Origin of the sequence: Serratia sp. T13T92 (assembly GCF_047530105.1) — a bacterium.
Taxonomy (GTDB): Bacteria; Pseudomonadota; Gammaproteobacteria; order Enterobacterales; family Enterobacteriaceae; genus Chania; species Chania fonticola.
In genome coordinates this window covers 1-55388 of the sequence record NZ_JBLJAK010000031.1, presented here as the reverse complement: position 1 = coordinate 55388, position 55388 = coordinate 1, and the positions used below count along the sequence as shown (strand labels likewise).

Annotated in this window: 58 protein-coding genes (1 of these 58 running past the window's edge); 32 read left to right on the top strand and 26 right to left on the bottom strand. The window is 56.1% G+C overall.

Annotated features, from left to right (window positions below):
- From cheR to ACMV5I_RS21875, 7 genes are all read left to right on the top strand, one after another.
- Window positions 1–495 carry the 3' portion of a protein-glutamate O-methyltransferase CheR gene (cheR, locus tag ACMV5I_RS21905; protein WP_121607176.1) on the top strand. It extends 378 nt beyond the left edge of the window, so only the last 495 of its 873 coding nucleotides appear in the window; its start codon lies beyond the left edge, outside the window; its stop codon occupies window positions 493–495.
- Window positions 495–1544 carry a protein-glutamate methylesterase/protein-glutamine glutaminase gene (locus ACMV5I_RS21900; protein WP_414825247.1) on the top strand — a complete coding sequence of 350 codons (1050 nt, stop codon included), beginning with the start codon at window positions 495–497 and terminating at the stop codon, window positions 1542–1544. Before cheR ends, ACMV5I_RS21900 begins: the two co-directional genes overlap by 1 nt.
- A 49-nt stretch (window positions 1545–1593) precedes the next feature.
- Window positions 1594–1983 (top strand): chemotaxis response regulator CheY, encoded by a 390-nt coding sequence (cheY, locus tag ACMV5I_RS21895; RefSeq protein ID WP_021180929.1) that lies wholly within the window; start codon window positions 1594–1596, stop codon window positions 1981–1983.
- 14 nt (window positions 1984–1997) lie between these two features.
- On the top strand, window positions 1998–2642 hold the full coding sequence (gene cheZ / locus ACMV5I_RS21890) for a protein phosphatase CheZ (RefSeq protein WP_024485789.1): 645 nt from the start codon (window positions 1998–2000) through the stop codon (window positions 2640–2642).
- A gap of 156 nt (window positions 2643–2798) precedes the next feature.
- Window positions 2799–3941 carry a flagellar biosynthesis protein FlhB gene (gene flhB / locus ACMV5I_RS21885; RefSeq protein WP_024485790.1) on the top strand — a complete coding sequence of 381 codons (1143 nt, stop codon included), beginning with the start codon at window positions 2799–2801 and terminating at the stop codon, window positions 3939–3941.
- Window positions 3934–6012, top strand: coding sequence for a flagellar biosynthesis protein FlhA (gene flhA, locus ACMV5I_RS21880; RefSeq protein ID WP_024528908.1), 2079 nt, complete (start codon window positions 3934–3936; stop codon window positions 6010–6012). The genes flhB and flhA overlap by 8 nt, the downstream gene beginning before the upstream one ends.
- The gene (locus tag ACMV5I_RS21875) at window positions 6012–6413 is read left to right on the top strand and encodes a flagellar protein FlhE (RefSeq protein WP_414825246.1); all 402 of its coding nucleotides are present in this window, start codon (window positions 6012–6014) and stop codon (window positions 6411–6413) included. The genes flhA and ACMV5I_RS21875 overlap by 1 nt, the downstream gene beginning before the upstream one ends.
- On the opposite strand, the gene ACMV5I_RS21870 is transcribed toward ACMV5I_RS21875, so the two are convergent.
- Entirely contained in the window at window positions 6404–7315 is a 912-nt protein-coding gene (locus tag ACMV5I_RS21870; protein WP_414825245.1) for a LysR substrate-binding domain-containing protein, read from the bottom strand. The genes ACMV5I_RS21875 and ACMV5I_RS21870 overlap by 10 nt on opposite strands.
- Window positions 7316–7444: 129 nt before the next feature.
- Here ACMV5I_RS21870 and ACMV5I_RS21865 point away from each other — a divergent pair, with 129 nt between their 5' ends.
- A complete protein-coding gene (locus tag ACMV5I_RS21865) occupies window positions 7445–8035 on the top strand; it encodes a hypothetical protein (RefSeq protein WP_414825244.1) in 591 nt (196 codons plus the stop codon).
- 156 nt (window positions 8036–8191) lie between these two features.
- Here ACMV5I_RS21865 and ACMV5I_RS21860 read toward each other — a convergent pair whose 3' ends face one another.
- From ACMV5I_RS21860 to flgA, 3 genes are all read right to left on the bottom strand, one after another.
- Window positions 8192–8626: a flagella synthesis protein FlgN gene (locus tag ACMV5I_RS21860; RefSeq protein WP_024487040.1), complete on the bottom strand. Its 435-nt coding sequence runs from the start codon at window positions 8624–8626 to the stop codon at window positions 8192–8194.
- 21 nt (window positions 8627–8647) lie between these two features.
- Window positions 8648–8959: a flagellar biosynthesis anti-sigma factor FlgM gene (gene flgM / locus ACMV5I_RS21855; RefSeq protein ID WP_202671446.1), complete on the bottom strand. Its 312-nt coding sequence runs from the start codon at window positions 8957–8959 to the stop codon at window positions 8648–8650.
- Window positions 8960–9081: 122 nt separating this feature from the next.
- Window positions 9082–9738 carry a flagellar basal body P-ring formation chaperone FlgA gene (gene flgA, locus ACMV5I_RS21850; RefSeq protein WP_121607169.1) on the bottom strand — a complete coding sequence of 219 codons (657 nt, stop codon included), beginning with the start codon at window positions 9736–9738 and terminating at the stop codon, window positions 9082–9084.
- 161 nt (window positions 9739–9899) lie between these two features.
- On the opposite strand from flgA, the gene flgB reads away from it, so the two are divergent.
- From flgB to flgL, 11 genes are all read left to right on the top strand, one after another.
- Window positions 9900–10313, top strand: a complete 414-nt coding sequence (gene flgB / locus ACMV5I_RS21845) for a flagellar basal body rod protein FlgB (protein ID WP_024487043.1) — start codon at window positions 9900–9902, stop codon at window positions 10311–10313.
- A gap of 5 nt (window positions 10314–10318) precedes the next feature.
- Entirely contained in the window at window positions 10319–10723 is a 405-nt protein-coding gene (gene flgC, locus ACMV5I_RS21840; protein ID WP_021180939.1) for a flagellar basal body rod protein FlgC, read from the top strand.
- A gap of 15 nt (window positions 10724–10738) precedes the next feature.
- The gene (gene flgD, locus ACMV5I_RS21835) at window positions 10739–11449 is read left to right on the top strand and encodes a flagellar hook assembly protein FlgD (protein ID WP_024486455.1); all 711 of its coding nucleotides are present in this window, start codon (window positions 10739–10741) and stop codon (window positions 11447–11449) included.
- Between the two features lie 79 nt (window positions 11450–11528).
- Window positions 11529–12767, top strand: a complete 1239-nt coding sequence (gene flgE / locus ACMV5I_RS21830; RefSeq protein ID WP_024486454.1) for a flagellar hook protein FlgE — start codon at window positions 11529–11531, stop codon at window positions 12765–12767.
- 12 nt (window positions 12768–12779) lie between these two features.
- On the top strand, window positions 12780–13535 hold the full coding sequence (locus tag ACMV5I_RS21825; RefSeq protein ID WP_021180942.1) for a flagellar basal body rod protein FlgF: 756 nt from the start codon (window positions 12780–12782) through the stop codon (window positions 13533–13535).
- Window positions 13536–13552: 17 nt separating this feature from the next.
- Window positions 13553–14335, top strand: coding sequence for a flagellar basal-body rod protein FlgG (gene flgG / locus ACMV5I_RS21820; RefSeq protein ID WP_021180943.1), 783 nt, complete (start codon window positions 13553–13555; stop codon window positions 14333–14335).
- Window positions 14336–14460: 125 nt separating this feature from the next.
- Window positions 14461–15114: a flagellar basal body L-ring protein FlgH gene (gene flgH / locus ACMV5I_RS21815; protein ID WP_046808516.1), complete on the top strand. Its 654-nt coding sequence runs from the start codon at window positions 14461–14463 to the stop codon at window positions 15112–15114.
- A gap of 10 nt (window positions 15115–15124) precedes the next feature.
- Entirely contained in the window at window positions 15125–16225 is a 1101-nt protein-coding gene (locus ACMV5I_RS21810; protein WP_021180945.1) for a flagellar basal body P-ring protein FlgI, read from the top strand.
- A complete protein-coding gene (gene flgJ / locus ACMV5I_RS21805; RefSeq protein WP_414825243.1) occupies window positions 16225–17166 on the top strand; it encodes a flagellar assembly peptidoglycan hydrolase FlgJ in 942 nt (313 codons plus the stop codon). The genes ACMV5I_RS21810 and flgJ overlap by 1 nt, the downstream gene beginning before the upstream one ends.
- 141 nt (window positions 17167–17307) lie before the next feature.
- A complete protein-coding gene (gene flgK, locus ACMV5I_RS21800; RefSeq protein ID WP_141132475.1) occupies window positions 17308–18960 on the top strand; it encodes a flagellar hook-associated protein FlgK in 1653 nt (550 codons plus the stop codon).
- Window positions 18961–19021: 61 nt separating this feature from the next.
- Window positions 19022–19984: a flagellar hook-associated protein FlgL gene (gene flgL / locus ACMV5I_RS21795; protein WP_141132474.1), complete on the top strand. Its 963-nt coding sequence runs from the start codon at window positions 19022–19024 to the stop codon at window positions 19982–19984.
- 157 nt (window positions 19985–20141) lie between these two features.
- On the opposite strand, the gene sra is transcribed toward flgL, so the two are convergent.
- From sra to fliF, 14 genes are all read right to left on the bottom strand, one after another.
- Window positions 20142–20267 carry a stationary-phase-induced ribosome-associated protein gene (sra, locus tag ACMV5I_RS21790; protein WP_098930689.1) on the bottom strand — a complete coding sequence of 42 codons (126 nt, stop codon included), beginning with the start codon at window positions 20265–20267 and terminating at the stop codon, window positions 20142–20144.
- Between the two features lie 291 nt (window positions 20268–20558).
- The gene (gene fliR, locus ACMV5I_RS21785) at window positions 20559–21341 is read right to left on the bottom strand and encodes a flagellar biosynthetic protein FliR (protein WP_046808336.1); all 783 of its coding nucleotides are present in this window, start codon (window positions 21339–21341) and stop codon (window positions 20559–20561) included.
- Window positions 21342–21343: 2 nt separating this feature from the next.
- Window positions 21344–21613: a flagellar biosynthesis protein FliQ gene (gene fliQ, locus ACMV5I_RS21780; RefSeq protein ID WP_021180950.1), complete on the bottom strand. Its 270-nt coding sequence runs from the start codon at window positions 21611–21613 to the stop codon at window positions 21344–21346.
- A gap of 375 nt (window positions 21614–21988) precedes the next feature.
- Window positions 21989–22744, bottom strand: coding sequence for a flagellar type III secretion system pore protein FliP (gene fliP, locus ACMV5I_RS21775; RefSeq protein WP_059201113.1), 756 nt, complete (start codon window positions 22742–22744; stop codon window positions 21989–21991).
- Entirely contained in the window at window positions 22741–23145 is a 405-nt protein-coding gene (fliO, locus tag ACMV5I_RS21770; RefSeq protein ID WP_024486400.1) for a flagellar biosynthetic protein FliO, read from the bottom strand. Before fliO ends, fliP begins: the two co-directional genes overlap by 4 nt.
- The gene (gene fliN / locus ACMV5I_RS21765) at window positions 23145–23558 is read right to left on the bottom strand and encodes a flagellar motor switch protein FliN (protein WP_021180953.1); all 414 of its coding nucleotides are present in this window, start codon (window positions 23556–23558) and stop codon (window positions 23145–23147) included. The genes fliO and fliN overlap by 1 nt, the downstream gene beginning before the upstream one ends.
- Complete coding sequence (fliM, locus tag ACMV5I_RS21760; protein WP_121607164.1) at window positions 23551–24555, bottom strand: flagellar motor switch protein FliM; 1005 nt, start codon at window positions 24553–24555, stop codon at window positions 23551–23553. Before fliM ends, fliN begins: the two co-directional genes overlap by 8 nt.
- A 6-nt stretch (window positions 24556–24561) precedes the next feature.
- Window positions 24562–25053: a flagellar basal body-associated protein FliL gene (gene fliL / locus ACMV5I_RS21755; protein WP_202809912.1), complete on the bottom strand. Its 492-nt coding sequence runs from the start codon at window positions 25051–25053 to the stop codon at window positions 24562–24564.
- A 135-nt stretch (window positions 25054–25188) separates the two neighbouring features.
- Window positions 25189–26409, bottom strand: a complete 1221-nt coding sequence (locus tag ACMV5I_RS21750) for a flagellar hook-length control protein FliK (protein ID WP_414825242.1) — start codon at window positions 26407–26409, stop codon at window positions 25189–25191.
- Window positions 26406–26852 (bottom strand): flagellar export protein FliJ, encoded by a 447-nt coding sequence (gene fliJ / locus ACMV5I_RS21745; protein ID WP_024486398.1) that lies wholly within the window; start codon window positions 26850–26852, stop codon window positions 26406–26408. Before fliJ ends, ACMV5I_RS21750 begins: the two co-directional genes overlap by 4 nt.
- Before the next feature lie 18 nt (window positions 26853–26870).
- Window positions 26871–28232, bottom strand: coding sequence for a flagellar protein export ATPase FliI (fliI, locus tag ACMV5I_RS21740; RefSeq protein ID WP_196061878.1), 1362 nt, complete (start codon window positions 28230–28232; stop codon window positions 26871–26873).
- The gene (gene fliH / locus ACMV5I_RS21735; RefSeq protein WP_174334305.1) at window positions 28232–28930 is read right to left on the bottom strand and encodes a flagellar assembly protein FliH; all 699 of its coding nucleotides are present in this window, start codon (window positions 28928–28930) and stop codon (window positions 28232–28234) included. Before fliH ends, fliI begins: the two co-directional genes overlap by 1 nt.
- On the bottom strand, window positions 28923–29915 hold the full coding sequence (gene fliG, locus ACMV5I_RS21730) for a flagellar motor switch protein FliG (RefSeq protein ID WP_021180960.1): 993 nt from the start codon (window positions 29913–29915) through the stop codon (window positions 28923–28925). Before fliG ends, fliH begins: the two co-directional genes overlap by 8 nt.
- Window positions 29912–31600, bottom strand: coding sequence for a flagellar basal-body MS-ring/collar protein FliF (fliF, locus tag ACMV5I_RS21725; RefSeq protein WP_414825241.1), 1689 nt, complete (start codon window positions 31598–31600; stop codon window positions 29912–29914). Before fliF ends, fliG begins: the two co-directional genes overlap by 4 nt.
- A gap of 318 nt (window positions 31601–31918) precedes the next feature.
- Here fliF and fliE point away from each other — a divergent pair, with 318 nt between their 5' ends.
- Window positions 31919–32233 carry a flagellar hook-basal body complex protein FliE gene (gene fliE / locus ACMV5I_RS21720; protein WP_046808515.1) on the top strand — a complete coding sequence of 105 codons (315 nt, stop codon included), beginning with the start codon at window positions 31919–31921 and terminating at the stop codon, window positions 32231–32233.
- Between the two features lie 807 nt (window positions 32234–33040).
- On the opposite strand, the gene ACMV5I_RS21715 is transcribed toward fliE, so the two are convergent.
- The 4 genes from ACMV5I_RS21715 to fliD all read right to left on the bottom strand — a co-directional run bounded on the left by ACMV5I_RS21715 (window position 33041) and on the right by fliD (window position 36429).
- A complete protein-coding gene (locus tag ACMV5I_RS21715) occupies window positions 33041–33910 on the bottom strand; it encodes a helix-turn-helix transcriptional regulator (protein WP_414825240.1) in 870 nt (289 codons plus the stop codon).
- 313 nt (window positions 33911–34223) lie between these two features.
- Complete coding sequence (fliT, locus tag ACMV5I_RS21710; protein ID WP_202728445.1) at window positions 34224–34592, bottom strand: flagella biosynthesis regulatory protein FliT; 369 nt, start codon at window positions 34590–34592, stop codon at window positions 34224–34226.
- Complete coding sequence (gene fliS / locus ACMV5I_RS21705; RefSeq protein WP_414825239.1) at window positions 34592–35002, bottom strand: flagellar export chaperone FliS; 411 nt, start codon at window positions 35000–35002, stop codon at window positions 34592–34594. The genes fliT and fliS overlap by 1 nt, the downstream gene beginning before the upstream one ends.
- A 23-nt stretch (window positions 35003–35025) precedes the next feature.
- On the bottom strand, window positions 35026–36429 hold the full coding sequence (fliD, locus tag ACMV5I_RS21700; RefSeq protein ID WP_414825238.1) for a flagellar filament capping protein FliD: 1404 nt from the start codon (window positions 36427–36429) through the stop codon (window positions 35026–35028).
- Between the two features lie 283 nt (window positions 36430–36712).
- Between fliD and ACMV5I_RS21695 the strand changes: the two genes are divergently transcribed.
- From ACMV5I_RS21695 to tcyN, 7 genes are all read left to right on the top strand, one after another.
- Window positions 36713–37954: a FliC/FljB family flagellin gene (locus ACMV5I_RS21695; RefSeq protein WP_414825237.1), complete on the top strand. Its 1242-nt coding sequence runs from the start codon at window positions 36713–36715 to the stop codon at window positions 37952–37954.
- Between the two features lie 181 nt (window positions 37955–38135).
- Window positions 38136–38858: an RNA polymerase sigma factor FliA gene (locus tag ACMV5I_RS21690; RefSeq protein ID WP_121607154.1), complete on the top strand. Its 723-nt coding sequence runs from the start codon at window positions 38136–38138 to the stop codon at window positions 38856–38858.
- Window positions 38859–38918: 60 nt separating this feature from the next.
- Window positions 38919–39428, top strand: a complete 510-nt coding sequence (fliZ, locus tag ACMV5I_RS21685) for a flagella biosynthesis regulatory protein FliZ (RefSeq protein WP_024528880.1) — start codon at window positions 38919–38921, stop codon at window positions 39426–39428.
- 194 nt (window positions 39429–39622) lie between these two features.
- Window positions 39623–40609 (top strand): D-cysteine desulfhydrase, encoded by a 987-nt coding sequence (locus ACMV5I_RS21680; RefSeq protein WP_024528879.1) that lies wholly within the window; start codon window positions 39623–39625, stop codon window positions 40607–40609.
- Window positions 40610–40727: 118 nt separating this feature from the next.
- On the top strand, window positions 40728–41528 hold the full coding sequence (tcyJ, locus tag ACMV5I_RS21675; RefSeq protein ID WP_414825236.1) for a cystine ABC transporter substrate-binding protein: 801 nt from the start codon (window positions 40728–40730) through the stop codon (window positions 41526–41528).
- Complete coding sequence (gene tcyL / locus ACMV5I_RS21670) at window positions 41528–42190, top strand: cystine ABC transporter permease (protein ID WP_021180972.1); 663 nt, start codon at window positions 41528–41530, stop codon at window positions 42188–42190. The genes tcyJ and tcyL overlap by 1 nt, the downstream gene beginning before the upstream one ends.
- Before the next feature lie 3 nt (window positions 42191–42193).
- Window positions 42194–42946, top strand: coding sequence for an L-cystine ABC transporter ATP-binding protein TcyN (gene tcyN / locus ACMV5I_RS21665; RefSeq protein WP_021805696.1), 753 nt, complete (start codon window positions 42194–42196; stop codon window positions 42944–42946).
- Between the two features lie 32 nt (window positions 42947–42978).
- Here the strand turns inward: tcyN and ACMV5I_RS21660 are convergent, their stop codons facing one another.
- From ACMV5I_RS21660 to ACMV5I_RS21650, 3 genes are all read right to left on the bottom strand, one after another.
- Window positions 42979–43392 carry a type II toxin-antitoxin system HicB family antitoxin gene (locus tag ACMV5I_RS21660; RefSeq protein WP_414825235.1) on the bottom strand — a complete coding sequence of 138 codons (414 nt, stop codon included), beginning with the start codon at window positions 43390–43392 and terminating at the stop codon, window positions 42979–42981.
- Between the two features lie 27 nt (window positions 43393–43419).
- A complete protein-coding gene (locus ACMV5I_RS21655) occupies window positions 43420–43608 on the bottom strand; it encodes a type II toxin-antitoxin system HicA family toxin (protein WP_121607152.1) in 189 nt (62 codons plus the stop codon).
- A 199-nt stretch (window positions 43609–43807) separates the two neighbouring features.
- On the bottom strand, window positions 43808–44743 hold the full coding sequence (locus tag ACMV5I_RS21650) for an NAD(P)H-dependent flavin oxidoreductase (protein WP_121607151.1): 936 nt from the start codon (window positions 44741–44743) through the stop codon (window positions 43808–43810).
- Between the two features lie 208 nt (window positions 44744–44951).
- Here ACMV5I_RS21650 and ACMV5I_RS21645 point away from each other — a divergent pair, with 208 nt between their 5' ends.
- Entirely contained in the window at window positions 44952–45581 is a 630-nt protein-coding gene (locus ACMV5I_RS21645; RefSeq protein WP_071680877.1) for a TetR/AcrR family transcriptional regulator, read from the top strand.
- 80 nt (window positions 45582–45661) lie between these two features.
- On the opposite strand, the gene putA is transcribed toward ACMV5I_RS21645, so the two are convergent.
- Window positions 45662–49633 (bottom strand): trifunctional transcriptional regulator/proline dehydrogenase/L-glutamate gamma-semialdehyde dehydrogenase, encoded by a 3972-nt coding sequence (gene putA, locus ACMV5I_RS21640; RefSeq protein ID WP_414825234.1) that lies wholly within the window; start codon window positions 49631–49633, stop codon window positions 45662–45664.
- A gap of 555 nt (window positions 49634–50188) precedes the next feature.
- On the opposite strand from putA, the gene putP reads away from it, so the two are divergent.
- The 4 genes from putP (at window position 50189) to efeB (ending at window position 55211) form a co-directional block, all read left to right on the top strand.
- Window positions 50189–51667 carry a sodium/proline symporter PutP gene (putP, locus tag ACMV5I_RS21635; protein WP_414825233.1) on the top strand — a complete coding sequence of 493 codons (1479 nt, stop codon included), beginning with the start codon at window positions 50189–50191 and terminating at the stop codon, window positions 51665–51667.
- A gap of 239 nt (window positions 51668–51906) precedes the next feature.
- A complete protein-coding gene (gene efeU / locus ACMV5I_RS21630) occupies window positions 51907–52752 on the top strand; it encodes an iron uptake transporter permease EfeU (protein WP_024485638.1) in 846 nt (281 codons plus the stop codon).
- Between the two features lie 18 nt (window positions 52753–52770).
- Complete coding sequence (gene efeO, locus ACMV5I_RS21625; RefSeq protein WP_121607149.1) at window positions 52771–53904, top strand: iron uptake system protein EfeO; 1134 nt, start codon at window positions 52771–52773, stop codon at window positions 53902–53904.
- Window positions 53905–53915: 11 nt separating this feature from the next.
- Complete coding sequence (gene efeB / locus ACMV5I_RS21620; RefSeq protein ID WP_202671484.1) at window positions 53916–55211, top strand: iron uptake transporter deferrochelatase/peroxidase subunit; 1296 nt, start codon at window positions 53916–53918, stop codon at window positions 55209–55211.
- Window positions 55212–55388 lie beyond the last annotated feature (177 nt).

Here is a 55388-nt window from a genome sequence, read left to right as displayed (position 1 = left end):
GCCTCGACCGGTGAAGAGCCTTACTCGATCGCCATTACCTTGAATGAGGCGTTAGGGCAGCGGGCGACGGGGACGCAGGTATGGGCCAGCGATATCGATACTCAGGTATTGGAAAAGGCCGAGGCAGGGGTGTATCGCCAGGAAGATCTGCGCACCCTGACACCGGCGCAGATGCAGCGTTATTTCCTGCGAGGGACCGGGCCTCACCATGGCCTGGTACGGGTTCGGCCAGAATTGGCGGCACAGGTGCATTTCCAGCCGCTCAATCTGCTGGCCCCCGAATGGGCGTTGCCCGGGCAATTTGATGCGATATTTTGCCGCAACGTCATGATCTATTTTGACAAGGAAACACAAGAGCGCATTTTGCGGCGCTTTGTGCCGCTGCTTAAACCGGGGGGCCTGATGTTTGCCGGCCATTCCGAAAACTTCAGCCAGATCAGCCGGGATTTCTACTTGCGTGGGCAGACCGTGTATGGCCTGACCAAGGAGAGGTAATGAATAAAATCAGCGTATTAAGCGTAGACGACTCTGCCCTGATGCGGCAGCTGATGACCGAAATTGTCAATAGCCATCCCGATATGGAGATGGTGGCGACCGCCCCCGATCCGCTGGTGGCGCGCGATCTGATCAAAAAATTCAACCCGCAGGTGCTGACGCTGGACGTCGAAATGCCGCGTATGGACGGGCTGGATTTTCTGGAAAAACTGATGCGCCTGCGGCCGATGCCGGTGGTGATGGTGTCGTCGCTGACCGGAAAGGGATCGGAGATCACTCTGCGGGCGTTGGAACTGGGCGCGGTGGATTTTGTCACCAAGCCGCAACTGGGGATCCGCGAAGGCATGCTGGCCTATAGCGAGCTGATTGCCGAAAAGATCCGCACGGCGGCCAAGGCGCGTCTGCCACAGCGCTCAACGGCACTGGCTCCGGAGATCCTCAGCCATACGCCGTTGTTGAGCAGTGAGAAGCTGATCGCTATCGGGGCGTCTACCGGCGGTACCGAGGCAATCCGCCACGTCTTGCAGCCGTTACCGGCCACCAGCCCGGCGTTATTGATCACTCAGCATATGCCGCCAGGGTTTACCCGTTCCTTTGCCGAGCGGCTCAACAAGCTGTGCCAGATCACGGTGAAAGAAGCCGAAGACGGCGAGCGCGTCTTGCCGGGCCATGCCTATATCGCGCCGGGAGATCGTCATCTGGAGCTGACGCGCAGCGGCGCCAACTATCAGGTTCGGCTGCATGATGGTCCACCGGTGAACCGGCATCGTCCTTCGGTCGATGTGTTGTTCCGCTCGGTGGCTCAGTTTGCCGGGCGAAATGCGGTGGGGGTGATCCTCACCGGCATGGGGAATGACGGTGCGGCAGGCATGCTGGAAATGCACCGTGCCGGGGCGTACACCCTGGCGCAGAACGAAGCCAGCTGTGTGGTGTTTGGCATGCCACGTGAGGCCATTGCCACCGGCGGAGTCAATGAAGTAGTGGAATTGGAGCGCATGAGCCAACGCATGTTGGCGCAGATCGCGGGTGGTCAGGCGCTGCGTATTTGATGTTATGCCCCGAACCTCGGGGCAAAAACGATTAACCTTAGGAGCAATAATGGCAGATAAGAACCTTAAATTTCTGGTGGTGGATGATTTTTCTACCATGCGCCGCATCGTCAGAAATTTGCTGAAAGAACTGGGTTTTAACAACGTCGAAGAGGCGGAAGACGGGGCGGATGCGTTGAACAAACTGCGCGCTGGCAGCTTCGATTTCGTGGTATCGGACTGGAATATGCCGAACATGGATGGCCTCGAGCTGTTGCAAACCATCCGTGCCGACGGTGCGCTGGCATCTATGCCGGTGCTGATGGTGACGGCGGAAGCCAAGAAAGAAAACATCATTGCTGCCGCTCAGGCGGGTGCCAGTGGTTACGTAGTGAAACCCTTCACGGCGGCAACGCTGGAAGAGAAGCTCAACAAGATTTTTGAAAAACTGGGCATGTAAAAAAGGAGAGGGCGATGAGAGATATTCCAATGCCTGCCAGCGATGCAGCGACAGCGGGTGAGATCATCTCCCGCATCGGTCAACTGACCCGCATGCTGCGTGACAGCATGCGCGAGCTGGGGCTAGATCAGGCTATCGCTCAGGCTGCCGAAGCGATCCCGGACGCACGCGACCGTCTTGATTATGTGGTCACCATGACGGCGCAGGCGGCGGAACGAGCGCTCAACTGCGTGGAAGCGGCACAACCCCGCCAGGCGGAGTTGGAGTCGCAGGCCAATACGCTTAAAGGGCGCTGGGACGAGTGGTTTGCCAACCCGATCGAGTTGGCTGATGCCCGTTCACTGGTGACGGATACCCGCCAGTATCTGGATCGGGTGCCGGAGCACACCGCATTCACCAACGCCCAGTTGCTGGAAATCATGATGGCGCAGGATTTCCAGGATCTCACCGGCCAGGTGATCAAGCGCATGATGGACGTGGTGCAGGAGATTGAAAAGCAGCTGCTGATGGTACTGATGGAAAACATCCCGGATCAGCCAGCCAAAGAGAAAAGGCCGAACGACAGCCTGCTCAATGGCCCGCAGCTGGATCAGAACGGGGCTGGCGTAATTGCCAATCAGGCCCAGGTGGACGATCTGCTCGACAGCCTGGGGTTCTGATGGTTTCTTAGGGCGCAGGGTGCTGCGCCCTAACTCTTTTCGCTAGCCCATCCCCGAAATAACCGGCCTTTTGCGCCGTTGTTCCCGCAATGAAATCCGCATTTTTTTGGCATGCTGGCGTCAATTCTATTCTTCGCACGCATGGGAACCCTCGCCTTGGCCGAAGACAGTGATATGGAAAAAACTGAGGCCCCCACACCCCACCGGCTGGAAAAGGCGCGTGAAGAGGGCCAGATTGCGCGTTCGCGCGAGCTGACTTCGATCCTGATGCTGATTGCGGGGTTGTCGATCTTGTGGGTCGCGGGTGGCCATATGGCGCAACAGTTGGCGAGGATGTTATCGGAAGGGCTGCACTTTGATCACAACATGGTCAGCAACGATAAGCAGATGCTGCGCCAGTTTGCCATGCTGCTGCGTCAAGCAGTGTGGGCGCTGATGCCGATCCTGGCCGGATTGGTGCTGGTGGCGCTGTCGGCCCCGATGCTGCTGGGCGGCGTGGGCTTCAGCCTTAAGTTTGATGCCAAGCGCATGAACCCGATCTCCGGATTAAAACGGATGTTCTCCACCCAGGTGCTGGCAGAGTTGCTGAAGGCCATCCTTAAAGCGACGTTGGTGGGGTGGGTGGCTGGGCTTTACCTGTGGCACAACTGGGCGGCGATGCTGCATCTGGTCACGCAGCAGCCGCAGGACGCACTGCGCAATGCGCTACAGATCGTGATCTTCTGCGGCATGCTGATCGTCCTTGGGCTGGTGCCGATGGTGGCCTTCGACGTGTTTTATCAGCTATGGAGCCACTTCAAGAAATTGAAGATGACCAAGCAGGAAATTCGCGACGAACATAAGCAGCAGGAGGGCGATCCCCATGTCAAAGGGCGTATTCGCCAGCAACAGCGGGCCATCTCTCGCCGCCGCATGATGTCCGACGTGCCGAAGGCCGACGTGATCGTCACCAACCCGACGCATTACGCCGTGGCATTGCAATACAACGACAAGAACATGAGTGCGCCGAAAGTCCTTGCCAAAGGGGCAGGGGAGATCGCCTTGCGTATCCGTGAATTGGCGAATGAACACCGTATCCCAACCCTGGAAGCACCGCCGCTGGCGCGAGCTCTATACCGTCACAGTGAGATTGGGCAACACATTCCCACGACCTTGTATGCCGCCGTGGCCGAGGTCCTGGCCTGGGTCTATCAGCTGCGCCGTTGGCAGCGTGAAGGCGGCCTGATCCCGAAAAAACCTCAACGTTTACCGGTGCCTGAAGCACTGGATTTTGCTGGAGAGAATAACTCAGATGGCTAATTTGGCCTCCCTGCTTCGTTTGCCGGGTAATTTTAAAGATACGCAGTGGCAGGTGCTGGCTGGCCCGATACTGATCCTGATGATCCTGTCGATGATGGTGCTGCCGTTACCGGCATTTATCCTCGATCTGCTGTTTACCTTCAATATTGCCTTGTCGATCATGGTGCTGTTGGTGGCGATGTTTACCCAGCGGACGCTGGAGTTCGCCGCCTTCCCGACCATCCTGCTGTTCTCAACCCTGTTACGCCTATCGTTGAACGTCGCTTCCACGAGGATCATCCTGATGGAGGGGCATACCGGCGCGGCGGCGGCGGGGCGGGTGGTTGAAGCGTTCGGTCACTTCCTGGTGGGCGGCAACTTCGCCATCGGTATCGTGGTGTTTATCATCCTGGTGCTGATCAACTTTATGGTGATCACCAAAGGGGCCGGGCGTATTGCCGAAGTGGGCGCCCGTTTTGTCCTTGACGGGATGCCGGGCAAACAGATGGCGATCGATGCCGATCTGAACGCCGGGCTGATCGGCGAAGACGAGGCTAAAAAGCGCCGTTCCGAAGTGACGCAGGAAGCGGATTTCTACGGTTCGATGGACGGAGCCAGCAAGTTTGTGCGCGGTGACGCGGTAGCAGGCTTGATGATCATGGTGATTAACGTAGTAGGCGGCTTGTTGGTCGGCGTGATCCAGCACGGCATGGAGCTGGGTACAGCGGCTGAAACCTATACCTTACTGACCATCGGTGATGGCCTGGTCGCCCAGATCCCGGCGTTGGTGATCTCGACGGCGGCCGGTGTGATCGTCACCCGCGTAGCGACCGATGAGGACGTTGGCGAGCAGATGGTCAACCAGTTGTTCAACAATCCGCGCGTGATGGTGTTGAGTGCTGGGGTGTTGGGGCTGTTGGGGATGGTTCCGGGTATGCCAAACCTGGTGTTCCTGCTGTTTACGGCGGCACTGCTGGCGTTGGCCTGGCGGCTGCGCGGGCGAGAACAGCAGGCTCCGAAAGTCAAAGAACCGCCGCTGCCGCAGGAAAATCCGCAGGCGGTAGAGGCCAGTTGGTCTGATGTACAGCTGGAGGATCCGTTGGGCATGGAAGTCGGTTACCGCCTGATCCCCATGGTGGACTTTCAGCAAAACGGTGAGCTACTGGGGCGTATTCGTGGCATCCGTAAAAAATTCGCTCAGGATACGGGCTATTTGCCACCGGTGGTGCATATTCGCGACAACCTCGAACTGTCGGCGGCCAGTTACCGCATTCTGATGAAAGGGGTGGAGATCGGTAGCGGTGAGGCACATCCGGGGCGCTGGCTGGCGATAAATCCGGGCAATGCGGTGGGTGAGCTGGCCGGTGACAAAACCGTCGATCCGGCCTTCGGGCTGGAGGCGGTGTGGATCGATAGCGCACTGCGTGAACAGGCGCAGATCCAGGGGTTCACGGTGGTGGAAGCCAGCACCGTAGTTGCTACCCACCTCAATCATTTGCTCGGTCAGTTTGCCAGCGAACTGTTTGGCCGCCAGGAAACTCAGCAACTGTTGGATCGTGTCTCGCAGGAAATGCCGAAGCTGACGGAGGACTTTGTGCCCGGCGTAGTTTCGCTGACCACGCTGCACAAGGTGCTACAGAATCTGCTGGCCGAAAGGGTGTCGATTCGCGATATGCGCACCATTATAGAAACGCTGGCGGAACATGCGCCAACGCAAAGCGATCCTTTCGAACTGACCTCCGTGGTGCGAGTGGCCCTTGGGCGGGCCATCACTCAGCAGTGGTTCCCGGGTAACGGTGAGATCCAGGTCATTGGTCTGGATACGCCACTTGAGCGCCTGCTGTTGCAGGCCCTGCAAGGGGGCGGAGGTCTTGAACCTGGGTTGGCGGACCGCTTGTTGGATCAGGCCAAGCAGGCGCTGCAACGTCAGGAAATGCTCAGTGCACCGCCGGTGCTGCTGGTAAACCACGCGTTACGTGCCCTGCTGGCGCGCTTCCTGCGCCGTACCTTGCCGCAGTTGGTGGTGCTGTCGAACCTGGAAATCAACGACGAACGTCAGATCCGCATGACCTCAACCATAGGAGCCGCCTGATGAAAGCTTTTCTTCCTTTATTAGTGTTGTTCGCTCCGCTGGCAGCGCAGGCGGTGTCGGGTTCCTGGGCCGCCGATGCCAATGGCGTCACGCTGGAAACGGGGAGCGTGCGTGATGTCTCCCCCAGCCTGCGGCCAGCTAATCCACCGGCGGCCGATGCTCGGGTGACCAGTGTAAGCTGGCGTTATCAGTTGCTGGCTGGTGCGCCTGCCGGATTAGAGGTACAGCTTTGCACCTCGTCACGCTGCCTACCGCTCGGCGCGGGCAGTGGCCGCAGTGAGGCTTTCAACGGTATTCCCGCAGACAGCGAGTTCCGCTTCATTTATTACGTGAAGTCTCGCGGCGCGTTAAATCCTCCGCTGCGGGCGATCTCTAATCAGGTGATTGTGAACTATGAGTGAGGATGATAAGTCATCCCTGGCGTTATTTGCCTCAACAGCCAGTCGCGCAACGCCATGATATCCGGGCGTTGCGCGTTTTCTTCCGTGGTAACCAGGTAATAGCGGGCACCGGGTAATGACATCTCGAACGGTGCGGTTAACACGCCGCGCTGTAACAAATCTCGCGCCAGCAACTGGCTGGCAATCACCACCCCCTGTCCCGCAATCGCCGCCTGTAGCGCATGGGTTTCATCGCTGAAGGTCAGCCCCGCGTCTACATTCAGATCCTGTGGCCCATAGTTCCTCCGCCAGTTTTGCCAGCTCGGAGAGTCGGCGGGCACCAGCCGGTTTTCTACGTGAAACAGCGTCACCCCGCGTAAATCGCCGATATCTGCCAGCGCCAATGACGGGCTGGCTACCGCGATAAAACGATCCTCGTACAATAACGTTGAGTGCAACGTTTGTTCCGGCATTTCCCGGTAGCGAATGGCGACATCGACGGTGCGCTGCGTTAAGTCGACTCGTTCGACGCTGGTATGTAACCGCAGGTCGATGTCCGGGAATTCCGCCTTGAAATCAGCCAGACGCGGCACCAACCAATGGGTCAGGAAATTGGAGGTGGTGGTAACCGTCAGAGATTGAGGCTGCTGAGAATGCATAATCTGCGCGGCGGCCTGCTCCAGAGCCGCAAAGGCGCGTTGCGTACCGGCATATAAAATCTCGCCGGTTTCGGTCAGGCTAACCCCGCGTGCGCTGCGTTCGAAGACCCTACATGCCAGAATTGACTCCAGTAATTTGATCTGATGGCTGATCGCCGTTGCGCTGACGTTGAGTTCCTCCCCAGCCTGTTTAAAGCTGCTACAGCTGGCAACGGCATGAAAGGCGCGTAAAGCACCTAGCGGAGGGAGATGGATTTTTTTCATGGCTGAACTATTCTCATCCAAGGCTGAAAACTATGAGTTTGTTATGACTATATACCTTGGATAGGCTGATGGCATTCGATTAATGGAGTGAGATTAATTCATCATTCCACATCAGTGTCAGGAGCCGTTATGAGATCACCAGCAGAAATCAGTACCGCAGGCGCGGTAGGGGAACCGGGAGCGATTGCTCGCACCATCGTATACAGCGTATTGATATCGGCAGGCGTTTTGCTGTTGAACATTGGGTGGGGAAGGCCGGAGGTTGCCATCACGCTGTTGCTGGCGCTGCTGTTATCCTATGCCTGTGGCGTGGCGTTAATGCGTTTGCTGGCGGCGAAAAAACAGCGAACCCTGGCGGCGTTATGGCGGAGCCTGGTGCTCTCTGCTGCCGGGTTGCTGTTGTTGGGGCTGTTCGGCCGTAATGATTGGCTGATGATGTTACCGGGGATCGTTATCGGCGGCATTGGTTTAGGAGGCGCCCGCCAGGTGACGACAGCGTTGTTGCAGCCGCTGAACAGCATCAGCCTGGCAACCAGAGCTGCCTCGTTGGCGGTCATCGGAGTCATTCTGTCGGTGACCTTGCTGATCCAATCTCAGGCATCGACAGACCTTGCCAACGCGTGGTTGATCGATCTGGTTTTATTGGGCGCGTTGGTGGCGCGCATTGCAGAGCGTGAAGGCCCCTCACACCAACCCTATCCCACAGGGAGAGGGAGCTAGAGCGGTTTTATGGTTAGGTACAGGAGCCAATTTCAGCTGGCGTTAGCTCAGGTGCAAATGACATTGTGGGAATGGTATGAGATTCAGACGTAGCAGCAGAGTTGTGGCACGTTCTGTCCCCTCTCCCTGTGGGAGAGGGCTAGGGTGAGGGGCGCATCAAACCCCAATCTTACGGCCCAGCAGGCTCCCCGCGCGGGACTGACCATCGGGCCCGTACAGCGATTTATTCTGCTTGTTTAAAATCGCCAGTGCCTGTGTATTGTGCTCAATATGATGATTGAGCAGCATACCGTTATGGTGATTCTGTTCGCGCAGTTGCAGGCTCAGCTGTTGCACTTGCTGCCAGTTGGCTGCCAACTGTGGCTGGCCCTCATAAGGTGCTTGGCAGTGTTGCAGCCGTTCCATTTCCAGCCGCTGTTGGTCCAGATAATTGACCGTCGCCAGCAGTTGGCTTTTAGCATCGGTCACGCGTTGCAGAGCCACGCCAGCCAATGTTTTCGAGCACAGTAAAGTGTGCTCCTCCGTCTGCACCGTGCCTAACGCCTGCAAGGTGTCCAGCAGCTTATCCAGCAGTTGTGCCAGGTTTTCCATATCAATGACTCACCCTTGGTGTTAACCCCGATCGGCGCCGGACTGCCATTCGCTTTGCACGTCTTGTAACAAGGCGTCGGCAATCTTGCCGGTATCCATCTTCAATTCGCCGTTGCGGATCGCCTGCTTGATGCTTTCCACTCGCTCCATATTGATATCTTGGCTGCCCGGCTGCATCAGGCGAGCCTGTGCATCGCTCAGCTTAACCTGGGTGCCGCTGACCGAAGTTTCCGCCGAGACCTTTTTACGTGCTTGCAACGTGCTGTCTGTCTGTGTTTCTCGCGGCTGCACCGTGGGCACGGGTTGCAACCGTTGGGTACGATCGATACTCATGTTCAATCTCCATCTGTACCACCGCCGCTAAGGCAACGGGGAATTCAAATCTGTGGCCCTGGTGGCCGGATAAATGCTGCTATGACTTTGTTATCGACAAGTATTGGCAAAGCTTTATTTTTTTATAATGTAATACGAATTGTGCCATCAATATTGGCAATGCCGCTAACAATCTGCCCTGAGGCCATGCGCACGCGCACGCCGTCTTCGGCGGCGGCGTTGGTCATCGCTTTCCCAGCACCGCTGATATTAAATCCATCACCCTGCGCCAACACCTGTACCGTTTGCCCGGCCTTGACCGCCCAGGCCCGTCTTAGCATGACCGTATTCAACGGCTGCCCAGGGCTGATATTGCGCAGGCTAACGGCACCGATCGCCTTGGCGTTATCAATCAGGGTACGAGGCGGCAGGGTGTCTAATCGGCCGGTTTTCAGCTTGATATCATCTGCGGTGAGTTTGCTGCCTGCACTGATCCCACGTGCTGCCACCAGATAATGTCCCACCACCTGCACCTGCGCCTGAATAAAACGTCGCTCCTGGCCACAACGGGCCGAGAGGCTGATGTTACCCCAGCGGCGAGCATTCTGAGGCATCGAAAGCTGCGGCAATTCGCACTGCGGCCAACGGCTTGCTGGCGTGCGCACCAGCACCTTGACGTCGGTCACGTTGGTACTAGTGGCAAATTGTGACTTGATAAAGTTCTCCACCTGTCCGTCCAGGCCCTCGGCGTGCGCGTTCAGGCCGATCAGCAAGCCGACCAACAGCAGGATACTTTTCATATTTTCCTCACAGACGCAGCGACCACAGGGGGACAAGTGTAACCGTTACGCGCGCAGGCTAAGCAGACAAATAGCGACGCATTTTGCCCTTATTCCCACGATAGGCTGACAGGTAGGGCGTTTATGCTGTCGGCTCCAAATTCTAACCTCGCGGAGGGAGCATGCTCGACAAATTGGACGCTGCTCTGCGTTTTGGCCAGGAGGCGCTGAACCTGCGCGCCCAGCGGCAGGAAATCCTGGCGGCCAACATCGCCAACGCAGATACGCCGGGCTATCAGGCTCGTGATATCGATTTCGCCAGCCAACTGAACAAGGTCATGGAGCAGGGGCGCGTCAACGGCAGCGGCGTGGCACTGAATCTGACCTCGGCTCGCCATATCCCGGCGCAGAATATGCAGCCACCGTCTCTGGATCTTATGTTCCGCGTACCGGATCAGCCTTCCCTGGACGGCAACACGGTGGATATGGACCGTGAGCGCACCAACTTTGCTGATAACAGCCTGAAATATCAAACCGACCTGACGCTGTTGAACGGCCAGATCAAGGGCATGATGTCCGTGCTGCAAGGAGGATAATTCCCATGTCGTTATTGAATATTTTTGATATTTCCGGCTCGGCCCTGTCCGCGCAATCCCAGCGTCTGAACGTCAGCGCCAGCAATATGGCCAACGCCGACAGCGCCACCGGCCCGGATGGCCAGCCTTATCGGGCCAAACAGGTGGTGTTTGAGGTTGCGGCGGCACCGGGCCAGTCGACCGGCGGCGTGCGTGTTGCGCAGGTGGTAGACGATCCCTCGCCGGAGCGCTTGGTGTTTCAGCCGGGCAACCCGCTGGCGGATGCCAAAGGCTACGTGCGGATGCCCAACGTCGATGTAGTAGGGGAAATGGTCAACACCATCTCGGCCTCGCGCAGCTATCAGGCCAACGTCGAAGTGTTGAATACCACCAAATCCATGTTGATGAAAACCCTGACGCTGGGTCAGTAACCGGAGCTTTTATTTATGGCCATTGCCGCCACCACCAATGAATCACTCGACAACAGCATTGCCGGTACCGGCGCCAAAAGCGGTGCGAATGGCAATACCAGCCAGGATCTGAGCAACAATTTCCTGACGCTGTTGGTGGCCCAGTTGAAAAACCAGGACCCCACCAACCCGATGCAAAACAACGAACTGACTACCCAACTGGCCCAGATCAATACGGTTAGCGGGATCGAGAAGCTCAACACCACGCTGGGGTCGATCTCCGGCCAGATCAGCGGCAACCAGTCAATCCAGGCCAGTTCGCTGATTGGCCACGGCGTGATGGTACCGGGCAAGGAGATCCTGGTGGGTAATGATGCTGGCAAGGTCAGCACCACGCCGTTTGGCGTAGAGCTGGAACGCACCGCCGATTCGGTGACGGCGACCATCAGCGATGCCACCGGCAAAGTGGTTCGCACTATCGAACTGGGCGGTCTGACCGCTGGTGTGCACTCCTTCTCCTGGGACGGTTCGCTGGAAGATGGCACCAATGCGCCCGACGGCTCTTACACCGTGGCGATCAACGCCAAAAACGGCGGTGAGCAGTTGGTGGCGCAGCCACTGCGTTTCGCCATGGTTAACGGCGTCACGCGCGGTACGGACGGGGCAAAACTGGATCTGGGCGTGGCGGGGACCTCAACGCTGGATGACGTGCGCCTGATCCTGTCCAAACTGGGTTCGCCAGACTAAGCGCAGTGATTTTCCACGTCGGCAATGGATCACGCGATCCTGAAGACACCTTTTTAAATGACCTATTTCGGAGAACGACATGGCTTTTTCTCAAGCGGTCAGCGGTTTAAACGCGGCTGCAACCAACCTGGATGTGATTGGTAACAACATCGCCAACTCCGCCACCTACGGCTTTAAATCTGGCAGCGTATCCTTTGCCGATATGTTTGCCGGCTCGCAGGTCGGGCTGGGGGTGAAAGTGGCGGGGATCACCCAGAACTTCAACGGCGGTACTACCACCAACACCAACCGGGCAATGGATATCGCCATCAGCCAGAACGGCTTCTTCCGTATGCAAGACGCCGATGGCGGCATCTTCTATACGCGTAATGGGCAGTTCATCATGGATGCCAACCGCAACATCACCAACATGCAAGGGTTGAGCCTGACCGGCTACCCGGCGGCTGGCTCGCCGCCCACCATCCAGCAGGGGGCCGATCCGGTACCGCTGAGCATTCCTGAAGGCATGATGAACGCCAAAGCCAGCACCAGCGGCAATATGGTGGCCAACCTGAAATCGACCCATAAGCCACCGGCGGTGACGCCGTTCGATCCCAACAAGACCGACTCGTTTAACTACGTCAACACCATTACCACCTATGACACCCTGGGCAACGCTCACAACATCAACGCCTACTTTGTGAAAACGGCGGATAACAAGTGGGACGTTTACACCCAGGACGGCAGCGTGACGGGTGCTCCGTCGGCCAAAGCGGGCAGCCTGAACTTTGACAACAGCGGTACGCTGACCGGCACGCTGAATGCGCAGGGTCAGCCAAGCACCACGCCATTCAACCTGGTCGTGCCAATGTCGGCTAAAGACGGCGCGCTGGCGCAAAACTTTAACCTGAGCTTTGCCGGTAGTCTGCAACAGAACGTCGGCAGTGACTCTGTCAGCAAGATTTCCCAGGACGGCTATGCCACCGGGGAATACCAGGGTTTCCAGATCAACAAAGATGGCACCGTGGTCGGGGTATACAACAACCAGCAGACCCAGTTGCTGGGGCAGATCGTGTTGACCAACTTCTCCAACCCGGAAGGGCTGGCCGCACAGGGCGATAACGTCTGGAAGGAGACCGGTGCTTCAGGTCAGCCACGTGTGGGCCTGGCGGGCGGCGGCGGTTTCGGTTCACTGACCAGCGGAGCGCTGGAGTCTTCCAACGTCGATCTGAGTCAGGAACTGGTAAACATGATCGTCGCGCAGCGTAACTACCAGTCAAACGCGCAAACCATCAAAACCCAGGATTCGATCCTGCAAACGCTGGTCAGCCTGCGCTAATAGGATTGATTTATGGATCACGCGATTTATACCGCGATGGGTGGAGCCCGGCAGACGCTGGAGCAGCAGTCGGTCACGGCCAACAACCTGGCCAACGCCTCCACGCCGGGGTTCCGCGCACAGCTTTCGGCACTGCGTGCGGTGCCGGTTGATGGGCCAAGCATGCAGACGCGGACGCTGGTGGCAGCTTCGACGCCGGGGGCTGACATGAGCCAAGGGCCGCTGAACTACACCGGGCGGCCACTGGATGTGGCATTGCAGCAGGATGGCTTTCTGGCGCTAAGGCTGCCGGACGGCACCGAAGCCTACAGCCGTAACGGCAGCATCCAGATCTCCTCCACCGGGCAGTTGATGGTGCAGGGTGTGCCGCTGATGGGCGATGGCGGGCCAATCGAAGCCCCGCCGCAGGCAGAACTGACGCTGGCGGCGGACGGCACCATCTCGGCGTTAAATCCGGGCGATCCGCCTAACACCATTTCCCAGATTGGCCGCTTGAAGCTGGTGAAGGCCGATGCTCGGGAAGTGGTGCGCGGGGACGACGGCCTGTTCCATCTGACTGCCGAGGCTCAGCAGCAGCGTGGCAACCAACTACCGAACGATCCTGATGTGCGGATCATGCCGGGGGTGTTGGAGGGCAGCAACGTCAAACCGCTGGAGACGATGGTGGATATGATCGCCAACGCCCGCCGGTTCGAAATGCAAATGAAGGTCATCCACAGCGTGGATGAAAACGCACAGCGCGCCAACTCATTGCTGTCAATGAGCTGAGTGCAGAGGAATAAATCATGATCCCATCCTTATGGATTGCCAAAACCGGTCTGGATGCGCAGCAGACCAATATGGACGTGATCGCCAACAACCTGGCGAACGTCAGTACCAACGGGTTTAAACGCCAGCGTGCGGTGTTTGAAGATCTGCTGTACCAGACCATGCGTCAGCCCGGGGCTCAGTCTTCCGAGCAGACCACGCTGCCTTCCGGTTTGCAGATTGGTACCGGCGTACGTCCGGTGGCGACCGAGCGCATCCACAGCCAGGGCAACCTGTCGCAGACCAACAACAGCAAAGACGTGGCGATCAAGGGGCAGGGCTTCTTCCAGGTGGTGTTGCCGGATGGCACCCAGGCCTATACCCGCGATGGTTCATTCCAGATCGATCAGAATGGCCAGTTGGTAACCGCCAGTGGTTTTCAGGTACAACCGGCGATCACCATTCCGGCCAACGCCCTGAGCATTACCGTGGGCCGTGATGGCATCGTCAGCGTGACCCAGCAGGGCCAGACGGCGGCGCAGCAGGTCGGGCAACTGACGTTGACCACCTTTATCAACGATAGCGGTCTGGAAAGCATGGGTGAAAACCTGTACCAGGAAACCGAAAGCTCCGGCGCGCCTAACGAAAGTACCCCCGGCCTCAACGGGGCAGGCCTGTTGTATCAGGGTTATGTTGAAACCTCTAACGTCAACGTGGCGGAAGAGCTGGTCAACATGATCCAGACCCAGCGCGCCTATGAGATCAACAGCAAAGCGGTATCAACGTCTGACCAGATGCTGCAAAAGCTGACGCAACTGTAATCGACGGGCGCAGCCTGCTGCGCCCGTAATCCTTATCCAGAGCAACAAAGGCGATACCCGTGGTAACCACCTTTTTAGCGGCCAGCGTGCCGCAGCAAGGCAAACGCGTCCTGGCCGGGCTGCTGATGCTGACAGTCGGCGGCTGTGCCTATATTCCGCATACCCCCCTGGTTGACGGGGCTACCACGGCTCAGCCCGCTCCGGCAGGCGCTCCGGTGCCGAACGGTTCGATTTTCCAGACGGTGCAGCCGATGAACTACGGCTATCAGCCGCTGTTTGAGGATCGTCGCCCGCGTAATATCGGCGACACCCTGACCATCGTGCTGCAAGAAAACGTCAGCGCCAGCAAGAGCTCATCCGCCAACGCTAGCCGCAACGGATCCAGCAAATTTGGCGTAGCCACTTCACCGCGTTACCTCGACGGGCTGCTCGGTAACGCGCGCGCCGACATGGATATCTCCGGCGACAGCACCTTCGGCGGCAAGGGCGGGGCCAACGCTAACAACACCTTTAACGGCACCATTACCGTCACGGTCAATCAGGTCTTGGCCAACGGCAACCTGCACGTGGTGGGCGAAAAGCAAATTGCCATCAATCAGGGCACCGAATTCATCCGTTTCTCCGGTGTGGTTAACCCCCGCACCATCAGTGGCAATAACTCGGTCACGTCCACCCAGGTGGCGGATGCACGCATTGAATACGTCGGCAACGGCTATATCAATGAAGCGCAGACCATGGGGTGGCTACAGCGCTTCTTCTTAAATGTTTCACCGTTCTAAGGATTGACCGATGTTGAAAAAGTTACTTCTCACACTGTCCATGATGCTGGTTTGCCTGCCCGCGACGGCGGAACGCATCCGCGATCTGGTGACGGTACAGGGCGTACGTGACAACGCGTTGATTGGTTACGGCCTGGTCGTGGGGTTGGACGGCTCTGGCGACCAGACCATGCAAACCCCGTTTACCACCCAGAGCCTGAGCAACATGCTGTCGCAACTGGGGATCACCGTACCGCCAGGCACTAACATGCAGTTGAAAAACGTGGCAGCGGTGATGGTAACCGCCAAGCTGCCGCCGTTCTCCCGTGCGGGGCAGAACATTGACGTGGTGGTGTCCTCAATGGGTAACGCCAAGAGCCTGCGCGGCGGGACATTGCTGATGACACCGCTCAAAGGCGTGGATAATCAGGTCTATGCGCTGGCACAGGGTAACGTGCTGGTCGGCGGTGCCGGTGCGTCCTCCGGGGGTAGCAGCGTGCAGGTCAATCAGTTGGCCGGTGGCCGTATCAGCAACGGCGCTTCCATCGAACGCGAATTGCCTACCACCTTCGGCCAGGATGGCGTGATCAACCTGCAACTGAACGACGATGATTTCACTCTGGCACAACAGATCAGCGATGCCATCAACCGCCAGCGCGGCGGCGGCACCGCCTCTCCGCTCGATTCCCGTACCGTGCAGGTGCTGGTGCCACGCGGCAATAGTTCGCAAGTGCGCTTCCTGGCGGATATTCAGAATATCAGCATTAACGTTGGGGCGATGGATGCCAAAGTGATCATCAACTCCCGGACCGGTTCGGTAGTAATGAACCGCGATGTGGTACTGGATTCCTGTGCGGTGGCACAAGGGAACCTGTCGGTGGTGGTCGATCGGCAAAACACCGTCAGCCAGCCGGATACGCCATTCGGCGGTGGCCAGACCGTGGTGACGCCTAATACCCAGATTTCCGTGCAGCAGCAGGGCGGTTCACTGCAAAAAGTGAACGCCAGCGCCAACCTTAATAACGTGGTTCGCGCGTTGAATGCCCTGGGGGCGACGCCGATCGACCTGATGTCTATCTTGCAGGCAATGCAGAGCGCTGGTTGCCTGCGTGCCAAACTGGAAATTATCTGATGAGCAGCGATCTGATGGCTATGTCGGGTGCTGCCTATGACACCCAGTCGCTGAATGGCTTGAAGCGAGATGTTGCCGCCGATCCGCAGGGCAATATCAAGCAGGTGGCCCAGCAGGTGGAAGGTATGTTCGTGCAGATGATGCTGAAAAGCATGCGTGCGGCGTTGCCGCAGGATGGCGTGTTGAGCAGCGACCAGACGCGGCTGTATACCTCGATGTACGATCAGCAGATCGCCCAACAGATGTCGCAGAAAGGCCTGGGGCTGGCGGACATGATGGTCAAGCGGCTCTCCGCCGGAAACAGCCGCCCAAGCGAAACCGCAGGGACGGTGCCGATGGCGCTGGACAACGAGGTGTTGCAGACCTTACCACGTCAGGCATTGGAACAGATGGTACGCCGGGCGGTGCCAAAAATACCTTCGGTGCCTCCCTTGCCGCTGAGCAATGGTAACTTTGTGGCACAGCTGTCCATTCCGGCACGGGTTGCCAGCCAGCAAAGCGGTATTCCGCACCAGTTGATTATGGCGCAGGCTGCGCTGGAGTCTGGTTGGGGGCAACGCGAGATCCCGGCGGCGGATGGCTCACGCAGTTACAACCTGTTTGGTATCAAGGCCGGTAGCAGTTGGGACGGTCCAGTGACGGAGATCACCACTACCGAGTTCGAGGAAGGGGTGGCGAAGAAGATCAAGGCCCGCTTCCGCGTCTATGGCTCCTATATGGAAGCGATTGGGGATTACGTCAAACTGCTGACCAACAACCCGCGCTACGCCAACGTTGCCAGTGCCAGCAGCCCCGAGCAGGCGGCACATGCGCTGCAAAAGGCCGGCTATGCGACCGATCCGCTGTATGCCAAAAAGCTGGTCAGCATGATCCAGCAGATGAAAAGCGCTGGGGAGCAGGTAACCAAGGCCTATACCCACGATTTGCAGGATCTGTTTTAGCCGTCGGGCGCTGCATGCAGCGCCCATTTTTTTACTCAAGTTTGCCGTCAGATGGCCGATAACCCAAACAGGCTGGATGGCAACGCCCGGCACAATTTTTGACCTCTGTGGGCCGCTGGCACCGCAGCATAAGGAACCTCTATGTCCAACAGCTTAATCAATACCGCGATGAGTGGCCTGAATGCGGCGCAGGTTGCGCTTAGCACCGTCAGTAATAATATTTCCAACTACAACGTGGCGGGCTATAACCGTCAAACCGCGATCCTGGCGCAAAACGGCGGCCTGGGCACCATGAACGGATTTATCGGCAACGGAGCCACCGTGACTACGGTCAATCGCGAGTATAACCAGTTCATCATGACCCAACTGCGCGGGGCGCAAAGCGAAGCTTCGGCCCAGAACAGCTACTTCGAGAAAGTCTCCCAGATCGACAACCTGCTGGCGTCTAAAACCAACACCCTGGCATCGGGGATGGAAGATTTCTTCAAAAACCTGCAAAACGTCGTCAGCAATGCCGGGGATGACGCAGCCCGTCAGACCGTGTTAGGCAAGGCCAACGGCCTGGTGAATCAGTTCAACAATGCGGACAAGTATCTGCGCGATATGGATGCGGGCGTCAACCAGCAACTGAGCGACAGCGCCAACCAGATCAATACTTACAGCCAGCAAATCGCCCGCCTGAATAACGAAATCACCCAGGTGCGGGCCAGCAGCGGCGGCAGCGAGCCGAACGCCTTGCTGGATCAGCGCGATCAGTTGGTGACGGAGCTTAACAAGGTGGTCGGCGTTCAGGTCACCCAGCAGGACGGTGATGCCTATACCGTGACCTTCGCCAACGGTTTGACGCTGGTGCAAGGCAACTCCTCCTATCAGGTGACGGCGATGCCTTCCAGCAAAGACCCGTCCCGCCTGACGCTCGGTTACGATCGCGGCAATGGTGCTAACGAAATCCCGGAAAGCCAGATTGGCAGCGGCAGCGTCAGCGGCGTGCTGAAGTTCCGTAGCGAATCGTTGGACGGCGCACGCAACCAGTTGGGGCAACTGGCCCTGGCGCTGGCCGATAGCTTTAACCAGCAGCATCGCGAAGGCTTTGATATCAACGGCGATGCGGGGGAAGATTTCTTCAGCTTCTCAGGTGGGCGTACGGTCAACAATACCAACAACACCGGCAATGCCTCGCTGTCGGTCTCCTTTACCGACACCAGCAAGGTCAAGGCCAGCGACTACCGCATGGAGTTTGACGGTGCCAACTGGCAGGTTACGCGCCTGTCCGACAACGTCAAGGTACCTGCCACCGCAGGCACCGATGCGGATGGCAAACCGACGTTGAGCTTTGATGGCCTGGAGATCGGCGTGACGGGCAACGCGAAGAAGAATGACAGCTTTACCGTGAAGCCGGTTAGCGATGTGGCCGGTACCCTGAAGGTTGCTATCAGCGACTCGGCCAAGTTTGCTGCCGCAGGAAAGGAAGATGGCGGTAAGGGCGATAATGACAACGTCAAGAAACTGCTCGATCTGCAAACCGCCAAAGTGGTGGATGGCAAAGCAACCTTGAGCGGCGCCTATGCCGGATTGGTCAGTAGCGTGGGTAACCAGACCGCTACCGCCAAGGTCAACGCCACCGCACAAACCAATATTGTGACCCAATTGCAAACCCAACAGCAGTCTATCTCCGGGGTTAACCTGGACGAAGAGTACGGCGAACTGCTGCGTTTCCAACAGTATTACATGGCCAATGCGCAGGTGATCCAGACCGCCAGCTCGTTGTTTGACGCCATACTGAATATCCGTTGATTTTACCGTTAACCGCAGCCGGTATGCCGGCTGTGGATGCCCTTAGTGAGGAACCCAACCCATGCGCATGAGCACCAGCATGATCTACCAGCAGAATCTGTCGGGGGTCACCAATAATCAGTCTCTGTGGATGCAGTCCGGGCAGCAGCTTTCCAGCGGCAAGCGCGTGCTTTACCCTTCGGACGATCCGTTAGCGGCGTCACAGGCGGTGATGATCTCGCAGTCGATGTCAGAAAACAGCCAGTACGCATTGGCACGCACCTTTGCCCGTCAGAATATCTCGATGGAAGAAACCGTGTTGCGTAGCGCCGCCGACGGCATCAAGGACATGAAAACGCTGATCGTCAACGCCGGTGACGGCACGATCAGCGACAATGACCGTGACTCTTTGGCCACCCAGTTGCAGGGGCTGAAAGATCAGCTACTCAGCCAGGCCAACAGCACCGACGGTAACGGCCGTTTTATTTTTGCTGGCTTTGCCAATGACAAAGCCCCGTTTGTCGAGCAGGGTGGCAAAGTGGTTTACCAGGGCAGCAGCTCGGCCATTGAGCAGAAAGTGGACGCCAACCGCACCATGACCGTGGGCCACACCGGCAGCTCGATATTTATGTCGCTGACCAGCAATATCAAACCCGAACCGGACGGCAGCCCTTCCGAAGCCAACGTGTTCGAGAGCATCGACATGGCGTTGAAAGCGTTGAAGACCCCGCTGCAGGGGGCCGATGAGGCTACCCGTGAGCAGGTGACGGCGGCGCTCGATAAGGCAACCCGTGGTCTGGATAACAGCTATAACAACGTGCTGAGCACCAATGCGGTGCTGGGGACTCAGTTGCAAGAGTTGGACGTGCTGGACAGCATCGGTATCGAAAACAATACGGCTAACCAAAATCAGCTGACCGCGCTGGTTGATGCGGATGTGGTGGAGGCGATTTCGTCTTACTATATGCAGCAGGCGGCTTTGCAGGCATCGTATAAGACCTTTAGCGATATGCAGGGTATGTCATTATTCCAAATAAACAGATAAGAAATAGTTATTCACGCTTGTAGGGCACTGCGCCCTATAACGTGGATATAGAGCGCAGTACCGTTTTTACACAGCCTGATTTAACGGCGGGAAACGTCAGGATATTCAGGCTGGATAAGTGATCTTACTATTTTTAACGCTACGCATTAAAAACAGATTATTTTTTCTTTTTGGCTACGGTCCAGATTTTTCCGCAGGCGGACGCTGTGATCTGAATGCGATTAGTGGTCCAATGCGCCATGCCCAAGGCTCTGCGTGCTTTTCTGTTAGTTTTCGCTTTCATTTGATGCTCCTGGCTATATTGAGATAAATAAAGTCCCGCCGCCATAAGGTGCGGTTATTTTATTTTCTTGGTGTTCCGTTAGTGTTAATAAATCACGTGACCAGCTTAATGGTCTTTTACCGCTTTTTTATACGGCGTGGGATTTATTTAATGAGGCCATTCTAAGGGGGGTATTTTATTATTCAAGCCCGGCAGGATAATCGCCGCTAAATCTGGTTAATTTCTCTTTTTCAACTTTTTATCTCGGAAAATATCTTTCCCTGCTAGTTTGTCTCGCGGCTAACCTCAGCTTTAAGGGGACATACCGCCGATCACTGCCGCCAGCCGATCGAAAAACTCACCGAACAGGTGCTCGCAGAAGGGGGCCAGCATCGGCATCATCATGCCAAGGGTCAACATGCCGATGGTTAACGTGACCGGGAAACCGATCACAAACACCGAAAGCTGCGGGGTAACGCGGTTGAGCAGGCCAAGCGCCAGGTTCAGCGTCAGCAGCAGGCAGATCAGCGGTAACGCCAGCATCATACCGTTAATAAAGATCAGTGTTCCTGCCTGGGTCAGCGCCAGGAAACCGTTGCCGTTCAGCGGCTGTGCCTGGATCGGCAGGGTATGGAAGCTGTCTGCCAGCAGCGAGATCAGCCACAGGTGACCATCGAAGCTGAGGAACAATAACATCGCCAGCAGGTTCAGCAGGCGCGCCAGCAGTGGCGTATTGGGGCCGCCGGAGGGGTCGAAGAAGGTAGCGAAGGACAGCCCCATCTGCATGCCGATCACCTCACCTGCCAAGCGCACTGCAGCAAAGGCGAACTGCATCGTCAAACCGATCGCCACGCCGATCAGGATCTGCTGCACGGCCAGCCACAGGCCGGTGACGGAAAACAGGGGGATATTGCTGGTGGGCAGCGTGGGGGCGATCAGCAAGACGATCAGGCCGCCCAGGCCAATTTTCACCCGCTTGGAGATCTGCTTTTCGCTGAACAGCGGGGCGGTGCTAATCAGCGCCAGGACGCGCAGCAGAGGCCAGAAGAACTGGCTGAGCCAGACGCTGAGTTGGGCGCTGTCAAAGGTCAGCATGGTTAGCCGATCAGGTTCGGCAGGTTGCTGAACAGCATGCGCATGTAGTCCAGCAGCAGGTTGAGCATCCACGGCCCGGCAACGATCAGGGTGGCGACCACGGAGAGAATTTTGGGAATGAACGACAGCGTCATTTCGTTAATCTGCGTGGCGGCCTGCAACAGGCTGACGATCAGCCCGCTGAACAGCGCGGCCAGCAGCAGCGGGGCGGCCAGCGCCAGCGCCACTTTCATCGCTTCCGTACCCAGCGCCATTACCGATTCAGGTGTCATCTCTTTTCTCCAATATGGGAGGTTGCGTTCTGCCCCTCACCCCAACCCTCTCCCGAAGGGAGAGGGGGCTAATCTGTGCTCTTGATAAGTCTGTGCACCTTCGGAAAGAACACTAAAGCAACAACAAACTCGATAGGTCCCTTCTTCGAGGGGAGAGGGAGCTAATCTGTGCTCTTGGTAAGCATGTGCTCCTTCGAAGAGAACACTAAAGCAACAACAAACTCGATCTGTCCCATCGTCGAGGGGAGAGAGAGTTAAATGGTGCTCTTGATAAGTCTCTGTACTTTCGGCAAGAACACTACGGCATCAGCACACTCGATCGGTCCCCTCTCCTGGGGGAGAGGGTTAGGGTGAGGGCGAGGGGGCAACACCGATCTAGCTATAAAAACTCTGCGCCAGCGATCCCAACAGCAACTGCCAACCATCTACCAGTACAAACAACATCAGCTTGAACGGTAGCGAGATGGTCGCGGGTGGCACCATCATCATCCCCAGCGCCATCAGCACGCTGGCTACCACCAGGTCGATGATCAGAAACGGAATAAACACGGTAAAACCAATCTGGAAGGCGGTTTTCAGCTCACTGGTGACATAGGCGGGCAACAGAATACGCATCGGGACGGCCTCTGGGCCTTCCAACGCGGGCAGGTTAGCCAGCCTGGCGTATAGGGCTAGATCGCTTTCCCGCGTCTGGCGCAGCATAAACTCGCGCAGCGGTTGCGAACCTTTGTCGATCGCTACCTCCATGCTGATCTTGTCCTGGCTGAACGGCAGGTAGGCATCCTGGTACACCTTGTCGAACACCGGTGACATGATGAAAAAGGTCAAGAACAGCGCCAGCCCCAGCATCACCTGATTGGGCGGTGCCGACGGAGTGCCGAGGGCGTTACGCAGCAGCCCCAGCACGATGATGATGCGGGTGAAGCTGGTCATCATCAGCAGCATCGCTGGCAGGAAGCTGAGTGAGGTGATCAGTACCAGCGTTTGCACCGGCAGCGTCCAACTTTGGCCGCCGTTGGCCGTAGGTTGGCTAATCAGCCCCGGCAACTGTGCCAAAGCCGCAGGGCTGAGCAGTAGCAGGCCAGCGGCCAGCAGCGGGCCAAAAGCCCGGCGGTAGGAGAAGGGATTCATGCCGATTTATCCGGGCGTTTTAATACGTTTTGCATCAACTGGCGGAAATCTGCCGGTGATTTATGGTCGGTTGCTTCCTGTGCCGGTGGTGCGGGCAGGGTGTGCAACGGGGTGATCTGCTGAGCCGTAACGCCCAGCACCAGCCAGGTGTTATCCACTTCAACCACCACCACGCGTTCGCGTTGGCCAACCTGACAGCTGGCACGCAGGTTGAGCAATTTTTGATTGCCACGGGCCTGCGGGGCAAAACCCAGCCGGCGAAACAGCCAGCCAGCGAGCAGGATCAGCAGCAAAATAGCGCCGAGCGCGCTGCTGACCTGCATCAATACCGAACCGGTGGGCAGCGCCGAACCGGCGGGCTGCTGGGTGCTTTGCGTCTGCACGCTGGCGTTGGGGTTCATCAGCGGCTCAGGCGGCGCATGCGCTCGGAAGGCGTGATGATATCGGTGATGCGTACGCCGAACTTGTCGCCGACCACCACCACTTCGCCCTGAGCAATCAGATAGCCGTTGATCAGGATATCCAATGGCTCACCGGCCAGACCATCCAACGCCACCACCGAGCCTTGCGACAGGCGCAGCAGTTCTTTGATAGTCATCTTGGTGCGGCCCAGCTCCACGGTCAGCTTGACCGGAATATCCAGGATCAGATCGATATCTTGCAGGCTACCCAACGCATCCTGAGCTTCCAGCGACTTGAATACGCCTTCGGTAGAGGCGGATTTTTCGGTCGCCTGTTGCTCGTTAAACGCATCAGCCCACAGATCGTCTACGGAGTCCTTCTCTTCGCCAGACGGTTGTTTAGGATCACTCATTGGGCCGTTCCTCACTCAGGGCATTCAAAATAGGGTTAATCAAATGTTCAACACGCAGGGCGTACTGCCCGTTCAAGGTGCCGTATTGGCTGGTCAAGACCGGTACGCCGTCGACATGGGCGATCAGGCGTTCCGGTTTATCGATCGGTAACACGTCGCCCGGCTGGAGTTTCAGCACTTTCGACAGGCGCATCGGGATATCGACAAAGTTGGCTATCAGTTCAAGTTCGGAGTGCTGAACCTGTTTCACCAGCGTTTCTCGCCACTGGCTGTCTTCCTGGCGGGAGTTCTCCACCGGTGGGTTAGTCAGCAACTCGCGCAATGGCTCGATCATGGCGAATGGAATACAGATATTGAACTCACCGCTCAGCGCCCCGATCTCCACCTGGAACGGCGTGGTTACCACGATATCGTTGGGAGAGGTGGTGATATTGGTGAACTTGACCTGCATTTCGGCACGTACGTATTCCACATCGATCTTGTAGATGGCGCTCCAGGCATCGCCGTAGGCGTCCAGCGCCAAGCGCAGCATGCGTTTGATCACCCGCTGTTCGGTTGGTGTAAATTCCCGGCCTTCCACCTTGGTAGGAAAACGGCCATCGCCACCGAACAGGTTATCCACGGCGATAAACACCAGGCTGGGGGCAAACACAAACAGCGCCGTGCCGCGCAATGGGTTCAGGTGGACCAGGTTCAGGTTGGTCGGCACCGGCAGGTTGCGGGCAAACTCATGGTATGGCTGGATCTTGATCGCCCCGACGGTAATGTCCGGGCTACGGCGCAACAGGTTAAACAGCCCCATGCGAAACTGACGGGCAAAACGCTCGTTAATGATCTCCAGCGCTTGCAGGCGCTCACGCACCACGCGGCGTTGGGTTGTGGGATCGTAAGGTTTGACCTCGTTTTCATGACCGATGACGGCGGCGGGTTCATCCCCCGCGCTGTCGCCATTGAGCAGTGCGTCGATCTCGGCCTGTGAAAGAATATTGTCGCCCATGGTTAATTACCGCAGTATGAAGGCAGTGAACAGCACATCGCTGACCACTTGCTTCGGTTGTCCCGTAACCAGCGGTGGGCTGAGCACGTCTTTTATCTGTGCCACCAGTTGCTGTTTCCCTTGCTCGTTGGCCAGTTGGCTTGCTTCCTGTCGTGAAAGCAGCATTAGCAGACGGCTACGCACTTCCGGCAGAAAATCGTTCAGCCGGCGGCGTGTTTCTTCATCTGGCAGGCGCAGCGTCAGGCCGATATACAGCACGCGGTCCAGATTGTTATCCGGCGTCACCAGATTGACGGTAAAGGTATCCAGTGGCATAAACACCGGTGCCGGAGGTGGCTGTTTTTTTTCCTCGGCGGCGGGTTGACCGTTCTTATGCTGCTGCATCAACCACCAGCTATAGCCTGCGGCACCACATGCGCCCAAGGCGATCAGTACCAGCAGGATCACCAGTATTGGACGTTTTTTTGTTGCTGCTGTTGGAAGGGGGTTCTGAGACATTACTAAGCCAAATCCTGTTCTCTGCGTGCGGATAGGCAGCACGCAATACATGTAAAGCTATTATCCCGCTTATTCCGGGCTGCAATAGCCAGAATAGGCGGGGAAAAGCGTGCCAGCTTGGGCGTTTGCACGCCGTCAGGCGAAAATATCAACGCCGTCGACCGAACGGGCCATCGCCTGCAGCGCCGCTGGGGCGCTCAGGGCTTCAACACCGGTTTCGGCGCTGCCGTGTTGTTCACGGTAAGAAGGCTGCCCGCCTTGGTGAGAGGCCTGCTGCTGTGACTGTTGCGGCTGCGGCAGTGACTCACCGCCAACGCTGCTCTGGCCAAGGTTGATGCCACTTTCCGCCAGCGCATGGCGTAGTTGGGGCAGCGCGGCTTCCACCGCCGCACGAACCTGGCCGTGTGCCGAGGCGATATGCAACTGGGCCTGGTTATCGTCGAGCTTCAGCGTGATTTGCAAGGCACCCAGTTCCTGCGGATGCAGGCGTAACTCGGCGCTCTGCTGGCCGTTACGGTGGAACATCAGCACCTGCTGACTCAGCGCCTGCTGCCATTCCGGGCTGCCGAGTTGAGCGTTCAACTGTGGCGTTGCCGGTGCGCTCACCGTCGCGCTGACGGGTTGGCTGGCGGTCACCGGGCTGGAAACTGGCGCAGGGGCCGCGTGCTGTGGCGTTGCAGTAGATTGCGCCGATTCAGCCGCCAGTTTCAGTGGGGTGGTGCCGCTATCCTGATTGTCATCGGCCTGAGAAGACAGTACCGCCGCCGCGTCAGTTTTGGCGGCCAAGGCGGATTTATCGTCTGCGTTCGGCTGCGATTTTGACGCTGGCAGACCGGTAGTGGATATCGCGGGTTTTTCGCTCAGGGTGGCTAACAGTGATGCAGCTCCTGTCAGCGGCGCTTCGTCCCCGTTTGGCTCAGCGGCGGTTGCAACCCCATTCCCTGGTAACGACTGCACTACGTTGGCAGGCAGCATGGCAAACAGGGCCTGCAAGCTGGCCGTATCCAAAGTATCGACAGGGTGCAACGGCTGTTCGTCATCGCGCTTGGTTAACCGGGTTTGGCTATCGTCTGCCGTATCCAGTTCCTGCGGAGCGGCAAGCAACCGGCCACGATCGCTAAACGAGGTCAGCAGTTGGTTAAGCTGTTGGCGGCTGAGGGTCGAGATTTGTGGATCTTCGGCCAGTAGCTGGGCCACGTTCGGCTTGCCTTTCAGTTGACCTTCGGGCGTGAAGCGCTCGCCGAGCAGTTGAGCAAAGCTGGCAGACAGTCCGGCATCATCCAACGACAGCGCGGTAAGGCCAGTCTCCGTGCCGTCAGCGGTCGCTGGCAAGCCAGAGAGAACGTTGAGATTCATGGGTTTAGATTCCTTTGTGAACTGCGTTGAGCGAACTCATCCATCAGTTTTTGGTCACGCTTGTTTTCCAGTATCAGTTCGGCGCTGAGGGCACGGGTGTTGAGCGTTTCAAAAGCGTTCAGCCGCTGCTGTTTGTCCTGCCACTGTTTGACCGCCCGTTCTACCTTCTCGCTCCACTGCAGCAACTGCTGGCGGTGCTGGCTGATGGCCTGCTCGAGCGTGCCGATAAACTGCTGGTAGTTTTGCCAACTGGCGGAACCCATGCCGCTAGACAGAGTGTTGTTCAGCTTTTGCCGATACTCATCCTGGTAGTTGAGCAGCATGGCAAGCTGTTGCTCCGCCGCCTGTTGCGCCTGACGTGCCTGGCCGAGGTGCTGTGCGGCCTGTTCTACGGCATCCTGCGCCAGATCGCGCAGGATAATCAGCGGTGATTGTGGTTTCATGGTGCTCAGGCTCCGTGGTTAAACAATCAGTTGCTGTAACTGCTGGCAGGCATCGTCGTAGCCGCTGCGCTCGAAGATGCCCTGTTGCAGATAGGCTTCCATCTGCGGATACAGCGTCATGGCCTTGTCCAGCAGCGGATCGCTGCCTGCGGCGTAGGCTCCTACACTGATCAGATCGCGGTTACGTTGGTAACTGGCCAGCATCTGTTTGAAGTTACGTACCCGCCGGTAATGCTCCTCGTCGATCAGCGAGGTCATGGCACGGCTGATCGAAGCTTCAATATCGATGGCGGGGTAGTGGCCCGCCTCCGCCAAGCGCCGGGAAAGAACCACATGGCCATCAAGGATGGCACGTGCCGAATCGGCAATCGGGTCTTGCTGGTCATCGCCCTCGGTCAACACGGTATAAAACGCGGTGATGGAACCGCCGCCAGTGATGCCGTTACCGGCACGCTCTACCAACGCAGGCAGTTTGGCGAATACCGAAGGTGGATAGCCTTTGGTAGCCGGCGGTTCCCCGATCGCCAAGGCGATTTCTCGTTGCGCCATGGCGTAACGGGTCAGGGAATCCATAATCAGCAGCACGTGTTGGCCACGATCGCGGAAATCCTCAGCTATACGGGTGGCATAGGCGGCGCCTTGCATGCGTAGCAGCGGCGAAACGTCTGCCGGTGCTGCGATCACCACCGAACGGGCTCGCCCCTCGGTGCCGAGGATGTTTTCGATAAAGTCTTTCACTTCGCGGCCACGTTCGCCGATCAACCCAACCACGATAACGTCGGCCTGGGTGTAACGCGCCATCATGCCGAGCAGCACGCTTTTACCCACGCCAGAACCGGCGAACAGGCCCATGCGCTGGCCGCGACCCACGGTGAGCAGCCCGTTGATGGTGCGCACGCCCACGTCGAGTACCTGTTCGATCGGGGTGCGCTGTAACGGGTTGAACGGGGCGGTGATCAGCGGCGCGCGGTAGCCGGTATCTGGTGCTGGCAGACCATCGAGCGGTTTGGCAGCGCCGTCGAGCACCCGGCCAAGCAATGCCGGACCAAGGGGTAACTGTTTGCTGGCGCTTTGCCCTTCAGGAGAGACGCGAGCATAGACCCGAGCGCCGGGCACGATGCCGTCGACTTCTTCCAGCGGCATCAGGAACAGCCGTTGGCCGTTAAAACCAACCACCTCGCTTTCTACCTCCTGCACCACACCGCTGTCATGGCGTTCGATCAGGCAGGTAGCCCCCAGCGGTAACTGCAAACCGGTGGCTTCCAGCACTAGCCCGGTGGCTCGGGTCAGGCGGCCATAGCGGCGCACCGCGGGCGCACGGGCAATGCGTTTTTCCAGACTGTCCAGCGAGTTCAGCCAGCGGCCGAGACGAACGGTCATCACAGCTCTCCCGGTGCGGCCAGACGGCACAGCTCATGCCAGCGGGTGGCCAGGCTGGCATCCAGATCGCCTTCTTCTGCGCTGACCTTACAGCCGCCTGGGTGTAACTGTCCGTCGGCCAGCAGCCGCCAGCCGTGCAGGCTGAGGGTGACACCAAGCTGCTGCTCCACCCGTTCGTAATCATCCGGGTGTACGCGCAGCTGAGGTTTACCGCTGAACATCGGTTCTTGCTGGATCAACTGTTGGATCTGGCCGAGCAGGGCGGTGCCGTCGCACACCGGCGCTTGGCCGATCACCTGTTTGGCCGCCGTCAGGGCCAACTGCATCAAGCGTGAGGCAATCACGCTGTCGAGCGCGTCCAGCGTGTGCTGGAACTCGGTGACCAACTGCTGCCAATGTTCCGTGATCGGTTGCTGCTGCTGTTGGCCTGCCAGAATGCCTTGCTGACGGCCTTCCTCCAGCCCGGCCTGGAAACCGGCGTCATAGCCTTTCTGCTGGCCCTCGGCAAAGCCTTGTTGCTGGCCTTGCTGTTGGGCCTGCAGACGCAGCATCTCCAGCCGTTGCTGTTCGTTGATGCTGTCATCCTGCGGGATGATGATCACCTCAGGTGGGGCTTCGGGTTCCAGCACCGGTTTGGGATCCGCCAGGTCGTTAAGCGACCAGGGCTGCCAGGGCAGGGTGTTGAGGCGATCAGACATAGGTGTCCTCGCCACCGCCGATGATCATTTCGCCGGTTTCTGCCAGGCGACGTACCACCAACAGGATGGCCTTCTGTTCGTTCTCCACCTGAGACATACGCACCGGGCCACGGTTGGCCAGGTCATCGCGCAGGATATCGGCGGCACGTTGCGACATGTTCTTGAGGAACTTCTCGCGCAGCGGTTGTTCGGCCCCTTTCAAGGCGATCAACAGCGATTCGCTTTCCACGTCCTGCAACAGGCGCTGGATGCTGCGATCGTCCACTTCCACCAGGTTTTCGAACAGGAACATTTCGTCGATGATCTTCTGCGCCAGCTCGCCGTCGTAGTCGCGCATGGCACCGATAACCGCCTCTTCCTGCTGGGTTTTCATCAGGTTGATAATCTCGGCGGCGGTACGGACGCCACCCATTTTGCTGCGCTTGAGGTTCTGGCCGTCCAGCAGGTTGTTCAGCACTTCGGTCAGCTCTGCCAGGGCGTCTGGCTGTACACCGCCGAAGGTGGCGATACGCAGCATCACGTCGTTGCGTAGGCGCTCCTCGAACTGGGCCAGGATATCCGCCGCCTGGCCGCGCTTGAGGTGAACCAGGATGGTGGCAATGATCTGCGGGTGTTCGTCGCGGATCAGATCGGCCGCGCTCTGCGGTTCCATAAAGTTGAGCGTTTCCATGCCGGAGGTGTCTTCGCGTGATTCGAGAATATCCTCCAGCAGGCTGCTGGCACGTTCTTCACCCAAGGCTTTAACCAGCACCGAGCGCAGGTAGTCGCTGGCATTGACGCTCAGCGCGGCATACTGTTCGGCATCGTCTTCAAACTCGCGGAGGACTTCCCCCAGCTGTTTGTGGGACACCTGACGCATGCTGGCCATGGTGCCACTCAACTGCTGCACTTCCCGTGACGAGAGGTGTTTGAAGACTTCGGCGGCGCGATCTTCACCCAGCGTCATCAGCAGGATGGCGCTCTTTTCGGTACCTGTCAGGCTCATAGTTCGTTACTCATCCATTGACGGATCACCAGGGCGACCACGCGTGGATCTTTATCGGCCAGTTCGCGGATCCGCTGGCCCTGGACTTCAGCATTGACGCGCTGCTGTGATTTCTTATGCAGCGCCTGCTCTTCATGACTTGGTTTGTTGGCCTCCGCCGGGCGGCTAGCTGGCGCCTTGGCAGCGGTGATCGCGGCCTGTTGTGCGAGCTGACGGCTTTGCAGCTGTGGGCGAACCAGCTTGCGCCACAGGATCCAGGCCACCAGCAGCACCAGCAAATAGCGGCCTGCGTTGAACAACTGATCGATAAACGACTGTGACTGCCAGAAAGGCAACTCGCCGCCGGTCTGCTCTACATCGTTGAACTGGGTGTTGACCACGTTAAGCGTATCGCCACGGCTGCTGGAGTAACCCATCGCTTCACGGACCAGCGATTCCACCTGGGCCAACTGTTCTTTGCTCATCGGCAGCGGTTTGCCGTCCTTATCGGTGCCCAGGGTGTTGAGCACCACGGCGACCGACAGGCGTTCCACCGCCCCAGCCTTGTGCTGGGTATGACGAATGGTGCGATCCACCTCATAGTTGGTGGTTTCATCACGGCGACTGTTTTGCGCTACGTTACCGCTAGCCCCGGTACGGGTGCTGTTATTGGCATTGTTTGCCGTGGCGGGAGTATTAGTATTGCCCGCAGCCGTAGTTTTTGGTGTTTCTATCGGTGCAGTCGGTGCTGCACTCGGCTGGTTGGAAAGGGCACCCGGTACGCCGCCGATCGGTTGCCCGCCGTTCTGTTCACTCTGGCTGAACTGTCTGGAGCGTATCGCGGATTTATCCGGCTGCTGGTTGGGCTGGTACTGTTCGTCGGTTTGCTCGCGGGTGGAGAAATCGATTTGTGCCGTTACCTGTGCACGCACGTTCGCGCTGCCGACAATCGGTGCCAGAATGGCTTCAATACGGCGCTGATAGCGGTTCTCAACCTCATTGGCGTACTTCAGCTGTGCGGCATTGAGATCGCGCCCGGTGCCGTCGGATTGGGTCAGCAGGCGGCCAGCCTGATCGACCACTGTGACGTTGCCCGGCGGCAAACCGGCCACGCTGCTGGACACCATATACACCACGGCATTGATCTGGCCATCGTCCAAGGTGCGGCCAGGTTGCAGCGTTAGCGTTACGGAAGCTGAAGGATTCTTTTGTTCGCGCACAAACAGCGAAGGCTTAGGCAACGCCAGATGTACACGGGCATTCTGTACCGGCCCCAGGGATTCGATAGTGCGTGACAGTTCGCCTTCCAGCGCGCGCTGGTAGTTGATCTGCTCGCTGAACTGGCTGATGCCGAATTTTTCCTGATCCAGCAGTTCAAAGCCGACGGCTCCTCCCTTAGGCAGCCCCTGTTGCGCCAGACGCAGGCGGGTTTCATGCACCTTCTCCGCCGGGATCATCAACGCAGAGCCGTTCTCGGTAAAGCGATAGGGGATGTTCATCTGCGTGAGTTGCGTGACGATAGCGCCGCCGTCGCGATCGTTGAGATTGCTGTACAGCACGCGGTAATCCGGGCTTTTGGCCCATAGCGTCAGCGCAACCACGATGGCGATCGTCGCCGAGGCTGCGATCAGCAGTGGAATTTTAGGGTTGGCACGCAGGCGATTCCATAGGGCCAGCAGGCCGTTATCACGGCTTTCACCATTCATGCTGGTACCCACTCTGGTGGGTTCGAGGTATGGCTAGCGTTGTTGTGTGATGACAAAACAGACTCCCTGAATACTCAGTTCTTTACGGCCTAACAAAAGCGCCCCCATTTTTGGGCATGCCATTATTTGCTCTAGGGGCAAATTTTGATGGCCCGATAAACCGGTGTTTTTGCAGTTAATTAGCCGCTTTAACCGGAAAACACTGTGGTAGGGTGTTCAGCATCGGGATCATGCAGGCGAATGAAGGCGCGGTTTTCCCGCCGTCTTTCAGGCCACCGCTTGAAATCCATAGGGTATGAATGAAGTGACGAGGTCATGATGGCAATTCAGGGTATTGAAGGAGTGGTGCAGCAGTTGCAAGCCACGGCAGTTCAGGCCGGAGCGCTGCGACAAAACGATCCGGTGCAGGGAGCAAGCTTTGCCAATGAGTTAAAGGCGGCTCTCGGTAAGATCAGCGAGACTCAACAAACTGCGCGCCAGCAAGCACAGAATTTTGAATTGGGTGTGCCGGGTATCAGTTTGAACGACGTGATGGTCGATCTGCAGAAGTCTTCGGTGTCTTTGCAACTGGGAGTGCAGGTGCGTAATAAACTGGTTGCGGCTTATCAAGACGTGATGAATATGGCGGTGTAGCGGTAAATAAAGGGTGGCTTTAGCGCAAGCTCTGTATTGGCGTAAGCCTCCCTAATGTGATTCTCAGTGGTTTTCGACCCATTTGCCTAATCAATAAATCATGGCAAGCCGGTGTCTTGAGCGTCGACGGTGTTTTTTATGGGCAACACCAATCTTTTTACTATCAATAACTTTGGCGTGTTTCTTAAAGGAAAAAAGGCATAAAACAGTCAGCGATGCTACCAAATACTCCATTATCTTATCCTCCTTGAAATTGGTTAATTAAGCTAATATTTGTAGTTATTGTCCTAAATGTCAATTAACCGGGATATAAATTAGATATATCCTTACAGCATCAAGGAACTATCTCATATTTTTGAGTGGAGTCGTTCTCTGTCACTTTTAGCCCACGCAAAAAGTATAGGCCGACGGTGAGGCAATTGAGTCTCATTCAAGTACTGGCAGAAAACCGCGAACTGTGTAACTTAAAGAAATACCTCTGTTTTATTGAAAGACCTAATTCCTAATGTACGGTGGTTGTTATTTTTTTGATCGTACTTTGGAGTCTGCTGATGCTGTTGTGGATAAGATGAACGATGCACAGCTTTGGCAAGGATGTTATTTCTTCTACGGAAATAATCGCGCTAATAGTATTTACTCAGGAAAGGTGATGAGCACTAAAAGTGAAGTGAGATGGCGTTTTTTCAGCATCGTTATGTTAATTGTGTTGGCCGCATTAATCTATGTGTTAGTTAAGTTCAACTGATGTACGGGCCACTCTGGGTGGCCTTCGTCACATCCTCAGCCTGCCGTTGTTAAAATCTGCACTTATTCCTCTACCGTATTTAGCCATGGATATGCCGTGGGCTGCGCGGCGGTGGGCTGCATAATTCGCTGGTGCCCACGGATGGCGGTAGGCGCGAAGCCGAATCGTTTACGGAAGCGTTCGGCAAAACGGGAAGAGCTCTCATAGCTTACATATTGTGCAATGGCGGAAATCGGCCAGTCTGTGGCCTGCAATAACAGCAGCGCACGACTCATACGTACGTCGATCATCAAGCTGCGCAAGGCGCTATTCTCCGCCGACAGTTTACGCCGCAGCACCACCTCGCTCATCATCAGATTCTCAGCCACTTCGGCGGCGGTCCAAATCCGTTGCGGATCGCTTGCCAGCAAGCGGCGCACCTGCTGGGTCAGATTATTGGCTTCCTGGTGAGTGAATCGGATCCCCAGGTGTGCCAGCCACAGTAGGATTTCGCACATCTTATGGCGGATAATCATCTGGGGAAAACGATCGTGCAGCGTCAGTGCCAGCGCCGCGGTTTCAAAACTGTGCAAAAACGGGCAGGGCAGCTTCGTCAGCGTAGTGACGCCGGTGAAAGGGAGCGGCGGCGGCGCGATAGGCGAATTAGCTAGCGTATCAAACAGCAAGGGATCGCAAATCAGCAGCTGGCAGCTGAATATTCCGCTGTCTGAAAGGCTATTAATCACATCGGCGGTTAGCCCACCTTCTATGATCAACAGCTCCCCAGCGCGAGCTACCACCTCCCGCTGCTGCCACTGTATACGTGTTTGCCCTTGCTGGATCAAAAACAGATGCGTCTGCTCAAAATAGAGCGACGGAAGTCGCAGTTCAGTATGCTGAATGATGTGTGCTGAAGCACCGATCCCAGGACAAAAATTAATTAAGCGTTCCATCAATATTCATTTCATCGTTATTATCTACGAATATCTTTACGCTTTGCTGGGGGCTGGAGCAACATTTTTTCGCCTGTTGCCGATCACAACTCGGTAATTTACTTGTCAAGAATCAGTTTCCTGTTGAACAGAAAACGTCCGTGTCGGGATAAGTGTTATCCATTAAATCGGCAATAGTGCCAGCGGTTTGCATTTTCATGCATTACCTGCCATACGAATTATTCAAATCTCATGCGTTTATATTATGGTGCAACGGGATAATAATAGTGTTTTATCCTATTAATTACTTAGGACAGGCGGTTAAACATAAGATTTATCTTGATTGCGGCTCACCAAGCAGCAAAGCGCGGTCATGGAATTGACCGTAGGTGCTGTTGACCGCGCTCTGGCGGGTAGACTGCCCGATCAAAACCGTTAATTCGTCCATGCGTAGCTGCATCAGTCGCTTCACTTCGGTTTCGTTGTTGAGGATTTGCTGCAATTTACTGCGTAAAATATCCTGCAAGGTCGAAGACGGCTCAGGGAAACCCGCCAGTTGGGCGGTTTTTTCTACCGCCTGGACGTAGGTGATCTCCATTTCAATCAGCGCATCCCACTGGCCAGCCTGCGCCAGGGTGATCATCTGCTCGCTCAGGGTATGGATCTGTTGATAGGCCGATAGCAGTTGTTGGTGGTGTTCCATTATACGCCGTCCTGAACGGGTTGATAATTTGGGCCAATTTGGCGCCAGGCGTCGGCAATGTTCTCCAGCAGCCCGCTGACCTCGTCAAGGGCCGTCACATCATTGTGCAGGTTGGCCTGCATCAGACGGCGTTTCATATAGTCATATAAGGCGGCGAGATTATCGGCGATCTCCCCCCCCTGTTCATGATTGAGGCCATTTTTTAGCCCGTTATCAATGATATTAATCGCTTTTGAGATCGCCAGCCCCTTGCCGGCGATATTCCCCTGATTCATCAGGATGCGTGCACGAAGCAGGGCGCTGAGCGCCCCGTCGAATAGCATCACGATGAGCTGGTGCGGGCTGGCACCCATCACGCCACTTTCTACACTAACCTGGGCGTAAGCCTGGGTTCCGCTGCGGTTGTACATGCTATTTTACCTGGTTAACGCGCCTATTTAGACGTGAACTGTTGGGTTAAATAATTACTGGTACCATTCAGTTTCGACATCATGGTATCCAACTGAACAAATTGCTGTTTGTAACGATCGATGGAGTTTTGAATGCTTTCGGTCACGCGGGTGATTTGGGTATTCAAACGGTCGAGGTTGGTGTTGATACTCTTGGTCGAGTTCTCAATCACGCCACCGGCCTTGATATAGTTTTGGATCTCATTGTGGATTTCCGTTGCCATACCGCTCTCCTTACCATCTCCAGCGAAGAAATTGGCTACCTGATCGGGTTTTTCATCGATAGCTTTTTTCAACTTGTCGCTGTCCAATTCCAGTTTGCCGGTTTTGGTATTGGTAGTAATACCCAGGTTACCCAGGCCCTTCAGCTCTGGATTGTCCTGTGCGGCGCTGAGCGCGCTCTTGATTGAGGATTGGATGCCGCGCAGCGTGTTGTCGCCCAGCAGCGCCCCATTTTTGTTGTTCTGTGCTTCGCCACTCTTTACTGGGGTGTATTTGGTCAGGGAATTAAAGGTATCCAATAGCGAGTTATAGCTATCAACCCAAGCCTTGACCTTGTCCGAGGTGCCGCTTTTATCTGCGGTGATCACCAGGTTCTGCGGTTCGCCCGTTTTGGTGGTGGTTTTCAGATCCAGCGTCACCCCTTGCAGGGCGTCGGCGATCGAATTGGTACTGCGCTTGATGGTGGTGCCGTTAATGGTCAACTCGGCATCCTGGCCTTTGACCGTTTCCTTCATCGAGTTACTGGTGCTGGTAGGATCATAATTTAAGATCGCTCCCAGTTTATCGTCATTGTTAACCTGCACCTTAACCGTATTGTTTTCGCCGGTAGTGGAGGAACTGATGGCCAACTGATATTCGTTGTCGCCTACGCGCATGATGGTAGCGTTCACCCCGGCCTTGGCGCCGTTAATCGCATCGCGCATTTCCAGCAGTGAGGTTTGATCGTCACCCAGCGGGATTTTGACCTCTTTGGGCGGGTTGCCGGCGGTGATCGAAATCGAACGATCGCTGGCGCCACTAGTGCCCAACTTCTCCGCTTGATCTTTAATATCGGCCTTTGTCGTCAAGGTTTGCGGCTGCGCCAGGTGCAGCACCTCGATGCTGTAGTTACCCGGGACCGACTTGGCGTTGGTAGTCACGTTAAACTGATCGTGAGTGGTGGCAGTAGTATTGTTAAAGAATTCTGGCTTGGCCAAATCCTTGCTCAGGTTATCGAATTTTTCCAGCGAGCTTTTCAACGTGCCGTAGGCAGTCAGCTTGGCGTTATAGCTGGTTTGCTGGGTAGTATAAGGTGTCAGACGTTGTTGTTCCGCCTTGGTCAGCTTGTCCAGCAAGCCGTTGAGGTCCAGCCCTGAGCCGATGCCTAATGAACTAATCGATGCCATTCGTGATTCTCCTATGGTCAATGACTTTTACGCTCTATGCGTTATCGGCTCAGTATTCAAAAAGTTTACGGATAAATAGAAAAAACGATGGCGCAGTAGAAGAGGGAAAAACAGCGTTATTCGCGCCATTGGCGAAAAGTGAAAAAAACGGAAAAAAAATCTAAAGGTTGCGGGGGGAGCGCCGATACCTGAGGAGACGGTGGTTGACGCCGTGGACCAACAAGGTCCGAACCCTTTAATTGTGAATGCGAACGTCGCAACTGATTCGTAAGGAAAGCAAATTATGGCACAAGTAATTAATACCAACAGCCTGTCGTTGATGGCGCAGAACAACCTGAACAAATCTCAGTCTTCTCTGGGGACCGCTATCGAGCGTCTGTCTTCCGGTCTGCGTATCAACAGCGCGAAGGATGATGCTGCGGGTCAGGCGATCTCTAACCGTTTCACCGCTAACATCAAGGGCCTGACTCAGGCTTCCCGTAACGCTAACGACGGTATCTCTCTGGCGCAGACCACTGAAGGCGCACTGAACGAAGTCAACGACAACCTGCAGAACATCCGTCGTCTGACCGTGCAGTCTCAGAACGGTTCTAACTCTTCTAGCGACCTGCAGTCAATCCAGGACGAAATTACCCAACGTCTGAACGAAATCAACCGTATCTCTGAGCAGACCGATTTCAACGGCGTGAAAGTACTGAGCGGTGACCAAAAACTGACCATTCAAGTTGGTGCCAACGATGGCGAAACCATCGATATCGATCTGAAAAATATCAATGCCAGCACTTTGGGCCTGGATAAGTTCAGTGTTGCTGATGGTGTCGATGTTGCTAAAGTTGGAACGACTCCAACTACAATAGCAACGGGTAAAACCTTGGCTATCGATAGCAATGGCAAGCAAGCAGGCGGTGCTGCTCCAGCCAGTTACAAAACAGATGATGCAACTGGCGATCTGTATGCCATTGGCGCTGATGGTAAGTCTTATAAAGCCACCATTGACAATGCCACAGGTAAAGTGGGCACCATTGCCGGTACAGAAACAGATACTACATCAATGACTCTGTCTTCGGCCACGACAGTTAAACAAGAGGTAGCTCCAACAGGTGCTGATGCTGCTAATCTGAAATCTTATGATAGTGGTAAGTCATATGTTATTCAGGAAGGCACTGGCACTGATGCCAAGTACTTCAAAGCTACCGTAGATGGTGACGGTAAAGTTAGTAAAGGCGCGGAAATGAGCACCGATCCTAAAACCACCGATCCACTGGCAGTACTGGACAAAGCTCTGTCACAAGTTGACGGCCTGCGTTCTTCCCTGGGTGCGGTACAGAACCGTTTCGATTCTGTTATCAACAACCTGAACAGCACCGTGAACAACCTGTCTGCATCTCAGTCTCGTATTCAAGATGCTGACTACGCGACCGAAGTGTCCAACATGAGCCGTGCCAACATCCTGCAACAGGCTGGCACCTCTGTTCTGGCCCAGGCTAACCAGTCTACCCAGAACGTACTGACCCTGCTGCGTTAATCGACTCCTTCAGATTAGCCTGTCATCCAAACCCTGCTTCGGCAGGGTTTTTTTGTCTTCTGCTGCCGTCTGGGTTTTTACATGGCACAAATAAAGCCCGTTTTGTACGGCTGTTCAGACGATTGGTATTGCACCTGCTACGGATAATAGCCATGACTCCGTTATCCGCAGGTTAGACATAGTGAGCGATCTGTATACCGCCGAAGGCGTCATGGACAAAAATTCTCTCTGGCTACGCTACGTACCGTTAGTTCGCCACGAGGCGTTACGCCTGCAGGTTAGGCTGCCCGCCAGCGTGGAACTGGACGATCTGCTGCAAGCAGGGGGAATAGGGCTGTTAAACGCTGTTGAGCGTTACGATGCCCTGCAAGGAACGGCCTTCACGACCTATGCCGTGCAGCGTATTCGCGGCGCAATGCTCGACGAGTTGCGTAGCCGCGACTGGGTGCCGCGCAGCGTACGCCGCAACGCTCGGGAAGTGGCGCGCATGATGCAGCAGTTGGAACAGCGGCTTGGCCGCCCAGCAAGCGAAGTGGAGGTGGCGCAGGGGTTGGATGTCTCGCTGGACGAGTATCGCCAGATCCTGCTGGACACCAATAATAGCCAGCTATTTTCTTACGACGAATGGCAGGAAGAGCATGGCGACAGTGCCGAACCGGTGCTGGAAGGTCATGAAGCTGCCAATCCGCTGCATCAACTGTTGGAAGGCAATCTGCGCCAGCGGGTGATCGATGCCATCGAGGCGCTGCCGGAACGCGAAAAACTGGTGCTGACGTTGTATTACCAGGAGGAGTTGAATCTGAAGGAAATTGGCGCAGTGCTTGATGTGGGTGAGTCGCGAGTCAGCCAGTTGCATAGCCAGGCAATTAAACGCCTGCGGGCACGTCTGGCCCAGGACAACTGAACCCCAAAGCCTGCCTCCCTAACCAACCTGATTACTGCCGCAATAAATGGACTGCAAAAGATGCCAGGAAAACAGTTGAAGAAACGGCCACTCAGCCGCTACCTGAAAGATTATAAACACAGCCAAACCCATTGCTCCCAGTGCGAGAAGGTGCTCGACCGCATGGCGCTGGTGTTCCGTGGCAAGATCATCAATAAGGAAGCCATCGCCCGGATGGATCAACCGATTGACGATCTGGTCTGGCAAAACGTGCAAAGCGAGTTGACCGCGCTGTGCCGGTTTTGTAGTGAAATCTCCTGTAATAGCCACCCCAGCTACTTCGACATCATGGCGTTTAAACAATATCTGTTTGAACAGACCGAGATGAACCACAGCACCATCCGCGAATATGTTGTGCGCCTGCGGCGCCTGGATGAAATGCTGGTGGCACACAACTATCCTGCCGATCAGTTTGCCAGCGCGTTCAACCATCAGCGTATTATTGATGATCTGCCACCGGCGGTGAGCGATAACTACCGCATTGCGCTGCGTAAATACGACCAGTACCTGGCCTGGCAAAAAAGTTACTGAGACTGCGGACCCTTCTCCGCCAACTCATAATGTAGGGGCGCTGCATGCGGCGCCCGTTCAACTCCGTATTGATTAACTAGACTCGGCCAGCCGGGTTACCCTGCAGCCACCCCCACGAATAAAGAGTGATTATTCAGAGCACATCTGATAAATCTATCACTCAAACACCGTTATTTTATTCCCTGGGGGAAGTTGTGGATCTGCAACAGCAACTGGCGCAATTCCCGCGCCTGGATTTGGTTGGCTCTGCCACGCCGCTCGAAAAGTTATCCCGCCTTTCAGACTACCTTGGCCGCGACATTTACATCAAACGTGACGATGTCACGCCGATGGCCATGGGTGGTAACAAGCTGAGAAAACTGGAGTTTTTAGCCGCCGACGCGGTACGCCAAGGGGCCGATACCCTGGTTACCGCCGGTGCCATTCAATCCAACCACGTTCGCCAGACCGCCGCCGTGGCGGCCAAGCTCGGCCTGCAATGCGTTGCGCTGTTGGAAAACCCCATCGATACCAAAGCGGAAAACTACCTCAGTAACGGTAACCGTCTGCTGCTCGATCTGTTCAATGTTGAAGTGGTGATGTGCGATGCCTTGCATGATCCGCAGATGCAACTGGCCGATCTGGCCACACGTTTGGAAGCCCAGGGTTTCCGTCCTTATGTTATCCCCGTAGGGGGTTCCAACGCGCTCGGCTCATTGGGCTATGTGCAGTGTGCGCTGGAAATTGCTGCACAAAGCCATGGCGTCACCTTCAGTTCGATCGTAGTGGCATCCGGCAGTGCCGGGACTCACGCCGGCCTGGCGGTGGGGCTACAGCAACTGCTGCCTGAGAGCGAACTGATTGGCGTGACCGTTTCCCGCAAGGTGATCGATCAGTTACCGAAGGTTGAACAGTTGCAAAAAGCGGTCGCCTGTTCGCTGGATATTGACGAGCTGGCCCCCATTACCCTGTGGGATGACTATTTTGCCCCGCAGTACGGTATGCCGAATGACGAAGGTATGGCGGCGGTGAAGCTGCTGGCGCAGCAGGAAGGTGTACTGCTGGACCCGGTCTATACTGGTAAGGCGATGGCGGGGTTGATTGATGGCATCAGCCAGAAACGTTTTCGCGATGAAGGTCCGATCCTGTTTGTGCACACTGGTGGAGCTCCTGCGCTGTTCGCCTATCATCCACAGGTCTGATGCCGAGCACAGTTGTTATTCCATTTAGAACTATAGTTATTAGGTTATATTCCTTTATGAAGTATTTATGACTGTTAAAGTCATGAAATCAAAAAGATAAACAACAGATGGGGTGTCTATGGTCTTTTCAAAATTTCGTCGTCAACTGCTGCTGGGTGTGATGGCCGTGGCGCTGACCACCGGCTTGAACGTGAAAACCTACGCGGCCGATAACTTGCTCGATCAGGTCAAGCAGCGCGGCACGCTGATCGTTGGGCTGGAAGGCACCTATCCGCCGTTCAGCTTCCAGGGCGAGGACGGCAAACTGACCGGCTTCGAGGTGGATTTCGCTAATGCACTGGCGGAACATCTGGGGGTGAAGGCCAAGCTCAATCCAACCAAATGGGACGGCATGTTAGCCTCGCTGGAGTCCAAGCGTATCGACGTGGTGATTAACCAGGTCACTATCTCCGATGAGCGTAAGAAAAAGTACGATTTCTCTACCCCTTACACCGTTTCCGGTATCCAGGCGCTGGTGAAGAAAGGCAATGAAGGCATTATTACCAAGGCCGACGATCTGAAGGGCAAGAAGGTCGGCGTGGGTCTGGGCACCAACTACGAACAGTGGCTGCGTGACAACGTGAAGGGTGTTGATGTGCGTACCTACGACGATGACCCAACCAAATATCAGGATCTGCGCGTAGGCCGCATTGATGCCATTTTGGTCGACCGTCTGGCGGCGTTGGATTTGGTGAAGAAAACCGGTGATACGTTGGCCGTCGCTGGCCCGGCATTCTCTCGTCAGGAAGCTGGCGTAGCAGTGCGTAAAAACAATCCGGAACTGCTGGCCGCTATCGATCAGGCGATTGCCGAAATGCAGAAAGACGGGACGTTGGCGAAGATCTCTGAAAAATGGTTTGGCGCGGACGTAACTAAATAATGCAAGAGAGTATCCAACTGGCGCTGGATTCAGCGCCATTTTTATTACGGGGTGCGCTGTTGACCCTCCAGCTCAGTCTGGGGGGCATGGCGCTCGGTTTGATCCTCGGGTTTTTGCTGGCGCTGATGCGCCTTTCGCCGTTATGGCCGATCTCCTGGCTGTCACGCATCTACGTTTCCCTGTTTCGCGGTACGCCGCTGATCGCCCAGCTGTTTATGATCTATTACGGCTTACCGCAGTTTGGCATTGAGCTGGATCCGTTCCCGGCGGCATTAATCGGCCTTTCGTTAAACACCGCAGCCTATACGTCGGAAACGCTGCGTGCGGCGATTTCCTCGATCGATAAAGGGCAGTGGGAAGCGGCGGCCAGTATCGGTATGACGCCTTGGCAGACCCTGCGCCGGGTGATCCTGCCGCAGGCGGCTCGCACCGCGCTGCCTCCGCTGGGCAACAGCTTTATCGGGTTGGTCAAGGATACCTCGCTGGCGGCGACTATTCAGGTGCCGGAGCTGTTCCGTCAGGCACAACTGATCACCTCACGTACGCTGGAAGTGTTCGCCATGTATCTGGCGGCATCGCTGATCTACTGGGTGATGGCCACCTTGCTTTCCGCGTTGCAGAACCGTCTGGAAGCGCACGTTAACCGTCAGGATCAGGAGTAGCCGATGAGCGCCATCGAAGTCAGACAGTTGGTTAAAAAGTTCAAAGGGCAGACCGTATTGCACGGTATCGATCTTGAGGTGAACGCGGGAGAAGTGGTGGCGATTATCGGGCCGAGTGGTTCCGGTAAGACGACCTTGCTGCGCAGCATCAACCTGCTGGAGGTGCCGGATTCTGGCACTATCCGTGTCGGTGACATCTTGATCGACAGCGCTCGCCCGCTGAGCAAACAAAAAAATCAGGTACGGGCCCTGCGCCAGCAGGTGGGCTTTGTGTTTCAGAGCTTCAACCTGTTTCCCCACCGCTCGGTGCTGGAAAACATCATCGAAGGACCGGTGATTGTTAAAGGAGAGGCCAAGGCCAGCGCTGAAAAACTGGCGCGTGTCCTGTTGGCAAAAGTGGGGCTGAGCGGTAAAGAGCAGGCTTACCCTAAACGTTTGTCCGGCGGTCAGCAGCAGCGCGTAGCCATTGCCAGGGCGTTAGCGATGCAGCCCGAGGTTATTTTGTTTGATGAACCGACCTCTGCGCTGGATCCTGAACTGGTTGGTGAAGTGCTCAATACCATTCGCGCTTTGGCAGAAGAGAAACGCACCATGGTGATCGTCACCCACGAAATGAGCTTTGCCCGTGACGTGGCCGATCGCGCCATTTTTATGGATCATGGCCGCATTGTCGAGCAGGGGCCAGCGAAGGCGTTGTTCGCCAACCCGCAGCATCAGCGCACCAAGCAGTTTCTGGATAAGTTTCTCAATCAGTGATCTTGTCAGGGGGCGATGCCCCCTTAACCTCGTTATCCTGCCTTTAACAACTCATTACGCGCTGCGGCGGCGAGAAATGCGCTGCGGCTGCCATAGCCCGGATGCTGCTGCACCAGCGTATCAATGCGGTTGAGCAGCCTGTGGGGCAACGTGATATTGATGCGTTCTGCCCGGCCATCGAACTTGTCCATATTGATATCCACCAGTAACCACTGGCCGCCATTAAGGGCGTCGTTGCCCTGAGCCAGATGGAAGGACACTGCTTGTGGGCGTGGAATGGCCTGATTCTCTTCGCTCAATAATTCAAAGTGGGCATCCAGCGCGCTTTTGGCATCCTGGAAGGTCTGATCGAGACTGTCTCCGGCAAAGTAGCAGCCTGGCACATCGGGAAAAAAGCCGCTGGCGCTGCCATCGGGCTCGGCATGTATATAAGCGGGATAAAACATAGTGTTACCTCGTCATTGCGAAATGGTCTAGGAATTAAGCAACCCTGCATCCTTCATGATTTGCCGCAGCGTTCCCAATTTCACATCCTTATTGGGATGAGGCACGGTGATCACCAACGGTGAGTTGGGGTGTTTGAATTGATGGTGGCTGCCTTTGATCCGTTGTAAAACCCAACCATGGCTTTCGAGTCGTTTAATCAGTTCTGAACTTTTCACCTGTTCATTCCTTATAATACACACCATACACATTTATTGGCAAGGAGATGAATACGGTATCGGCTGACTTTTGTGCAGGCAATAAAAAACCCCGCGTCAATGCGGGGTTTGCGAAGAGGCTCGCAATTGGGGCTGCCATCTTCATTCTGCCAGGGCTTTTGGGATGTTCGTGGTGCTACTGGCTACTCAACAGAATCTATTAGTGAAAGGCAGAAGAGAATTCGCAGACCACTTCCTTAACGCTGCTAATCTTGCCAATGCCGCCAGCGGCGCCAGATACCGTGATCACCCCATATTGGTGGTCTCCGTCTAACATACCTGTCTTGATGATGCCCACTTCACTCTCGCCGCGTCCCGCGCGGATACTCTCGGTGGCGATGACGCGAATATCTCCCGCCGGAGTATTAATTTCAACCAACTCCTCAGACTGAACGTCGACAATCGCTTGCTTGGTATTGAGGCTGGCAGGGGATTCAAACGTGGTGATAAAACGTGTGCCGACATAGATCCCGGCAGCTCCCATTGCCATGGCCGCCTTTGCGGTTTTCAGGTTATAGATACCTCCGGCGGCAATCACCGGGATTTTGACCACATCGGTGACCTGGGGCAGTAAAACCAGGGTGCTGATACGGTGTTCACTCAGGTGTCCTCCAGCCTCATGGCCGGTGACAATGATCGCATCCACCCCGATATTTTCCGCCATGATGGAGTTCTCAACCGTCGGTGAGATTTCGCGGTGAATAACGATAACTCCAGCCTCTTTCAGCCTGCGGATGTATGTTTCACCTTTGGTAATATCCTTACCGCTGGTTATGACGATGTTAATTTTTTCCTGCAGGATGACCTCCAGCAACGGCTCGGCGTATTTAAAACTGATATCGACTCCTTCGATGGGCAGGAGGTAATTAACGGCAAAGGGTTTATCCGTTAAGCTTCTGGTTTTCCTTATTTCCTGGCGGAAAGCCTCTACGGTCGCAACTATTCCGCCATTGGCAACCTGGCGTCCTGCATTCGGGCCTAATACTCCCAGCCCCCCAGCGTTAGAGACCGCAGCGGCCAGTTCGGCAGAGTTCAGCCACACCATGGAGGCTTGAATAACCGGTGTTTCGATAGCTAATAAACTCTGTAATTTCATGATTCCATTCCTTAGTAAAGTTTTGCGTAGGACGATCCTTACAGCTTATGTAACGATCGTTATTTAATGACCATACGCGCAGAGTGGTGATGATGCAATCATATTTTGTAATGATCGTTATTTTAAGTGGCGCCATGGTATAAACTGGGGCAATATTTTATAGTGATCGTTACATAAATGGTGTCACCAAGGCCCTGGAGCCCTATACATGAGAAAGGATCTACCGGAGCGGCCTGCACGTGGCAGGCCTAAAAAACTCGATCGCGACGATGTGTTGGAAAAGGCTATGGGGTTGTTCTGGCGCTTTGGCTATGAACCCACGTCGATGTCTCAACTGATTGAGGAAACAGGAACCAAACCTTCTTCGCTATACGCTGAGTTTGGTAGCAAGGAAGGCTTATTTTGTGCGGCGGTGGATAAGTATCTGGCCACTTACGGTCACGCCAGAGATGTGATCCTTGAACAGGACGATCTCCCTTTACCACAGGTAATTGAGCAGTTGCTGCGTACTTGCGTTGATTGGTTTACCGACACAGAGACTCCCGCCGGCTGCTTTATGGTTGTTGCCACTTTTGGGATGTCTGCTGAGGATGAGGCGTTATTTAACCAGCTTAGCCAGCCAAGAAATTCCGCAGAGAAAAAAATTGTCGAGTGCCTGGAGCTGCGCGTTCGCCAGGGAGAACTGCCGGAAAACACCAACTGTGCTCTGTTGGGTAAGTACATTGCCAATGTCATCCAGGGCATGTCTGTGCAAGCCCGCAATGGAGCAACCCGAGAAGAGCTCTCTGGTTTGGTGGATATCTTTATGGATCAATGGCAAGCGATATCTGCATCCTGACGGCTTTTGAACTGCCATACCTCAGACAATAAAAAACCCCGCATTGCTGCGGGGTTGGTGGTGTCACTCGAATTTGGCGATTAACCGATAGTCATCAGGCTGGCGTTACCCCCGGCGGCAGCGGTGTTGACGCTTAATGAGCGTTCGATCAACAGGCGTTCCAGCAGGATGTTGGTTTCACCGCGGGCGAAACCTTGCACCGAGACAATAGCACCGCTGCGTTGTGCGATTTGCTCACACAGAGTGCGCAGTTGATCGGCGTCGCCGTGATAGATGGCCGCATCAAACTCGACTTTATCCTGCGCCCAATCCTTGGTGAAACCGATCCGTGCCTGAACGGCGGCTGGCAGGCTGCGATACAGCGTGCGCTGTAATTCCGCTTCCAGCCACAGCGCCTGGCTGCCAACCGCCAGCACGGCGGCCAACTGGTTCAACGCATCGGCGTTGTTGTCCGCCAGGCACAGCACACGTTCACGTGGCAGCAGGGCGTAAGTGTTGCGTTCCCCAGTTGGGCCTGGCAGCGGGCGAACGGTACCACCCTGGCCCAGTTCGGCGTATTGTTGCGCCAGGACTGCCAATTCGCGATGGTTCTCCGCCACGGCCCATTGTTCCAAGGCCTGATGCGGTACAAGCAGCGTAGGGCGTACGGTAGCCTCCAGAGGACGCTCGTTATCCTGGCGATTCAGAGTGCGCTGCACGGCATCCTGTGGACGGCTGGCTAGCAGGCGGTACAGATAGAGTGGACCACCGGCTTTCGGCCCGGTGCCAGACAATCCCTCGCCACCAAACGGCTGAACGCCTACCACTGCACCCACCATATTGCGGTTAACATACAGGTTACCGACCTTGGCATGATCGGTGACTCTAGCGATGGTTTCATCGATACGCGTATGGATACCCAGCGTCAGACCATAGCCTGAAGCATTGATCTGATCGACCAACGCGCCCAGGTTGGCACGCTGGAAGCGAACCACGTGCAGCACCGGGCCAAAGATCTCTTTTTGCAGCTCGTCAAAGCTTTCCAGTTCGATCAGCGTTGGCTTCACAAAGGTGCCGCGAGCCCACTCTTTCTCATCATCTCCCAGGCTTTTTGCCGCCTGATAAACCTTGCGGCCTTTGGCTCGCATGGCTTGGATATGACGTTCAATGCCGGTTTTGGCTTCGGCGTCGATCACCGGGCCAATGTCCGTAGACAGGCGTTCTGGATTACCCATCCGGCATTCGGCCATCGCCCCGCGCAGCATTTTCAGGGTGTGTTCTGCCACGTCTTCTTGCACGCACAGGATGCGCAGGGCAGAGCAACGCTGTCCGGCACTGTCGAAGGCGGAGGCCACGACATCGGTCACCACCTGTTCGGTCAGAGCAGAAGAGTCGACGATCATCGCGTTTAAACCACCGGTTTCGGCAATCAACGGGGTTGGGCGGCCTTGAGGATCCAGACGGCCTGCGATATTGCGTTGCAGAATGCCCGCAACGTCAGTAGAGCCGGTGAACATCACGCCGCGTACGCGGGCATCATTGACCAAGAGGGAACCGACGGTTTCACCCTGGCCAGGCAACAGCTGCAGGACGCCCTGAGGAATACCAGCCTCCAGCAGAATACGCACCGCCTGGGCGGCGACCAACGGCGTCTGTTCTGCCGGTTTTGCCAGCACGCTGTTACCCGCGGCAAGGGCGGCGGCAACCTGGCCGGTGAAGATGGCCAGCGGGAAGTTCCACGGGCTGATACAGACTACCGGACCTAACGGGCGATGGCTGTCGTTGGCGAAGTCGTCACGCACTTGGCCAGCGTAGTAATGCAGAAAATCAACGGCTTCACGGACTTCTGAGATAGCGTTATTGAAGGTTTTACCCGCCTCGCGCACCAGGATCCCCAGCAGGCTTTGCAGCTGGCTTTCCATCAGCTCTGCCGCGCGTTCTAAAATGGCGGCACGTTCGGAAGGTGGGGTGGCAAACCAGATCGGCCCAGCCGCGGCAGCGGAATCTAATGCCCGGCTGACTTCACCTTCGGTGGCCTCACGCACATAGCCGACAATATCACCCGGTTCGGCTGGGTTGATCACCGGTTGTTCAACGCCTTGATCCAACGGAGCATCGATCATCGGCTCAGCACGCCATTGCTGGCTTGCGCTGGTGAGCAGGGCGCTGGACAGCGAAGCCAATCGCTGTTCGTTAGCGAGATCCAGACCGCTGGAGTTAACGCGTTTTTCACCATATAGCTCACGCGGCAATGGAATGCGCGGATGTGGTAAACCTATGCGGCCTTCGCTAGCCGCCATGGCCTCGACCGCGCTGACCGGATCGGCTACCAACTCGTCGAGCGGCAGGGTGGCATCGGCGATACGGTTAACGAACGAGGTATTGGCACCATTCTCCAACAGACGGCGTACCAGATAGGCCAGCAGCGTTTCGTGCGTGCCGACCGGCGCATAAATACGGCAAGGGCGGTTCAGCTTGCCGTCGGCCACTTTGCCTACCACCTGCTCGTACAGCGGTTCGCCCATGCCGTGCAAGCACTGGAATTCGTATTGGCCCGGATAGTAGTTATTGCCTGCCAGATGATAGATGGCGCTCAGCGTGTGGGCGTTGTGGGTAGCAAATTGCGGATAAATCAGGTTCGGTACCGCCAGCAGCTTGCGGGCGCAGGCCAGATAGGAAACGTCGGTATACACTTTGCGGGTATACACCGGGTAGCCTTCCAGGCCATCCATCTGGGCGCGCTTGATTTCGCTGTCCCAGTAAGCGCCTTTAACCAGGCGGATCATCAGACGACGGCGGCTGCGGCTGGCCATGTCGATCACCGCATCAATGGCAAACGGACAGCGCTTCTGGTAAGCCTGAATAACAAAGCCGATGCCGTTCCAACCGGCCAACTGCGGCTCAAAGCACAGCTTTTCCAGCAGATCGAGGGAGATCTCCAGCCGATCGGCCTCTTCGGCGTCGATATTAATGCCGATATCGTATTGGCGCGCCTGCAACGTCAACGACAGCAAGCGTGGATACAGCTCTTCCATCACGCGATCGTACTGGGCGCGGCTGTAGCGTGGGTGCAGCGCTGAAAGTTTGATCGAGATGCCGGGGCCTTCATAGATGCCACGGCCATTGGAGGCTTTGCCGATAGCGTGGATTGCTTGCTGATAGGAAACCAGATAGGCCTGCGCATCGGCTTCGGTCAGTGCGGCTTCACCCAGCATGTCGTAGGAGTAGCGGAAACCTTTGTCTTCCAGCTTGCGCGCATTGGCCAGCGCTTCGGCGATGGTTTCACCAGTCACAAACTGTTCGCCCATCAGGCGCATTGCCATATCGACCCCTTTGCGGATCAACGGCTCGCCGCGTTTACCGATGATGCGGTTCAGTGCGCTGGAGAGATTGGCTTCATTATGGGTAGACACCAGCTTGCCGGTAAACAGCAGGCCCCAGGTTGCGGCGTTGACGAACAGCGAAGGGCTGCGGCCAAGGTGGGAGTGCCAGTTGCCGTTGCTGATTTTGTCGCGGATTAACGCATCGCGCGTTGGCTTGTCTGGAATACGCAGCAGCGCTTCGGCCAGGCACATCAGAGCCACCCCTTCCTGAGAAGAGAGCGAGAACTCCTGCAGCAACCCTTGCACCATACCGGCACGGCCGTTAGCACTCTTCTGGTTACGCAGCTTTTCGGCAATGCCATAGGCCAGTTTATGGGTGGCCTGTGCCAGATCGGCGGGTAAGCGCGCCTGTTCAAGCAGCATTGGCACCGCTTCGGTTTCCGGGCGGCGGTAGGCGGCGGTGATAGCCGCACGAGTGACGGACTGCGGCAGGATCTGTTCGGCAAACTCGAGGAAGGGTTGATGGGACTCTTCAGGCACTTGCGGCGTGACGTCATCCGCTTCTGCCTGGCCGGCAGCGGCCAGCGTAGGAATTTCTGGCAGATCGGAACCGCTCTCCAGACGTTCAAGATAATTGAAAATAGCCTGCTTGATTAACCAGTGTGGCGTGCGGTCAATTCGTTGTGCCGCGCTCTTGATGCGATCGCGGGTTGCTTCATCGAGCTTCACGCCCATTGTGGTAGTGCCCATGCCAATCCAGCTCCTGTATTTGGACCCCTCATAACCGGCTAGATTAGGGGCGATCCGTAGCGTAATTAGGTTGTTGATGCCGACAATATCCTGCATGTTGCAACTTTGTGCAACCTTGTTAAATACACTCCATAACGAAGTGTGACTCCAATCGATTTTTTAACATCTTGCGTGCTACGGATTACGTGCAGAGAAGTGGGATTGTGGCGTGAGTCTAGGTTATTTCCCTGTATTAATCAGGGTTAAGTAAGAGGTGCAACTCATTTCGGCTATGGCGAGTGCAACCTTAACAGCGAATAAATGTGACCTGGCGTGAGTTTCGTGTGACTTTTTTGTTAAATCTCTTGTTGGTTGTTGACTGCCTCAACTAGGATAGCCAGCGTTCAGACCATGATGGGTATAAACGCTGTTCATCCGCCACCATCGCAATGCGCCCCGTTCCGGCGCTTGGCGGGTGAAATTACTGACATAAAAATACCCGATAACTTTCAAGAGGCTGCTAACATACGGCGGCTTGAAAGGGAGAAGGGAATAAAAAGTGGAGAGTTTGAAATAATGAACACACCTATGCTGGTGACCTTCGTGGTCTACATCCTTGGGATGGTGGTGATCGGCCTGCTGGCCTATCGGGCGACCAACAACTTTGACGACTACATTCTGGGTGGCCGCAGTTTGGGCAGCGTGGTGACCGCGCTCTCTGCTGGGGCATCCGATATGAGCGGCTGGCTGCTGATGGGCCTGCCGGGTGCGATTTTCCTTTCCGGTATTTCGGAGAGCTGGATCGCCATCGGGCTGACCATTGGTGCCTACCTGAACTGGAAGCTGGTGGCAGGACGGTTACGCGTCCATACCGAAGCCAACAACAACGCCTTGACGCTGCCGGACTACTTTACCAGCCGTTTTGAAGATAACAGCAAACTGCTGCGGGTGATTTCCGCCATCGTGATCCTGGTGTTCTTCACCATCTATTGTGCTTCCGGCATTGTGGCCGGTGCGCGCCTGTTTGAAAGCACCTTCGGTATGACCTACGCCACCGCGCTGTGGGCCGGGGCAGCCGCCACCATCCTGTATACCTTTATCGGCGGGTTCCTGGCGGTCAGTTGGACCGATACCGTGCAGGCCAGCCTGATGATTTTTGCGCTGATCCTCACGCCGGTCATCGTCATCTTCGCCGTGGGCGGCATCGACAGTTCGATGCTGGTGATCGCGGCTAAAAACCCGGCCAATCTGGATATGATGAAAGGGCTGAATCTGGTGGCGATCCTGTCGTTGCTGGGCTGGGGGCTGGGCTACTTTGGTCAGCCGCATATTCTGGCGCGCTTTATGGCTGCGGATTCCCACCGCACCATCCGTAGCGCTCGCCGCATCAGTATGATCTGGATGATCCTCTGCCTGGCGGGGACCATTGCGGTTGGCTTCTTCGGCATCGCTTACTTTGCCAATAACCCGGATCAAGCGGGCAATGTGACGCAGAACGGCGAGCGGGTGTTTATCGAACTGGCCATGCTGCTGTTTAATCCATGGATTGCCGGGATCCTGCTGTCGGCTATTCTGGCGGCGGTGATGAGCACCCTGAGCTGTCAGCTGCTGGTCTGTTCGAGTGCGATCACCGAAGACCTGTACAAAGCCTTCTTGCGCAAAGAGGCCAGCCAGCGTGAGCTGGTGTGGGTAGGGCGTGCGATGGTGCTGGTAGTGGCGCTGGTGGCTATTGCCCTGGCGGCTAACCCGGAGAACCGCGTGCTGGGTCTGGTAAGCTATGCCTGGGCCGGCTTTGGTGCCGCATTTGGCCCGGTGGTGCTGATCTCGGTGATGTGGTCGCGCATGACCCGTAACGGCGCGCTGGCCGGTATGCTGGTGGGGGCGATCACCGTGATCGTCTGGAAGCAGTTCGCCTGGCTGGGTCTGTATGAAATCATTCCTGGTTTTGTGTTTGGTTGTATCGCCATCGTGGTGGTCAGCCTGATGGGCCGCCAGCCTTCGGCAACCATCACCAAACGTTTTGATCTGGCAGAGGCCGAGTTCAAAACCGTCTAAACCCGCCTTAATCTCTCCCCGGTAATCGGGGAGAGATCCGCTTTCCCCATCACTCCTCTTACCAAGCTGTAACAACTAGCGACATTTGATTAATAAAAATCACACTTCCGCCTCTTGTTTTTCTTTTCAGTAGAATGATAATCACTATCGTTCTGGTTTACTTTTCTTTACATTGCCGCAGTCTGGTCGACCCAGAACCCGCGGCTGACTACAAACGCCTTTTCAGGGGTTAATATTCTATGTTTGTTCCTTTCCTTATCATGTTCCGTGAGGGGTTGGAGGCTGCGCTGATCGTCAGTTTGATCGCCAGCTATCTGAAGCGGACTCAACGCGGTCAATGGCTTGGTGTGGTATGGATTGGAGTGATCGTCGCCGTTGCTCTGTGCCTGGCGTTAGGTATCTTCATCAATGAAACCACCGGCGAGTTTCCGCAAAAACAGCAAGAGCTGTTCGAAGGGCTGGTAGCGGTGGTGGCGGTGTGCATCCTGACCTATATGGTGTTCTGGATGCGCAAGGTTTCCCGCTCGGTGAAGGTGCATCTTGAAGGGGCGATTGATAACGCTCTCAACTCGGGTAAAAGACAAGGATGGGCATTGGTGGCGATGGTGTTTTTTGCCGTTGCCCGTGAAGGACTGGAGTCGGTGTTCTTTCTGTTGGCCGCGTTTCAGCAGGATGTGGGCATTGCCGCGCCAATCGGTGCGATGCTCGGCCTGGCGTGCGCCATCGTAGTGGGCATGCTGATCTATTGGGGCGGTATCAAATTGCACCTGGCCAAGTTCTTCAAATGGACCAGTCTGTTTATTCTGTTCGTGGCTGCGGGCCTAGCTGCCGGGGCGATCCGTGCCTTCCACGAGGCCGGATTGTGGAACCACTTCCAGGATATCGCGTTCGACCTCAGCAACCAGCTATCCACGCATTCACTGCTGGGCACCCTGTTAGAGGGAATGTTCGGCTATCAGGAAGCGCCATCGGTTAGCGAAGTGGCGGTCTATTTCCTGTATCTGATCCCTGCTCTGATTTTCTTTTTCCTGCCGCAGCGTACGGAGTCCTCAACGATCCCGGCGCAACGCAAGACACATCACTAATTTACTAGGGAATTCCGTATGTCTACTCCGTTATTTCGCCGCAAGGCATTGCATGCCGCATTACTGGCCGTTCCTGCTTTCGCGCTGAGCCTCAACGCGCTGGCGGCGGATATCCCTCAAGTTAAGGTGACCGTAAACGACAAACAGTGTGAGCCGATGCAGTTGACCCTGCCCGCCGGTAAAACCCAGTTTGTGGTGCATAACACCAGCCAGAAGAACCTGGAGTGGGAAATCCTCAAAGGCGTGATGGTGGTGGAAGAGCGTGAAAATATCGCGCCAGGTTTCACCCAGAAAATGACGGCAAACCTCGAACCGGGCGAATACGATATGACCTGTGGGCTGTTGAGCAACCCGAAAGGCAAGCTTGTCGTCACGGCTGCGGGGGCGGTAGCTGATGGCAAACCGAATGTGATGGATCTGGTTGGCCCGATTGCCGAATATAAAGTCTATGTCACCAAGGAAGTTGAAGGGCTGGTCAAGCAGACCAAGTTGTTCACCGATGCGATCAAAGCCGGTGATGTGGCCCAGGCCCGCAAGCTTTATGCGCCAACCCGTCAGCACTACGAGCGTATCGAACCGATTGCCGAGCTGTTCTCCGATCTGGACGGTAGCATTGACGCCCGTGAAGACGACTATGAGAAAAAAGCCGAAGATCCGAAATTCACCGGCTTCCACCGTCTGGAGAAAGCGCTGTTTGCCGATAACACCACCAAGGGCATGAATGAGTATGCCGATGGTCTGTATAAAGACACGCTGGAGTTGCAAAAACGCATCGGTGAACTGACCTTCCCGCCAAGCAAAGTGGTGGGCGGTGCTGCTGGCCTGATTGAAGAAGTGGCGGCCAGCAAGATCAGCGGTGAAGAGGATCGCTATAGCCGTACCGACCTGTGGGATTTCCAGGCCAACGTCGATGGCGCCCAGAAGATTGTGAACCTGTTGCGTCCGCTGTTGGAAAAGGCCAACCAGCCACTGCTGGCGAAGATCGACGCCAACTTTAAAACCGTCGATACCATCCTGGCTAAATACAAGACCGCAGAGGGTTATGAGTCTTACGAGAAGCTGACCACCGCGGATCGTAATGCGATGAAAGGGCCGATCACTACGCTGGCAGAAGACCTGTCACAGCTGCGTGGCGTGCTGGGTCTGGATTAAGGCTAAGCATGATGAACAACAAGACCGGCCCGCAAAACGGGCCGTTTCCTCAAGATGAGCAGGCCGCTTCGCCTTCGCGCAGGCGGTTGTTGCAGGGTTTGGGCATGATGGGCGGTGCTCTGGCGTTGGCAGGGCCATCCCTGGCCCGGGCTGCAGAAGAGCCGCTGGCTACCTCGCAGGACGAACGCTGGCAAAAACAACCGTTTTACGGCCAGCACCAAGCCGGTATTTTGACGCCGCAGCAAGCGGCCATGATGCTGGTGGCTTTCGACGTGTTGGCGACCAACAAACAGGATCTTGAACGGCTATTTCGTCTGTTGACTAACCGTATCGCGTTCCTCACCAGCGGCGGTAAGGCACCGGAGGTCGATCCCAAGCTGCCACCGTTGGATTCGGGCATCATGGGGCCGGAAATTTACCCTGATAACCTGACCATCACCGTTTCCGTTGGCACTTCGCTGTTTGATGAGCGCTTTGGCTTACAGGCGCAGAAACCGCTGCATCTGCAAACCATGACGCGTTTCCCCAACGATTCACTTGATGCTGCCCTGTGTCATGGTGACTTGCTACTGCAAATCTGTGCCAATACCAATGAAACGGTGATCCACGCGCTGCGCGATATCATCAAGCATTCGCCAGACTTGCTCAGCGTGCGCTGGAAGCGGGAAGGTTTTATCTCGGCACACTCGGCCCGCAGCCGGGGCAAAGAGACGCCAATTAACCTGCTGGGCTTCAAAGACGGCACAGCCAACCCAAAAACCAGCGATAAGCCGTTAATGGATCAGGTGGTATGGGTCGGTGATAAAGCGGGAGAACCTGCGTGGGCCGTTGGCGGTAGCTATCAGGCTGCGCGTATTATTCGTTTCCACGTCGAATTTTGGGATCGGACGCCGTTGCAGGAGCAGCAAACCATCTTTGGCCGCGAAAAGCACAGTGGTGCGCCGTTGGGGATGAAGCACGAGCATGATGAACCGGACTATGCCAAAGACCCGGAAGGTAAGCTGATCCGTATGGATGCCCATATTCGGTTGGCCAACCCGCGTACGCCACAAACCCAGAGCAACCTGATGCTGCGCCGTGGTTACAGCTATTCGCTGGGCGTTTCCAATTCGGGTCAGTTGGAAATGGGGTTGCTGTTTGTCTGTTACCAGGCTGACTTGGAACAGGGTTTCCTGACGGTGCAGAAACGATTGAACGGTGAAGCGCTGGAGGAATACGTCAAGCCTATCGGCGGCGGCTATTTCTTTGTGTTACCGGGCGTCAAGACGAGTGGCGATTATTTGGCCAGCAGTTTGTTGCAAGCTTGAGACGCTAAAGTTGTTAGTTGGACAGAGAAGCGCAGCGCAAAGGCTGCGCTTCAGATTGATGACAAAGTCCTGGCCGTGAGGCCAGGACTTTGATCTAATAAGGTCAGTGCAAAAACGGACTGACTGCCATGCTCAAAGAACCTTCTCCCCATCAGTACCAGTTTGAAACCATTACCC

What these genes read in the sequence shown, in the direction of transcription:
- ACMV5I_RS21825 (WP_021180942.1), top strand. Translation starts at nt 12,780, where the DNA reads ATGGATCACGCGATTTATACCGCGATGGGTGGAGCCCGGCAGACGCTG.
- efeU (WP_024485638.1), top strand. Translation starts at nt 51,907, where the DNA reads ATGTTTGTTCCTTTCCTTATCATGTTCCGTGAGGGGTTGGAGGCTGCG.
- flgK (WP_141132475.1), top strand. Translation starts at nt 17,308, where the DNA reads ATGTCCAACAGCTTAATCAATACCGCGATGAGTGGCCTGAATGCGGCG.
- fliE (WP_046808515.1), top strand. Translation starts at nt 31,919, where the DNA reads ATGGCAATTCAGGGTATTGAAGGAGTGGTGCAGCAGTTGCAAGCCACG.
- cheY (WP_021180929.1), top strand. Translation starts at nt 1,594, where the DNA reads ATGGCAGATAAGAACCTTAAATTTCTGGTGGTGGATGATTTTTCTACC.
- ACMV5I_RS21865 (WP_414825244.1), top strand. Translation starts at nt 7,445, where the DNA reads ATGAGATCACCAGCAGAAATCAGTACCGCAGGCGCGGTAGGGGAACCG.
- efeO (WP_121607149.1), top strand. Translation starts at nt 52,771, where the DNA reads ATGTCTACTCCGTTATTTCGCCGCAAGGCATTGCATGCCGCATTACTG.
- flgC (WP_021180939.1), top strand. Translation starts at nt 10,319, where the DNA reads ATGTCGTTATTGAATATTTTTGATATTTCCGGCTCGGCCCTGTCCGCG.
- fliD (WP_414825238.1), bottom strand. Translation starts at nt 36,429, where the DNA reads ATGGCATCGATTAGTTCATTAGGCATCGGCTCAGGGCTGGACCTCAAC.
- ACMV5I_RS21810 (WP_021180945.1), top strand. Translation starts at nt 15,125, where the DNA reads ATGTTGAAAAAGTTACTTCTCACACTGTCCATGATGCTGGTTTGCCTG.
- ACMV5I_RS21715 (WP_414825240.1), bottom strand. Translation starts at nt 33,910, where the DNA reads ATGGAACGCTTAATTAATTTTTGTCCTGGGATCGGTGCTTCAGCACAC.
- ACMV5I_RS21900 (WP_414825247.1), top strand. Translation starts at nt 495, where the DNA reads ATGAATAAAATCAGCGTATTAAGCGTAGACGACTCTGCCCTGATGCGG.
- putA (WP_414825234.1), bottom strand. Translation starts at nt 49,633, where the DNA reads ATGGGCACTACCACAATGGGCGTGAAGCTCGATGAAGCAACCCGCGAT.
- ACMV5I_RS21660 (WP_414825235.1), bottom strand. Translation starts at nt 43,392, where the DNA reads ATGTTTTATCCCGCTTATATACATGCCGAGCCCGATGGCAGCGCCAGC.
- ACMV5I_RS21870 (WP_414825245.1), bottom strand. Translation starts at nt 7,315, where the DNA reads ATGAAAAAAATCCATCTCCCTCCGCTAGGTGCTTTACGCGCCTTTCAT.
- fliR (WP_046808336.1), bottom strand. Translation starts at nt 21,341, where the DNA reads ATGCTGACCTTTGACAGCGCCCAACTCAGCGTCTGGCTCAGCCAGTTC.
- ACMV5I_RS21645 (WP_071680877.1), top strand. Translation starts at nt 44,952, where the DNA reads ATGAGAAAGGATCTACCGGAGCGGCCTGCACGTGGCAGGCCTAAAAAA.
- flgB (WP_024487043.1), top strand. Translation starts at nt 9,900, where the DNA reads ATGCTCGACAAATTGGACGCTGCTCTGCGTTTTGGCCAGGAGGCGCTG.
- ACMV5I_RS21750 (WP_414825242.1), bottom strand. Translation starts at nt 26,409, where the DNA reads ATGAATCTCAACGTTCTCTCTGGCTTGCCAGCGACCGCTGACGGCACG.
- cheZ (WP_024485789.1), top strand. Translation starts at nt 1,998, where the DNA reads ATGAGAGATATTCCAATGCCTGCCAGCGATGCAGCGACAGCGGGTGAG.
- ACMV5I_RS21860 (WP_024487040.1), bottom strand. Translation starts at nt 8,626, where the DNA reads ATGGAAAACCTGGCACAACTGCTGGATAAGCTGCTGGACACCTTGCAG.
- fliT (WP_202728445.1), bottom strand. Translation starts at nt 34,592, where the DNA reads ATGGAACACCACCAACAACTGCTATCGGCCTATCAACAGATCCATACC.
- fliJ (WP_024486398.1), bottom strand. Translation starts at nt 26,852, where the DNA reads ATGAAACCACAATCACCGCTGATTATCCTGCGCGATCTGGCGCAGGAT.
- ACMV5I_RS21875 (WP_414825246.1), top strand. Translation starts at nt 6,012, where the DNA reads ATGAAAGCTTTTCTTCCTTTATTAGTGTTGTTCGCTCCGCTGGCAGCG.
- sra (WP_098930689.1), bottom strand. Translation starts at nt 20,267, where the DNA reads ATGAAAGCGAAAACTAACAGAAAAGCACGCAGAGCCTTGGGCATGGCG.
- ACMV5I_RS21695 (WP_414825237.1), top strand. Translation starts at nt 36,713, where the DNA reads ATGGCACAAGTAATTAATACCAACAGCCTGTCGTTGATGGCGCAGAAC.
- fliO (WP_024486400.1), bottom strand. Translation starts at nt 23,145, where the DNA reads ATGAACCCCAACGCCAGCGTGCAGACGCAAAGCACCCAGCAGCCCGCC.
- fliZ (WP_024528880.1), top strand. Translation starts at nt 38,919, where the DNA reads ATGCCAGGAAAACAGTTGAAGAAACGGCCACTCAGCCGCTACCTGAAA.
- flgE (WP_024486454.1), top strand. Translation starts at nt 11,529, where the DNA reads ATGGCTTTTTCTCAAGCGGTCAGCGGTTTAAACGCGGCTGCAACCAAC.
- flgJ (WP_414825243.1), top strand. Translation starts at nt 16,225, where the DNA reads ATGAGCAGCGATCTGATGGCTATGTCGGGTGCTGCCTATGACACCCAG.
- ACMV5I_RS21650 (WP_121607151.1), bottom strand. Translation starts at nt 44,743, where the DNA reads ATGAAATTACAGAGTTTATTAGCTATCGAAACACCGGTTATTCAAGCC.
- fliI (WP_196061878.1), bottom strand. Translation starts at nt 28,232, where the DNA reads ATGACCGTTCGTCTCGGCCGCTGGCTGAACTCGCTGGACAGTCTGGAA.
- fliG (WP_021180960.1), bottom strand. Translation starts at nt 29,915, where the DNA reads ATGAGCCTGACAGGTACCGAAAAGAGCGCCATCCTGCTGATGACGCTG.
- flgH (WP_046808516.1), top strand. Translation starts at nt 14,461, where the DNA reads ATGCTGACAGTCGGCGGCTGTGCCTATATTCCGCATACCCCCCTGGTT.
- fliP (WP_059201113.1), bottom strand. Translation starts at nt 22,744, where the DNA reads ATGAATCCCTTCTCCTACCGCCGGGCTTTTGGCCCGCTGCTGGCCGCT.
- fliS (WP_414825239.1), bottom strand. Translation starts at nt 35,002, where the DNA reads ATGTACAACCGCAGCGGAACCCAGGCTTACGCCCAGGTTAGTGTAGAA.
- flgA (WP_121607169.1), bottom strand. Translation starts at nt 9,738, where the DNA reads ATGAAAAGTATCCTGCTGTTGGTCGGCTTGCTGATCGGCCTGAACGCG.
- fliF (WP_414825241.1), bottom strand. Translation starts at nt 31,600, where the DNA reads ATGAATGGTGAAAGCCGTGATAACGGCCTGCTGGCCCTATGGAATCGC.
- flgL (WP_141132474.1), top strand. Translation starts at nt 19,022, where the DNA reads ATGCGCATGAGCACCAGCATGATCTACCAGCAGAATCTGTCGGGGGTC.
- fliL (WP_202809912.1), bottom strand. Translation starts at nt 25,053, where the DNA reads ATGTCTCAGAACCCCCTTCCAACAGCAGCAACAAAAAAACGTCCAATA.
- putP (WP_414825233.1), top strand. Translation starts at nt 50,189, where the DNA reads ATGAACACACCTATGCTGGTGACCTTCGTGGTCTACATCCTTGGGATG.
- flhA (WP_024528908.1), top strand. Translation starts at nt 3,934, where the DNA reads ATGGCTAATTTGGCCTCCCTGCTTCGTTTGCCGGGTAATTTTAAAGAT.
- flgD (WP_024486455.1), top strand. Translation starts at nt 10,739, where the DNA reads ATGGCCATTGCCGCCACCACCAATGAATCACTCGACAACAGCATTGCC.
- fliN (WP_021180953.1), bottom strand. Translation starts at nt 23,558, where the DNA reads ATGAGTGATCCTAAACAACCGTCTGGCGAAGAGAAGGACTCCGTAGAC.
- fliQ (WP_021180950.1), bottom strand. Translation starts at nt 21,613, where the DNA reads ATGACACCTGAATCGGTAATGGCGCTGGGTACGGAAGCGATGAAAGTG.
- flgG (WP_021180943.1), top strand. Translation starts at nt 13,553, where the DNA reads ATGATCCCATCCTTATGGATTGCCAAAACCGGTCTGGATGCGCAGCAG.
- flgM (WP_202671446.1), bottom strand. Translation starts at nt 8,959, where the DNA reads ATGAGTATCGATCGTACCCAACGGTTGCAACCCGTGCCCACGGTGCAG.
- fliM (WP_121607164.1), bottom strand. Translation starts at nt 24,555, where the DNA reads ATGGGCGACAATATTCTTTCACAGGCCGAGATCGACGCACTGCTCAAT.
- tcyJ (WP_414825236.1), top strand. Translation starts at nt 40,728, where the DNA reads ATGGTCTTTTCAAAATTTCGTCGTCAACTGCTGCTGGGTGTGATGGCC.
- efeB (WP_202671484.1), top strand. Translation starts at nt 53,916, where the DNA reads ATGAACAACAAGACCGGCCCGCAAAACGGGCCGTTTCCTCAAGATGAG.
- tcyL (WP_021180972.1), top strand. Translation starts at nt 41,528, where the DNA reads ATGCAAGAGAGTATCCAACTGGCGCTGGATTCAGCGCCATTTTTATTA.
- tcyN (WP_021805696.1), top strand. Translation starts at nt 42,194, where the DNA reads ATGAGCGCCATCGAAGTCAGACAGTTGGTTAAAAAGTTCAAAGGGCAG.
- fliH (WP_174334305.1), bottom strand. Translation starts at nt 28,930, where the DNA reads ATGTCTGATCGCCTCAACACCCTGCCCTGGCAGCCCTGGTCGCTTAAC.